Below are 57,190 nucleotides of genomic sequence, written 5' to 3' on the forward strand. Positions count from 1 at the left end.
ATCACGAACAGAACGCCTCGACCTCGACCGTGCGTCTGGCCGGTTCCTCGGGCGCCAACCCGTTCGCCTGCATCGCCGCCGGCATCGCCTGCCTCTGGGGTCCGGCCCATGGCGGCGCGAACCAGGCCTGCCTGGAAATGCTGCGCGAGATCGGCACCGTGGATCGCATCCCGGAATATATCGCCAAGGCCAAGGACAAGGACGATCCGTTCCGCCTGATGGGCTTCGGCCACCGCGTCTACAAGAACTTCGACCCGCGGGCGAAGGTCATGAAGGAATCGGCGGACGAGGTTCTGGAACTTCTGGGCATCCACAACAACCCGACCCTTCAGGTTGCCAAGGAACTCGAAAAGATCGCGCTTGAGGACGAGTACTTCGTTTCGAAGAAGCTTTACCCGAACGTCGACTTCTATTCGGGCATCATTCTTGAGGCGATGGGCTTCCCGACCTCGATGTTCACCCCGATCTTCGCGCTGTCGCGGACCGTGGGCTGGATTTCGCAGTGGAAAGAGATGATCGCCGATCCGCAAAACAAGATCGGCCGTCCGCGCCAGCTTTATGTCGGCTCGGAACGCCGCGACTATCAGGACATCGCCAAGCGCTAATCGCTAAGCTTGCGGTCCCGAAACTGGAACGGCCCCGGATGCGTCCGGGGCCGTTTCGCGTTCGGACGATTGGGGGACTTGATCGGCGGCACGGGCAATGCCACACCGCTGGCATGAGTGATGCATCCAAGATCGCGCTGGTCACCGGCGCCTCCCGTGGCCTGGGCGCCGCCCTTGCAGAATTGCTTGCCGCGGACGGCTGGCACATCCTTGCCGTCGCCCGCACGACCGGGGCGCTGGAAGAGCTGGACGACCGCATCCGCAAGGCGGGTGGAACGGCGACGCTGGCCCCGATGGACATCAACCAGCCCGAACCGATGGTGAAGATGGCCGAGGCGATTGCAAGCCGCTGGGGCGGGCTGGATCTTTGGGCGCATACCGCCATCCATGCCGCGCCGCTGTCTCCGGCAGGACATGTCGATGCCAAGGATTTCCAGAAGTCGGTCGACATGAACGTCGTGGCGACCCGTGGCCTGATCACCCTGTTCGAGCCGCTTTTGCGCGCGCGCAAGGGCACGGCCCTGTTCTTCGAGGATGAACGCGCCGGGCAGAAGTTCTTTGGCAGCTATGGCGCGACCAAGGCCGCACAGATCGCGCTTGCCCGCAGCTGGCAGGCGGAAAACCAGGCGATCGGTCCCCGTGTCGTGGTGGCCCGGCCCGGCCCCATGCCGACCGCGACCCGCGCGCGCTTCTTTCCCGGAGAGGATCGGGCGCCCCTGTCGCCCTGCCGGACCGAGGCGCAGCGCATCCTGGCCGAACTGGTCTAGCCTGCCAGCGCGAAAAGCCGATCCAGGTCCAGATGCGTCTCAAGATGCTGGGCCAGCCGATCCAGCACGCCTTCGACCCCTGCCCCATAGCGCAGGGTCGAGGCCGCGCCGAACCGTGACAGCCACGCGGTGCGAAACGCGTCGCCGGCAAACAGCCCGTGCAGATATGTCCCCGTGACCCGTCCGTCTGGGCTGGCCGCCCCATCGGGCGCTGGCAGATGGGCAAAGGGACGCACGCAGTCCGGACCGGTGGTCCGGCCCATATGGATCTCATACCCATCGACCGGCTGCCCCAAAGCATTGCCGTGGACCGCGACGACGCGTTTGTCGGGAGACATGCGGGTTTCAACGTCAAGGAAGCCCAGCCCCGAATCCGTGCCGGGCGCGCCATCATGGCCATCAGGATCGTGAATGATGCGCCCCAACATCTGGAAGCCGCCACAGATGCCCAGAACGTGACCCCCGCGGCGCAGATGCGCGGAGAGGTCTATATCCCAGCCCTGCGCGCGCAGAAACGCCAGATCGCCCCGCGTCGACTTGGTGCCGGGCAGGATCACCACATCCGCATCCCCCGGCAGGGCCTGACCCGGCGGAACCATGCTGACCCGCACGCCCGGCTCGGCCGCCAGCGGGTCGAGATCGTCGAAATTCGCGATCCGCGACAGCATCGGGCAGGCGATGTGCAGCGCGCCGCCTGCCGAGGCCCGGCGCAGGTCGACCGCGTCTTCGGCCGGAAGCAGCGCCGCCTCGGGGAACCAGGGCACCATCCCCAGGTCCGGCCAGCCGGTGCGGCAGGAGATGAAGTCGCGACCCGCATCGAAAAGCGAGGGGTCGCCGCGGAAACGATTGACCACAAAACCGCGGATCATCGCCGAATCTTCGGGGTCAAGCACAGCCTGCGTGCCGACGATCTGTGCGATAACTCCACCCCGGTCGATATCGCCCACGAGCACGACCGGAACATTCGCTGCGCGCGCGAATCCCATGTTGGCGATGTCGCGGGCACGCAGGTTCACCTCGGCCGGGCTGCCCGCCCCCTCGACCAGGACCAGATGGTGACGCGCGGAAATTTCGCGGAAACTCTCCAGGACCGCGCCCATCAGGTGCTGCTTCAACGCGACGTAATCGGCGGCCTCGGCGCGGGCCATGGCGCGGCCCTGCACCACCACCTGCGCCGCGCGATCGGTTTCCGGTTTCAGCAGGACGGGGTTCATGTGAACCGCAGGAGGCAGCCCCGCAGCCAGCGCCTGCAGGGCCTGGGCGCGCCCGATCTCGCCCCCGTCAGGCGTAACGGCGGCGTTGTTCGACATGTTCTGCGGCTTGAAGGGGGCGACATCCATGCCCCGGGCCCGTGCCGCCCGGCAAAGCCCCGCGACCAGAAGCGATTTTCCCACATTCGAACCAGTTCCCTGGATCATCAACGCCGGCATCAAAGCCCCCGCTTGCCAATCTTTCCCTTGGTGACTAGATAGGCCCGTCGCTGAAAGAAAGGCCCCGTGGTGGAAAACGTCGTCCTTACCGTGCATCTGATCCTTGCCGTCTTATTGATCGGGGTCGTGCTGTTGCAACGGTCCGAAGGGGGCGGCCTTGGCATGGGCAGCGGTGGTGGCGGCGGCGTCATGACCGGCCGTCAGGCTGCGAACGCACTTTCGCGTGCGACCTGGATCCTGGCCGGGGCTTTCCTCGTCACCTCGCTGACGCTGACCGTGGTCGCTGCGCGCAACGCATCGAGCGGTTCGATCGTCGACCAGCTTGATCTGGGCGGCAATGACACCAGCAACAACGCGCCCGCAACCAACCTGCCGGGCATCGGCGACTATACCCCGCCCCCGCCGGCCGCGGGTCAGCCCGTGCTGCCGCCGGTTCCGGGTGCCGCAACCACGACCGCGCCTGCCGAAACCGGCACGGCCGCGCCCGCAACCGCGCCGGCCACGACGACCGAGCCGGTGACGCCGCCTGCGGCTCCTACCCCGGCACCGACCACTGCGCCCGCCACCGAGGCACCTGCGCAAAGCGCTCCGGCGCAAACGAACTGATACCATAAATTGGGGTGCCTCGCGCACCCCGCTACGACAGCTTGCGGTCCGTTGCGGCGTCGGGACTTTTCGATTATATATTGAGTCCCGTGATGCCGGCCAGATTCGGGCCGCTTTTTCTATTTTCGAACTCACGGGGGCCTCGATGGCGCGTTACATCTTCATCACCGGTGGTGTGGTTTCTTCGCTTGGCAAAGGGCTGGCATCGGCGGCGTTGGGCGCGCTTCTTCAGGCGCGGGGCTTCACGGTCCGCCTGCGCAAACTGGACCCCTATCTGAACGTCGATCCGGGCACGATGTCGCCGTTTGAACATGGCGAGGTGTTTGTGACCGATGACGGGGCCGAAACCGACCTCGACCTGGGCCATTACGAACGCTTCACGGGGGTGTCTGCACGCAAGACCGACTCGGTCAGTTCGGGGCGCATCTATTCCAACGTGCTGGAGAAAGAGCGTCGGGGCGCCTATCTGGGCAAGACCATCCAGGTCATTCCCCACGTCACCAACGAGATCAAAGACTTTCTGTCGGTCGGCGAGGATGAGGTCGACTTCATGCTGTGCGAGATCGGCGGCACGGTCGGCGATATCGAGGGCCTGCCCTTTTTCGAGGCGATCCGCCAGTTCGCCCAGGAACGTCCGCGCGGCCAATGCGTCTTCATGCACCTGACCCTGCTGCCCTATCTGGCGGCCTCGGGCGAGCTGAAGACCAAGCCGACCCAGCACTCGGTCAAGGAACTCCGCTCGATCGGGCTTCAGCCGGACGTGCTGGTCTGCCGCAGCGAACAGCCGATTCCGGAAAAGGAACGCGCCAAGATCGCGCTGTTCTGTAACGTCCGCCCCGACGCCGTCATTCCCGCCTATGACCTGAAGTCGATCTATGAGGCGCCGCTGGCCTATCACCGCGCGGGTCTTGACCAGGCCGTTCTGGACGCGTTCCAGATCAGCCCGGCGCCGCGCCCCGACCTGACCCGCTGGGAAGATGTGATGGACCGCCTGACCAATGCCGAAGGCGTGGTCAAGGTCGCCATCGTCGGCAAGTATGTCCAGCTTGAGGACGCCTATAAGTCGATCTCCGAGGCACTGACGCATGGCGGTATGGCCAATCGCGTCCGGGTCAAGACCGACTGGGTCGACAGCGAGAAGCTGGAGGGCGAAGGCGCACATCTGCTGGACGGCTATAACGGCATCATCGTGCCGGGCGGCTTTGGCGAGCGCGGGACCGAAGGTATGGTCGCCGCCGCGAAATACGCCCGCGAGAAAAAGGTTCCCTATCTGGGGATCTGCCTTGGGATGCAGATGGCCGTGATCGAGGCCGCCCGCAACCTTGCCGACATGCCCGATGCCGGGTCCGAGGAGTTCGACCACGAGGCGGGCGAAACCCGCTTTACCCCGGTCGTCTATCACCTCAAGGAATGGGTGCAGGGCAACTACACCGTCCAGCGCAAGCTGAGCGACGACAAGGGCGGCACCATGCGCCTTGGCGCCTATACCGCCGTGCTGGAACCGGGCTCCAAGATCTCGGAGGCCTATGACGGCGCGCTGGAGATCGAGGATCGCCACCGCCACCGCTATGAGGTCGATGCCAAGTACCGCAAGCAGCTTGAGGAAGCCGGTCTCAGCTTCTCGGGAATGTCGCCCGACGGCCGCCTGCCCGAAGCCGTGGAATACGGGGATCACCCGTGGTTCATCGGCGTCCAGTCGCATCCCGAACTGAAGTCGAAGCCCTTCGAACCCGCGCCGCTGTTCGCCGGTTTCGTCCGCGCCGCGATGGAGAACGAACGGCTGGTGTGACACGGCGTTCTGCGCCATCATCTCGGGCCATACATGAATGGTCCCGAGATGCGTCTTGCCCTGATCCTTGCGCTTGCCGCCGCCCCGGCTTTAGCCGATGCGCCGCTATTCTTCATAGAACAGTCCTCCCTGCCCTTTGACCTTGGGCCGGGCGCACCGCGCAATGCACCCTCGTTGCAATCGAATTCGCCCCATGCCGCAGGAAACACCGCGGCAAGCGCGGCCAATTCCTCGACGAGCTATGGGAACTCTCCCGACAATCCCGCCAACGAGAAACGTGTGATCTTCACCTCGGACGGGTCCGTTGTCGGGTATTATGCGCCGAACGGCAGCGGGACACTGAACCTGTTCGATCTTGGCGGAAAGCGCGTCGCCTATCGACCCAGGGGCAGCAAGAGCCTGTTCTCCAGCGACGGGCGCTGGTGCGGAACCGTGGCCGATGCACAGGGCGGAGACTTCGCCTTCGGCATCATCCGCAGTTGCGGGGGACTGTTCTGAACACCTCTGACCGGATTGATACGAAACCGTCATATCCGGACGCTAGACCCCGCGAGATGAATTCAGGAGAAGACCATGCAGGACCACGTCCAAAAGGAATGGCTGGACGCCGAACTTCAGGACACGCTTGATGAAGATATCGAAATCGAGCTGGAGGACGCCGTCCTGTCCCGTGAAATCTCGCGCATCTATCGCGAGACGCATCCCGACCAGATCGATCGCACGGTCTATTTCCACGAGCTTCTGCGTATGCAGGCCGAGCTGATCAAGCTTCAGGATTGGGTCACCTATCACAAGGAAAAGGTCGTCGTCATTTTCGAGGGCCGCGACAGCGCCGGCAAGGGAGGCGCCATCAAGCGCATCACCCAGCGCCTGAACCCACGTGTCTGCCGTGTCGTGGCATTGCCCGCGCCTTCGGATCGCGAGAAGACGCAGTGGTATTTCCAGCGCTACGTGCCGCACCTGCCCGCGGGGGGCGAAATCGTGCTGTTCGATCGCAGCTGGTACAACCGCGCCGGTGTCGAGCGCGTCATGGGCTTTGCCACCGAAAGTCAGGTCGAGGAGTTCTTCAACGATGTCCCGGAATTCGAACGGATGCTGGTCCGCTCGGGCATTCGGGTCATCAAGTACTGGTTCTCGATCACGGACGAGGAACAGCAGATGCGCTTCCTGATGCGGATCCACGACCCGCTGAAGCAGTGGAAACTGTCGCCCATGGACTTGCAGTCCCGCGTCCGCTGGGAAGACTACACCAAGGCGAAAGAGGACATGCTTGAGCGCACCAACATCCCCGAGGCGCCCTGGTATATCGTCCCCGGAAACGACAAGAAGCGCGCCCGGCTGAATTGCATCAACCACCTGTTGAGCAAGATCCCCTATGACGACGTCCCGCACGAGGAGGTCAGTTTGCCGGACCGGGTCTTCAACCCCGATTACGAACGCGACGTGCTGCCGCCGGATCTTTACGTCCCCCAGCGTTACTGATCCGACCGGGACCGGAAAAGGCGCGTGTTTTATGGTCTTTAGGTCTTTCCGATCCTGCCTTACACTCGCCTCATGTTTCGCAATCTGCTCAGCCGCCTTTTCTCGGACACGCCCGATCCCGGCGCCCTGTCATCACAGGATGCCGAGGTCGCCGTAGCGGCCCTTCTGGTCCGCATCGCACGGGCCGATGACCGCTATACGGACGCGGAACGTGTCCGAATCGAGAATGTACTCGCGCGGCGACGCGGACTTGGCCACAACGAGGCGGCCGAGGGGCGCGCCGCCGCGGAGATGATCGAGGCCGAGGCCCCCGACACCGTCCGCTTTACCCGTATCATCAAGGATCGCGTGGACATCGCGGACCGCCAGAACGTCATCGCCGCGCTTTGGGAAATCGCCTATGCCGACGGCACCCGTGGCGCGGAGGAAGAAAGCATGATTCGGCTGGTTGCGGGTCTGCTGGGCGTCAATGACCGCGACTCGGCGCTGGTGCGTCGGCGCGTCATCGAAGGGCTGGGAATCTCGGGCGACTAGCGCGCTACGCTGCGTCACGAACGGCGCTTCAGGATTTCGTTGCAATCTGGAAACAAATGAAGCCTGATTGCCTGATGAAGACTGTTGAGCCTGCCGTGCCGTTATCCATGTCACCTTCATCCGAAGCGGATGTTCCGGTCATTCAGATCCGGAACCTACACAAATCCTATGGCCAGCTTGAGGTGCTTCGCGGGGTCGACCTGACCGCCAGCCGGGGCCATGTCGTCAGCCTGATCGGATCGTCCGGCTCGGGCAAATCGACCCTGCTGCGCTGCTGCAACATGCTTGAGGAGAGCCAGGCCGGCGACATCCTGTTCGAGGGTGAACATGTCCGCTGGCGTGGCGAAGGCCCCTCGCGCGTTCCGGCCGACCGCGCCCAGGTGACGCGGCTTCGTACCAACCTGTCGATGGTGTTCCAGCAGTTCAACCTGTGGTCACACATGACCGTCCTGCAAAATGTCATGGAGGCCCCGGTCCACGTCCTGAAGCGTGATCCCGCCCAGGTCGAGGTGCGCGCCCGCGAACTTCTGGACAAGGTCGGCATCGGCGACAAGGCCGGAGCGTGGCCCTCGCAGCTTTCGGGTGGCCAGCAGCAGCGCGCTGCGATTGCCCGTGCGCTTTGCATGGAGCCCAAGGCGCTGCTTCTGGACGAACCGACCAGCGCGCTTGACCCCGAGCTTCAGCAAGAGGTCGTCCGCGTCATCAAGGATCTGGCCGCCGAACATCGCACCATGTTGCTTGTCACTCATGACATGCGGCTGGCGGCCGATGTCGGCGACCACGTCATCTTCCTTCATCAAGGCAAGATCGAGGAAGAGGGCACGCCCGCCGAAATCTTCGGCGCCCCGCGTTCCGAGCGTCTGCGCCGTTTTCTCAGCGCGACGCGCCACAGCTGAAAGACCAACAGGAGAGTTAAAATAATGAAAAAACTGATGTTTGCCACCGCCCTTCTGGCTCTGACCGCTGGAATGGGCATGGCGCAGACCGTCCGCATGGCGACCGAGGGGGCCTATCCTCCCTACAACTTCGTCAACGACCAGGGGAAGCTGGACGGGTTCGAGATCGAACTGGGCAACGAGTTGTGCAAGCGCGCACAACTGGACTGCACCTGGGTTAAGAACGACTGGGATTCGATCATCCCGAACCTCGTCAGCTCGAACTATGACGCGATCATGGCGGGCATGAACATCAACGAAGAGCGCAAGAAGGCGATCGACTTCACCGATCCCTATACGCCCGCAATGCCTTCGGCCTATGCCGCCCAATCGGCCGACGCCGATATCGAGGGCGGCATCGTCGCGGCGCAGACGAACACCATCCAGGCCAGCCACGTTGCCGAAACCGGGGCCACGCTGCTGGAATTCGCCACGCCCGAGGAAACCATCGCCGCCGTCCGCAATGGCGAGGCCGATGCGGTCTTTGCCGACAAGGACTATCTCAGCCCCGCGGTCGAGCAATCGAATGGCGAGCTGGTCTGGGTGGAAGGCCATGATACGGTGAAACTGGGCGAGGGCATCGGCATGGGCGTCCGCAAGTCGGATACCGAGCTGAAGGCCAAGTTCAACGCCGCGATCCAGTCGATGAAAAGTGACGGTACGCTGAACCCGCTGCTGAAGAAATGGTTCGGTGAAAAGGCATTGCAGTTCTAAGCTGATATGACTGCGGACCGGCCTGCGCGACATTCGCCGCGCAGGTCAGGTCAAGCTGGAGTGCCAAATGTTCGCCACCTGCGCCGATCCCAAGACGCTCGAAGGGCTGGCATGGCTGATGTGCTACCTGACCTCGGGCAAGCACATGCTTTTCTACCTGTCCTTCGGCACGGTCATCCTGCTGCTGGCCGTCACCGCACCGATCGCGCTGCTGTTCGGTTTCGGCGGCGCGCTGGCGTCGCGTTCGGGCATCGCGCCGCTGCGCTGGTTCGGACGCATCTATACCTCGATGGTGCGGGGCGTGCCGGACATCATCTTTTTCCTGTTCGTGCCCATCGCGCTGGACCAGGCCTTCGAATACCTGCGGGCCAAGCTTTATTGCGACCCCGGCGTGCCGATCCGCCAGGGCAACGACTTCGTCGTTTGCCCCGCAGCCAAACTGCCGCTGTCCACTGCCGATCAATGGGTGCATCAGGCATATGGCATCGTGCTGGCAGTCATTGCCTTTTCCATCGTCTTCGGCGCCTTCGCCGCGAACGTCCTTTACGGGGCGATGAACGCTGTGCCGAAGGCTCAGCTTGAAACCGCCGAGGCCTATGGGATGAGCCCGCGTCAGGTCAGCCGCCGCATCCTGATCCCGCAGATGTGGACCTATGCCCTGCCCGGCCTTGCGAATCTGTGGATGATCCTGATCAAGGCGACACCGCTTCTGTTCGTCCTGGGGGTCGAGGACATCGTTTACTGGGCGCGTGAACTCGGCGGAGCCAAGACCGCCGCCTATGCCTTTCCTCATCCCGACTGGCGGATCTATTACTTCCTTGGCATCCTGGTCTTCTATCTGCTGATGACCTGGGGGTCCGAACGGGTTTTCGACCGCATCAGGGCCCGGCTGTCTGCAGGACAATCCACGGTCGCGGGCGATGCCATGCGAAAGGCCGCCACATGAGCCAATGCCTGCAGACCCTGTCCGACTATGGACTGCGCGCAATCGGAATCGGTGAACGGCTGTTGCCGCGATCCGACTTTACCCTGTGCGAGCAATTCGTTCTGATCGGTTCGGGGTTGATCTGGAACATCTATTTCGGCGTGCTGGCGCTGTTCATCGGCTTTTTCATCGCGAATGCGGTGGCACTGGCCAAGGGCAGCCCAAACCCGTTGCTTCGCAAACCGGCAGAGTGGTTCATCTTCCTGTTCCGGGGCAGCCCGCTGTTCATCCAGTTCTTTGTCGCCTACGAGGCGCTGGTGCAACTGCCGCGCGCCGGGATCGACCTGTTCGGACTGACCATCCACACAAGCTGGATGACGCGCGCTTGGGCCGGGGCACTGCTGGTCCTAGTCCTGAACACCGCCGCCTATTCCGCCGAAATATTTCACGGCGCGCTGCGCAATCTGCCAAGGGGAGAGCTTGAAGCCGCCGACGCCTATGGCATGGCAGGCTGGACACGGTATCGCCGGGTGGCCTGGCCCACGGCGATGCGTCTGGCCTGGCCCGCCTATACGAATGAGGCGATCTTCCTGTTCCATGCAACGACGCTGGTATTCTTCTCCAGCTTTCCGGCCTTTCAGCAGCAGGGCGACAGCCTGTATTATGCCAGCTATTTCGCCGACAAGACCTTCAACCCCTTCGTCGCCTATCCGATCGTCGCGGGTTACTTCATCCTTCTGACCCTGTGCCTGATTACGGGTTTCGGGGTCATCAACCGGCGGCTGAACCGCCATTTGCCGGGCAAGGCGCGCAAGCTTCGCTATCGGCCCAATCTGATCAGGTGACACATGGACTGGCTGCGCGAGCATCCCGAAGTCAAAACCATCCGCGTGGCCGCGGCCGACCTTAACGGCATGGCCCGAGGCAAGCGCATTCCCGCAAGATTCGCGGACAAGCTTTTGACAGAAGGCACTAAATTCCCCTACTCCGTTCTGAACATGGACATCTGGGGCGAAGATATCGAAGACAGCCCCCTGGTCTTCAAGGCGGGCGATCCGGATGGACTGCTGCTGCCGACCGAGCGCGGCTTCATGCCGATGCCCTGGCTTGAAGCGCCGACCGGATTGCTGCCTTTGTGGATGTTCCATCCCGACGGGCGGCCCTATGACGGCGATCCCCGGCAGGCGCTGGCCCGCGTCGTCGAACGCTACGCGGCCGCCGGCCTGACCCCGGTCGTCGCGACCGAGCTTGAATTCTTCCTGATCGACGATTCTGGCGGACAGCTGCGCGTGCCCCCCAGCCCGCGGTCGGGCAAGCGCCGCACCGGGGCCGAAACGCTCAGCTTGCGGGCGCTGGACGCCTTCGACCGCTTCTTTACCGCGCTTTACGACGCCTGCGAGGCGATGGACATTCCTGCCGACACCGCGATTTCTGAGGCCGCGCCGGGGCAGTTCGAAATCAACCTGATGCACCAGGCCGATCCGCTGAAGGCCGCGGACGATGCCTGGCTGTTCAAGCAGTTGGTCAAGGGCCTGGCCCGCCGCTATGGCTTTGCGGGATCCTTCATGGCCAAGCCCTATGATGAATGGAACGGTTCGGGGATGCATATGCATTTCTCGGTCCTGGACCAGAACGGCGACAACATCTTTGACAATGGCAGCGAGGAAGGCTCCGACCGGTTGCGCCACGCCGTCGCCGGCTGCCTTGCGGCGATGCCCGGATCGACGCTGCTTTTTGCCCCGCACGAGAACAGCTATGATCGGCTGGTGCCGAATGCCCATGCACCGACCGGGATCGGCTGGGCATACGAGAACCGGACCTCGGCGATCCGCATCCCCTCCTCGGGGCCAAAGGCGCGCCGGATCGAGCATCGTGTCGCCGGCGGTGACGTGAACCCGTACCTGACGGTCGCCGCGATCCTGGGGGCGGCGCTTAATGGGCTTGAGGATCGGGCCGAACCCCCGACCGCAATCCGGGGCAATGCCTATGAACAAGGGCTGGATCAGCTTCCCGCAACCTGGGGCGAAGCGATCGACACCTTCGCGGAGTGCCCGCAGATCAAGCGCATCTTCCCAGCCCACCTGATCGAGAACTTCGTCATGACGAAACGCCAGGAACTCCGCTATATGGCCGAGCTTTCCGATGACGAGACGGTCGAGCTGTATCTTGACACGGTGTGAGCGTCCGACCGCTATATTCGGCCGGGTTTGCGTCCTTTTTGGCAACCATAGATCTGCCATTGGAAAGCTGAATTCCGGTTTAAATTAATAAAATAAATATCTTGTCGAAATCGACCAGAGTGCGGGCGGCGTGGCGGCGCCGCTCGTTTCCATTGGCGCAGGCCCATTGACCTCTGCATCCTCCTGCTCGATCCCCCAGGCTAACTGGGGATGCCATGCCATGTTCGTGCGCCTTGGCCGTTTTTCGACATTCATTTCACTTGGTCGAGACAGCCAGACAAGCGCAATGTAAAACCGTCTTTGCCCCCCGTGCAGCCTTGATGCCGCGCGGTCATCGAAACATCCACGACTGCTGAACCAACATGTCCGACATTGCCGACAATGAATCTTTGGCTGCCGCAGCCCCCGCGCACTATGACTTTGCCCGCAGCAATATCGCCAGACTGACCATCGCGCAGGCACTTGCCGGGGCCAATTCGGTAGTGATCTTTGCGACGGGGGCGGTCACCGGCGATATGCTGGCCCCCAGTCCGGCGCTGGCAACGCTGCCGATTTCGTTGTTCGTGGTCGGCATGGCAGCCTGCACCCTGCCCGCCGGGGCCATCGCGCAACGCAGCGGACGTCGGGCCGCGTTCATGATCGGCGCGGGCTGCGGTGTGCTTGCGGGGCTGCTGGCGGCAATCGCGGTAGTCATAAGTTCGTTCTGGCTGTTCTGCCTGTCCACGTTCTTCGGTGGCGCCTATGCGTCGGTCGTCCTAAGTTTTCGCTTCGCCGCCGCCGATTGCGTCCGCGCCGAGGCGCGACCGCGCGCCCTGTCATTTGTGATGGCGGGCGGTGTCTTTGCGGGCGTGCTGGGTCCGCAGATGGTCACGCATACGATGCATTTGTGGCAGCCCTATCTGTTCTCGGCGACCTTCGTCGGGCAAGCTCTGGTCGCGGCGCTATCGGCCCTTGTCCTTGCAGGCGTCCGTCTTCCGCGTCCCGCCGTACAGGCAAGGACAAGGGGCCGCCCCCTGCGCCAGATCGTCAGCCAGCGGCAGTTCATCACCGCGGTCATTTGTGGCGTCGTATCCTATCTGCTGATGAACTTTCTGATGACCGCCGCGCCACTGGCGATGAAATTCTGCGGCCTATCGCAAGAATCTGCCAACCTTGGCCTGCAATGGCACGTCATCGCGATGTATGCGCCAAGCTTTTTCACCGGCGCACTGATTTCGCGCTTTGGCGCGGCGCGGGTGGTCATGGTGGGCCTGATGCTGACCGGCGCGTCGGCCATCGTCGGGCTTTTGGGGGTCGATGTCGCGCATTTCTGGCTGACGCTGATCCTGCTGGGGATCGGCTGGAACTTCGGCTTCGTCGGCGCCTCGGCCATGGTGCTGGAATGCCACCGCCCCGAGGAAAAGGCGCGCGTGCAATCCTTCAACGACTTCGTGGTGTTCGGCACGATGGCGGTGGGGTCGTTCCTGTCGGGCGGGCTGCTGAACAGCTTTGGCTGGGACGTCGTGCTGTGGGCGTCATTCGCGCCGCTGGCATTGGCGCTCATCGCATTGCGCTGTGATCAATAAACCAAAGTCAGCGTGCGCTCCGAGCCGAAGCAGTTTTCCCTGCACCACCATCACGACCAAGGAGTAACGAGATACTTCTCACCTGTCTTCATGGCCCTGTAGTCGGTCACGGCCTGCTTCGTCAGCATCTCGTCAAGATTGACGCGCTTTTTGTAATGGCTTGCGAAGGTGGTGGTCAGGCTTTCGCGCACGCGCTCCCGCATCCGACTGACTGTTTCCGTTCCGGCCATTTGAAGGAATGGGAACAACAGCCAACCCGCAAGGGTCCAGCCAAAGCCGTAGCTTGGTGTCAAGATCGTCGGGGTCACGTCCAGTCGCCCGTAGATGAACATGCGCTTCGGCTGGGTCGAGCCATAGCGTGAATATTCCGTCATTCTGCTGACCGCGACCTGCTCCATGGCCTTGAAGGCGTTGTCGACACCTTGGCCGCCGCCGATCGGGTCGAAGCCATAGAATGCACCGGTGTCCTCAATCGCGGCACTCAATTGGCGCATGAAGTCGTCATTCGAAGAATTGACGACATGGGTGGAGCCCAGGCTTTTAAGCAAATCAACCTGGCTGTCCTTTCGGACGATATTGACCAGACCGATGCCATCTTCCTTGCAAATGCGGGTCAGCATCTGGCCCAGGTTGGATGCCCCGACCGTGTGCAGGATCGCGTCTTGCCTGTCCATCTTGGCATTCTCGGCGAACCCCAGAGCGGTCATGGGATTGATGAAAGCGCTCGCACCATCCTCGGTCGAATGATCGCCCAACGGCAGGCACATCGCGGCGTCGGCAATGCAATATTCGCTGTAGGCATTGCCCGGGACACAGGAGACGCGCTGGCCCAGAAGCGATTTGGCCATGTCACTGTCGCCGACTGCGACAACCGTACCGGCACCTTCGTTCCCGGCAGGCAGCTTGAGACCATGGCGCGCTTTCGAACCCGTATTAAACGGCTCGGGCACCTTGGCAACGAATTTGCCGGGCGAGTAGCTGGCCGTCTCCAGATCGGCCCCACCAACGAGGATGGCGAGGTCCGACGGGTTGATAGGCGCGGCCTCCATTTTCACGAGAACCTGGTTGCCGGTCGGATCGGGGACGGTCACTTCTTCGACCGCCACGGTGAGCGTCCCCTCCGGTTCCAATGTCGTGAACAGTTGCTTGCCCGTGATCGTCATTGCGGAATCTCCAAGCCTCGGTTTCGCGATGAATACTACTGTCGGCGCGCCAGAAGGAAACGTCCATACGTCTATGATTTACTCATGCGAGATGCGCTTCCAGTTGGCAGTACCTCGGCGATTCTGCGTTCGATGTCTTCCGCTGACCCCGAAACTCTCGAATCCACATGGAAGCCGTGGGCTTCGCCAAGCGTAACGGAAGCGGCCCTGGAGGCGACTTACGGCCCTTGCCCGGGTTCGATGAATGCTTGGCGATCCGTGTCGTTCGCAAGCTCAGTTCGACACCCCCTCGCCACGACGACCCTGACGAGTTGGGCGGTCAGCCTTGTTGCCGGTGGTGGCGAAATGGCTGCGATGAGCAAGGAACTTGTTGACGGGATTGAAAGTTAATAGCGACGTTAGGCTTCACGGCCCAACCCGATGCCCTGCGCGCAGGGCTAGGTGATCGGCTTGCCTGCAATCCAATTCGTTCTTGGCCTTCCCACGTGACAGGAGACGAAATCATGATGAAACTGGTAGGGGCTGCGGCCCTCATGCTCGCAAGCTTTGGTGGCTTGGCCGGTTGTTCGGACAATCAGGGCGTGAATGCGGCATCCGGAGCCCTGGTGGGCGCGGCCGTCGGCAATCAGATCGGTTCGGGCAGTGGCAGAACGGCAGCGACGCTGGCAGGTGCTGCGGTCGGCGCACAGGTCGGAGCCAACCAGCCCACGACCAAGATGTGCACCTATCGCAATACGCAGACCGGGCAGACCTACACAGCGGCCTGCTGAAGCCTCGGCGCAGGCGCGTATCTGCGGCGCGCCTGTGCCGGCCAATTCGAAGCCTGAGCGGTGATCGAATCCGGATCAGTGAGCACGGACAGATTCGAATCCGCGCTCGGCTGGGGTGGCCCATATCTGCGAGTTGCGCCTCGACGCACCGGCTCACGAAGCGGGCAGTTTAGGTCAACAAAGCACGGCAGCCGTCGCCCAGCCGAGCGCGACTTCAAAACCGTCGCCAAGCCTGCGTCCGCTTTGCGCCCTCACCGTGAATGCGGCTAGCGGATCGCCGGGGATCAGATGCGCGTAAAGCCTAGCGTCGGATCGTAGCTTTCGTAGCTGTACAAGTTACACCTGTAACAGCAGGAATGAACAAGATTTGCGCCAGACCAGCCACTAGGGTCTGGCTCGTAACGAGGGCACCCGTCCGGTTTCCGACTGTCTTCGTTCCGCCAAAGGCTGAATCGCTGGCCTCACCAAGAACGGATGATTGCCGGAGGAGCCTTGAACATTTCCACAATAAAATCTGGCCGCGTCGGCGCGTTCTTCGGTATGCCTCGCGCGCCCTGTATTTCAATCGCTCCAGTTCGATCAGAAACCTTTTCGGCGACCAGGATCAACAGGACGCTGCGCGAGGGCGAGATCGTCAACGTGACACTGCCTGCCGCGGACGCCTATTTCGTGATGGTATACCTTGAAGCGGCCGTGCATGCCGACGTGCAGGAAGATGGGAGTTCCCCGATTCCCAAGAGTTATGCCACCAGCTCCGTTTGCCTGGTGGACCTTTGCCAGGGCGTGGCCATCAGCCTTCGCAGTTCGCTCCATTCCCTTGCTTTGGTCATCCCGAAACCCTTGCTGTCGGAGGTGGAGGCGATCCGCACTGCGGAAGGCGGACGCGTTCCCGATCCCCCGCGTCTTGTTTGTCGCCGGGGCGAAGCGGACCCGGTGATCGCAAGCATTGCGGCCGTTCTTCTTCCGTTATTCGAACGGGACGATCCTGCGTCATCGGCGCTGCTCCGCCATCTTGCGACCGCGATATGCGCGCATCTTCTGCACAATTTCTCTGCAAAGCCAGATCCTTGGGAAAGGAACCTCACCTCTCAAGAGAACAAGACGGGTGGGTCGAATGATGATTGCTGAACACGCGAACATGACGGTCCCGGACCCACTGCATTTGGGCCTGATAACGGCCAATCGCCGTTCCCATGACGAGCGGCCTTCCCCCTATGAGGAAACATGGGGCAATGAGGAGGCTTTCGAGGTTCAGACCCAGTTGCGGGATCTGCACAGTCATAAGCTTTGGCGCGACAGTCGGCTTGTCTTCGAGGGGGGACATTCCGCGCGGACGCTGACCATAAACGACCTGAGACCCAAATGGAGGGTGTGCTACCTGTCCGCGTTCGACAGGGTTTCGTTCCATATCCCCTTCCTGTCCGTGCAGGATTTCGCAAGAGAGGCGGGGCGGCCCGAGTTCAATAGCCTGCACTGTTCCGGTGCCACGCAGGACACCATCCTGAACGGTCTCGCGCAGGCGCTTCTGCCGGCTTTGGCGAACCCGCAGCGGGCGTGCCAACTTTTCCTTGAACAGATCGGCCTCGCCATTCTTGTCCACCTGACCCAGACCTATGGCGGCTTGCATTTTCCCGCCGATCAGAAAGGCACGCTCGCTGCATGGCAGGAGGAAAGGGCGACAGAGTTTCTTGCAGCCCATGTCGCGGGCGACTTCTCGCTGGATATTCTTGCCGGTACCTGCCAGCTTTCGAGAAGCTATTTCAGCAAGGCATTCAAGCAGAGTTTCGGCAAGACGCCCTATCGCTGGTTGCTGGAATACAGGGTCGGGCGGGCAAAGGAGCTGCTGCGCTCGGACATGCCAATCTCGCAGGTGGCGCTTGAATGCGGGTTTTCCGACCAAAGCCATCTGACCCGCGTCTTCTCGATGATCTTGGGCGAAACGCCCGGCCAATGGCGGCGGGCGCTTCGCAGTCCGGTCACATCGATGGCGTGTCCAAACCTTTAGGCAATTTGCAGCACCGGGCTATGCCCGGACCGCTTTGCGCCATTGACCCGGTGACGCCCCTACGCTGGATGCAAAGACCCGAGTGAAGTGGCTTTGGTCGGAAAAGCCGCAATCGAGGGCGATTTCCCCAAGGGTCAGGGCGGTCGCCCGCAGCAGGTGCTTGGCCTTGTCGATTCTGCGTTTCAGGATCCACTTGTAGGGGGGCATCCCGGTCGAAAGCTTGAAGGCACGCGAAAAATACGATGGCGACAGGCCGCAGGCATGGGCGACATCGGCAACCTGAACATCGCCGTCCAGCTTTGCGTCCATAATCTCGGTCGCGCGCTTCAACTGCCAGGGCGACAAACCGCCGGGATGCGGGGGGCGCGGCTGGCTAGCCTCGCCATAGGTCACGGCCAAATGGGTGCAGAGCGCAAGCCCGACATGATCCATGAACAGGCGACTGGCCTGTTCTGGGCGAGTGAAAGACGGAAGAAGTGCGCCGACCAGTCCACGCACGGCCTGATCGTCCACATCCCCGCCCGGCCGGATGTTCAGCGTCTCGATGCGCCGGGTGCCCAGATCTTCCTCGAGCGCCGTCAGCGCCGCCCGGGGAATATAGAAGTTCACGCAATCGAAGGCCGACTTCATATTGGCCTGCCACGACCGGTTATAGTCGTAGAACGTGAAATTTCCCGCATGGAAGGCCGGCGCGCTGACGTTCTTGCCGTCAACCCAGAGATCGCCTTGATAGTCGCTCAACTGGTAAGCCATCATGAATGCGTCTTCCGGCAGATGCTGGTCGACGAATCCGTGGTTCGGGGTGTCCCGCGTAAGTCGCGTGACCGTAATGATGCTCTTGTTCAGGACGGATGCCCTGACCGTCTGCCCACCCTGGACGCGCAGGTATTCCATCTGCTCGTTGCTGGCACCGGGTCGTCTTGCCATTGCCTATCTTCTCTGCCGTGTTCCCCAGCCCTTTTGGACCGGTATCGTTTTGGGATCGTTTTATCCAAAATCAGAGGCTTGGCGACAAGATAAGGCATGAATGCCCCCCTATGGTCCGCCGCGTGAACCGACATCGCAAACCAAGGCACCGCCAATGACTGCTCCAAGCCCAAGCCGCCGGACCGTCCTGCTTTCTGGAGCGGCACTGCTGGCCTCGACGGCACTTCCGCTCCCGGCATTGGCCACGTCCTCATCCACCCCTTTTCAAGGAGAAATGACCATGAATTTCGTCACCACTTCAGATGGCGTCGACATCTTCTACAAGGATTGGGGCCCACGGGACGCCCAGCCGATCATGTTCCATCACGGCTGGCCCCTGTCCTCGGACGACTGGGACGCACAGATGCTGTTCTTCGTGGCCCAGGGATTTCGCGTGGTCGCCCACGACCGGCGCGGCCACGGGCGTTCGACCCAGGTGTCGGACGGGCATGACATGGACCATTACGCCGCCGATGCCTTTGCGGTCGTCGAGGCGCTGGATCTGAAGAACGTCGTTCATATCGGCCACTCGACCGGCGGCGGCGAGGTGGCCCGCTATGTGGCCAAGCACGGACAGCCCGCGGGCCGCGTCGCCAAGGCGATCCTTGTCGCTGCCGTGCCGCCGTTGATGCTGAAGACCGACGCAAACCCCGAAGGCCTGCCGATGGAGATCTTCGACGGCTTCCGCAGCGCCCTTGCCGCGAACCGCGCGCAATTCTTCCGCGACGTGCCTGCCGGTCCCTTCTACGGCTTCAACCGCGAAGGCGCGACGGTGCATGAAGGGGTCATCCAGAACTGGTGGCGCCAGGGGATGATGGGCGGCGCGAAGGCGCATTACGACGGCATCAAGGCCTTTTCGGAAACCGACCAGACCGAGGACTTGCGGACGATCACCGTGCCTACGCTGGTCCTGCATGGCGAGGATGATCAGATCGTGCCGATCCATGATGCGGCCCACAAGGCCATCAAGCTGCTGACGAACGGCGAGCTGAAGACCTATCCCGCCTTCTCGCACGGGATGCTGACGGTCAACGCCGACACGCTCAACGCCGACATGCTGGCGTTCATCCAGGGCTGATCGCCGACCGCGCATGGCGGAAGGGCCCCGGACTGCCGCAGGGAGAACAGCGATGTTCCAATTGCTACCGTTCCCTTCCGCCATGCTGCGCGGCATCGCCTGTTCAAAGCTAACACGACCAACACAAACGGACCGACAGATGAACAGCAAACTGGAACTGCTGACTCCAACGAACAGCCAATTGATCCTGATCGATCACCAGCCGCAGATGGCTTTCGGCGTGCAGTCGATCGACCGCCAGGTCTTGAAGAACAACACGGTTGCACTGGCGAAATCAGCGAAGATCTTCGACATTCCGACCACGATCACCACGGTCGAGACCGAAAGCTTTTCGGGCCATACCTATCCCGAACTGCTGGACGTCTTCCCCGATGCCCCGTTGCTTGAGCGGACCTCGATGAACTCGTGGGACGACAAGAAGGTGCGCGATGCGCTGGCCGCGAACGGGCGCAAGAAGATCGTCGTCTCGGGCCTTTGGACCGAGGTCTGCAACCTGTCCTTCGCACTGTCGGCATTGGCGGATACGGATTACGAAATCTACATGGTTTCCGATGCCTCGGGCGGCACCAGCAAGGAAGCGCATGACATGGCGATGATGCGCATGATGCAGGTCGGCGTGATCCCCGTGACCTGGCAGCAGGTGCTGCTGGAATGGCAGCGCGACTGGGCCCGCCGCGATACCTATGACGCGGTCATCGACGTGGTGCGCGAACATTCCGGCGCCTACGGCATGGGCGTCGACTACGCCTATACCATGGTCCACAAGGCCGCTTCGCGCAGCAGCCACACCGGCCAGACGCTCGCCCCGGTCAAGGCCTGAAGGAAACCGCGCCGCGTCTTCGGACGCGGCCGAACCACCCCGGGGATTCCCATGAAGATTTACCTTGTCTCGCTTGCCTGCGGCCTTCTTGTCGGCGTGATCTACAGCCTTCTGCATGTCCGCTCGCCTGCACCGCCGGTTGTCGCCCTTGTCGGCCTTCTGGGCATCCTCATCGGCGAACAGGCAGTGCCGGTCTGGCGTTGGCTGACTGCTGATCGCCCGGCCGAACACAGTCTAAACCATGTCTTCGGCGAGCTGCCGAGTGCCCACCAGCGAAGGAAATCCTGATGCAGCCAGACCTGATCCTGCACAATGCACGCATCACGACGCTGGACCGTACCGCTCCGCTGGTGCAGGCCGTGGCGATCACGGATGGCACCTTTGCCGAGGCCGGGCGCGACGGCGATATCCTGCCGCTGGCCGACCCCGCGACACGCATCATCGACATGGGCGGACGCTTGGTCCTGCCGGGGTTGATCGACAATCACACCCATGTCGTGCGGGGTGGGCTGAACTACAACATGGAACTGCGCTGGGACGGCGTCAGGTCGCTGTCGGACGCGATGTCAATGCTGCGACGACAGGTCGAGATCACGCCGCCGCCGCAATGGGTCCGCGTCATCGGTGGCTTTACCGAACATCAGTTCGACGAAAAGCGCCTGCCGACGCTGGACGAGATCAACGCCGTGGCACCTGACACGCCGGTCTTCATCCTGCACCTTTACGACCGGGCCCTGCTGAACGCCGCAGCATTGCGCGCCGTCGGCTATGACCGCCACACCCCGAACCCGCCGGGCGGAGAGATCCAGCGTGACGCGCGCGGCAATCCCACGGGGCTGCTTCTGGCCAAGCCCAATGCGGGCATTCTTTACGCCACGCTGGCGCGGGGACCGAAGCTGCCCTTTGACTACCAGCTGAACTCGACCCGTCACTTCATGCGGGAATTGAACCGTCTTGGCATCACGGGCGTGATCGACGCGGGCGGGGGGATGCAGAACTATCCCGAAGATTATGAGATCATCCAGAAGCTGGCCGCAGACGACCAGCTGACCGTGCGCCTTGCCTACAACCTGTTCACCCAAAAACCCAAGGAGGAGAAGGCGGACTTCCTCAACTGGACGAAGTCGGTGACCTATCGTCAGGGTGACGATTACTTCCGCCACAATGGCGCAGGCGAAATGCTGGTCTTTTCGGCCGCCGACTTCGAGGACTTTCGCGAGCCGCGCCCGGACCTGTCCCCCGGCATGGAGGATGACCTGGAGGATGTCGTCCGCATCCTTGCCGAAAACCATTGGCCCTGGCGCATGCACGCGACCTATGACGAGACGATCAGCCGCGCGCTGGATGTGTTCGAGAAGGTGAACCGCGACATCCCGCTGACCGGCATCAACTGGTTCTTCGACCATGCCGAGACAATCTCTGATCGGTCGCTGGACCGCGTGGCGGCCTTGGGCGGCGGAGTCGCGGTGCAACACCGCATGGCATATCAGGGCGAATATTTCGTCGAACGCTACGGCGCGCGCGCGGCCGAGGCGACGCCTCCCGTCGCACGGATGCTGGAAAAGGGCGTGCGAACCTCGGCCGGGACCGATGCGACGCGGGTCGCCTCATATAATCCGTGGGTGGGCCTGTCCTGGCTGATCAGCGGCAGGACGGTGGGCGGGTTGCGGATCACCCCCGAACGCAATCGGCTGGACCGCGACACCGCACTGCGGATGTGGACGGAAAAGGTTGCCTGGTTCTCGAACGACGAAGGCCGCCGGGGTCGCATTTCTCCGGGTTATCTTGCCGATCTGATCGTGCCGGATCGCGATTTCTTCTCATGCCCCGAGGACGACATTCCCGACATTACCAGCGAGCTGACCATGGTCGGCGGCAAGGTGGTTTATGGCAAGGGCGACTTCGCCGATCTTGACCGCACGCAAATCCCGCCGGCAATGCCCGACTGGTCGCCCGTGCGCCGGTTTGGTGGCTACGCGGCCTGGGGCGCCGGCGAGCCTGCGGTTGCAAAGACGGCGGCCGTCCGCTGCGGCTGCGCCTCGGCCTGCGGCGTTCACGGCCACGATCACGCCGGGGCCTGGGGCGCAAGCCTGCCCGTATCGGATCTCAAGGGCTTCTGGGGGGCGCTTGGTTGCGCGTGCTGGGCGGTATGAGGATCGTCTCGAGCCATGCCACGACCATAATCCGGACAAGCCTGTGGAGGGCTGAACCATGACCGATACACCCCAAACCACGCCCGAGACCGGTGGCGCATGGAGCCCCTTCCGACAAAGCGCTTTCACCGTGCTGTGGATTGCCACCGTCGTCTCGAACATCGGGACCTGGATGAATGACGTCGGCGCGGGATGGCTGATGACCAGCCTGGCGCCGTCGCCTCAGATCGTTGCGATGGTGCAGGCGGCGACCACGCTGCCGGTATTCCTGTTCGCGATCATCGCCGGAGCGGTGGCCGACATCGTTGATCGTCGCAAGCTGCTGCTGGTCGTGAACATCGCGCTGGCAATCGTGGCCTTAGCGGTGACCGCCGTCGTGCAAGCCGAAGCCATGACGCCGGTCCTTCTGTTGATCTTTACCTTTCTTCTGGGAAGCGGTGCGGCGTTCATCGCACCCGCCTGGCAGGCCATCGTGCCAAAACTGGTCCCGCGGCAGGATCTGACGGCCGCGGTTGCGCTGAACTCGATGGGCATCAACATCAGCCGCGCCATCGGGCCCGCGGTGGCGGGCATGTTGATCGCGGCCTTCGGGCTGGTCTGGCCATTCGCGCTGAACGCGGTCTCGACGCTGGTGGTCATCGCCGCGCTGATCTGGTGGAAACCGCAGGTCGAACCCGCCCGCAAGCTGCCGGCCGAGCATGTCTTTGGCGCAGCGATCGCAGGCCTGCGCTATGCGATCTTTACCCGGCCATTGCGGCTGGTCCTTGTTCGTGCAGCCGGGTTCTTTCTTTTTGCCAGCGCATTCTGGGCGATGCTGCCACTGGTGGCGCGGAACGTCCTGAGTGGCGGCGCAGGGCTTTACGGAGCGCTTCTGGCCTCGGTCGGGATCGGCGCGGTCGGCGGTGCGTTGGTCCTGCCCAAGCTGCGCACACGGCTTGGGCCAGACCGGACGGTGGTCCTTGGTTCGGCAGGCACGGCGATCGTGCTGGTCGTTCTGGCGCTGGTGCCGGGGCAAGCGCCAGCGCTGCTGGCCGGACTGATTGCCGGGGCATCCTGGATCGCGGTCCTCTCCAGCCTGAATGTCGCCGCACAATCGGCCCTGCCTGATTGGGTGCGCGCGCGGGGATTGGCCATCTATCTGACGGTATTTTCGGGCGCAATGTCGCTGGGCAGTCTTGGTTGGGGCACGATCGCGGCCCAGACGTCTGTTCCGACGGCGCTGCTGGTCGCCGCGCTGGGGCTTGTCTTCACGGTCCCGGCAACGCTTTGGGCACGGTTGGGCGGACATGCAGAGGATCACAGCCCGGCGCACCACTGGCCCGAGCCGAAGGCTGCCCCCGAGGATCAACCAGCCACCATCTGGATCGCCTATGATGTCCCAGTCGAGCAGCACGCTGCCTTCATTGCCCTGATGCAGGAACAGCGTCGCAGCCGTCGCGCCCATGGTGCGCATGGTTGGGTGCTGCGCCAGGACGCCTCCCGTCCGACCAGGCTGATCGAAAGCTGGCACGAGGCATCCTGGTTGGCGCATCTTCGCCACCACGACCGGGTCACCCATGCCGAGAAGGCGCTACAGGACCGCATTCGTGCCATGCTGAACGACGCTCCCGAGATCCATCACACCACTGCTCCAAGGAACATATGAGCCATGAGCTGGAACCCCACCCAAAACCCGGAATGTCCCCTGGACTCACTCGACAGCATCGAGACGCTGATCATTCCGCGCGCCCGCGACCTGGGCGGTTTCGAAGTGCGTCGCGCGCTGCCTGCCCCGAAACGTCAGATGGTCGGCCCGTTCATCTTCTTCGACCAGATGGGCCCGGCCGAGTTCCTGACCGGCGGCGGCATCGACGTGCGCCCGCATCCCCATATCGGGCTTGCCACCGTCACCTATCTTTACAAGGGCGAGTTCCATCACCGGGACAGCACGGGGGCCGACCAGATGGTCTATCCGGGCGAGGTGAACTGGATGATCGCGGGTAACGGCGTTACCCATTCCGAGCGAACCTCCGACGAGATGCGCACAAGGCCCGGCTCGCTTTTCGGCATCCAGACATGGGTGGCCCTGCCCGAACATGCCGAAGACAGCGACGCCAGCTTCGAACATCACGGACGCGAGGCGCTGCCCTTTATCGACGAGGGCGGCAAGCAGGTTCGCCTGATCCTTGGCTCGGCCTATGGCGCGACTGCCCCGGTCAAGACCTTCACCGAAACCTTCTATGCCGATGCGGTGCTGGCGGCTGGCGCAAAACTGCCTTTGCCCGACAACCACGAGGATCGCGGCGTTTATGTTTCCGAAGGCTCGGTCACCATTGCGGGCGACACGTTCGAAGCGGGCCGGATGATGGTGTTCCGCCCGGGCGACCACATCACCCTGACTGCCGGGGAGCGTGGTGCCCGTCTGATGGTTCTGGGCGGCGAGACGCTGAACGGGCCGCGCTATATCTCGTGGAACTTCGTTGCCTCATCGCAGGAGCGCATCGACGCCGCCAAGGAGGCATGGCGGCAAGGCGACTGGGCGCATGGCCGCTTTCAACTGCCGCCCGGTGACGATGCCGAGTTCATTCCGCTTCCGTGACTTGGAAGGTGCGCGTGCTCGGCCAGCTTGATGGCCAGAGCCGCGCAATGAGGCGACAATGCGGACAGCCGGTCCCTACGGATGCGGTTGTCTTGCGATGCGATCCAGCTTTCCGGGCAGGCTTGCATTCCGGCAGATGCGGTGACGCCGAACCGCAGCTTTTCAGGCCCATTTCCTTCGCCGCCCCTGGCTTACCCTAGTTCTCGCGGAAGGCGCGGGACAGGCTGTCTTCGATCGGCTTGACCAGATATTCGAAGAAGGTGCGGGCAGCCGTTTCAATCATGACTTCGGCTGGCATCCCGGGGGTAGGGTGAAAGCCCGGAACCCGCTCAAGTTCGCTGGCCGGCAAGGCGACACGGGCAAGGTAGATTTCATGCCGTACGCCATCGGTTTCCGTCGCCAGCGCATCGGCCGAGACATAGACCAAGGTGCCTTGCAGCACAGGGGTCGTGCGCTGGTTCAGCGCAGTCAGCCGCACTGCCGCATGCTGGCCCACCTCGACATCGTCGATATCGCCGCGCGAAATCTGGGACTCGATCACCAAGGGCGCATCCAGCGGCAGGATTTCCAGAATCGGTTTGCCCGCCTCGATCACGCCGCCGGGGGTGTGGTAATACAGCCGGACGATGGTGCCCGAAACCGGGGAAAGGATCTCTGATCGCTCAAGGATATCCTGCGCCTTCATCGACTGCTCGCGCACGCTGTCCAGATCGGCCTCGATCGATTGGCTTTCGTCCATCGCGGTCTGCGTGTGCTGGTTGCGGGTCTGAGAGATCTCGCGCTCGGCCTTGCGGATGGTTTCCTCGGTCTCGGCGATCTCGGCGTTCAGGCGACCGATCTGACCTTCGGCATCCGCAATGGCGCGGGCCAGCGTATTCACGTCGCTGCGCCGTACAAGACCGCGCTTGAACAGGTGCTCGCGGGTATCAAGATCCTCGCGCAGCAGGTTGGCCTGAATTTGCACCGCCGCCAGTTCCTTTTGGAAACCTTGAATGCGCGAACGACCGGCGGCGATATTGCTTTCCAGAAGCCCGACTTCCCCGTCCAGCTTGGTGCGAGCGGTTCGAAAGGCACCCATCTGCTCGGTCATGATCGCGGCAAAGCTGGGATCGTCGCCCCGCTGGTTCAGCCAGTCCGAAAACAGGGGCTGGTCGGCATGGTCATACTCGGCGCGCAACCTTGCACCGATCGCCTCAAGCCGGGCACGGCGCAGGTCCAGTTCACGCTGGTTGGCCTGCGCGGCGGTGCCGTCCAGTCGCAGCAGCGCCTGTCCTTCGGTGACGCTGTCGCCCTCGCCCACAAGGATTTCGTGGATGATGCCGCCCTCAAGGTGCTGGACGATCTTGTTCTTGCCGGTGGCGACGAAGGTGCCGGGCGACATGATCGCCGCCGCAAGGGGCGCGCGCAGCGCCCATGTGCCGAAGCCGCCAAAGGCAAGGGCCAGAAGCACCAGCCCGACGGTCAGATGCCAGCGGACCGAGCGCGGCACCTGCGCATAGATCTGGTTGTCGGTGTGCAGCATCATGGCGTCGTTCCCGCTGGACCGGATGACGGGGGCGCCGGTGGCGCCGACGGCGCGGCGTTGGGCAGCACGCTTTCGGACTGCCGCTGGCGGGCGAGTTTTTCAAGCATCTGGTCGCGTGCGCCGAACATCGCGATCTGCCCGTCGGCCAGCAGCATGATATTGTCGACGTCGCGCAGCACCGCCTGTTTCTGAGTAATGACGATCATCGTGATCCGGTCGCGCTTGGCCAGCGCCATCGCCCGCGACAGCGCCCGGTCGCCCGCCGTGTCGAGGTTCGAGTTCGGCTCATCCAGCACCACCAGCCGGGGATTGCCGAAAAACGCACGCGCCAGCCCGATGCGCTGCTTCTGCCCGCCCGACAAGGGCGAGCCATCGGCGGCCACCATTGTCTCATAGCCTTCGGGCAGCTTCGCGATCATGTCATGGACATCGGCCAGGACCGCCGCCTGATAGATATCCTCGTCGCTGGCATCAAAGCGCATGCGGGCGATATTCGCCTTGATCGTGCCGGGGAACAGCTGCACGTCCTGTGGCAGATAGCCGATGGACTGACCCAGTTGCCGTTGATCCCAGTTGCGCAGGTCCATCAGGTCCAGCCGCACGCTGCCCGAAGTGGGCAGGATCGAGCCGACCAGCATCTTGCCCAGGGTCGTCTTTCCCGCACTGGACTTGCCGACAATGGCCAGCGAAATCCCGGGATTCAGCGAAAAGGTAACCGAGTTCAGCACCACCCGCTTGGTCCCGACCGGGACGTAGAGCAGGCGCTCGACATCCAGCCGCCCTTCGGGCCGGGGCAGTTGCAGCCTTTGCTGGTTCAGCGGCGAGGATTTCAGCAGGCTCTGGATGCGTCCATAGGCCGAACGCGACAGCGAGACGCTGTTCCAGCCCTCGATCGCGCCTTCGATCGGGGCCAGCGCCCGGCCCGCGATGATCGAGGCGGCGATGACCATGCCGCCGGTGATCTGCCCGTGCAGCGCAAGGTTCGCACCCCAGCCCAGCAACCCCACCTGTGTCAGCAGCCGCACCCCACGCGACAGACCGGCAAAGAAGATGTTGCGGTCCTGCGCCTTGACCTGCGCTGCCATCGAGCCCGCCGCGTCCCGTCCCCAGATCGTCACCGCCTCGGGGATCATGGCCAGCGCATTGATGATCTGCGAATTGCGCGCCATCGATTCCAGATGCAGGTTGGCGCGGCTCAGGTGGCGGTTCGCCTCGGCAAAGGGCTTGGCGGTGAAGTGCTGGTTGATCAGCGCGATCGACAGCAGCAGGATCGCCGTTGCGAGCACGATGAAGCCCAGTTGCGGATGGACCAGAAAGATCGCCAGGATAAAGACCGGCGTGAAGGGCAGGTCCAGCATGGACAGCAGCGTTCCCGAAACAAGGAAGTTGCGCAGCGTCTGCAGGTCGCCCAGGGTCTGGTATTCCTGCCCGTTGCTTTGCAGCGATGCGCGCGCCGCCGCTGACAGGATCGGTGCACCCAGCCGCGCCGAAAGATCCACCGAACTGCGCAGCAGCATCCCCCGCCGGATGCCGTCAAAGGTCACCTGCAGCAACACCGCGCCGATGATCAGCACCGTCAGCATGATGAGCGTGTCGATCGAACGGCTGGTCAGGACCCGGTCCGAGATCTGGAACAGATAGATCGGGATCGCCAGCACAAGGATATTGGTGACGCCGCTGAACAGCAGCACCCCAAGGATATTGGCCCAGATCTGGCGCAGGCTGGCCTGCAATGCATGCGAGATGTCGGGCTCGGCCACCCGCTTGTGAAATCCTGAGGACTTCCCGCCTGGCCCGGCGGGCAGATCGGGCAATCGCCCGGCCTGCTGATCGATGATCGGACCCTTGCCCAAGGGGGCGGCGCTGCTGGGCGGGCGCGGCGTCTGCTGCTGCCAGCCCTGCCCCATGCCCTGGGCGGTGTCCTGCTGCTGTCCCTGCCCTGTCTGGGCGTTGCGCCCGAAGGGGCCTCGCGTTCTGTCCTGTGTCATGCCAGCACGGTTTCCATGATGTCGGCCGGAACCGCGCCGTCATGATGCAGAGGACCGACATCGCGGTCGCCATCATTCTGGTCCAGCATGCCATCGGCCAGAAACAGCACCGCCTCGCTGGCCAATGGCGCGGGTCCGGCCCCCATATGCAGGGGCCGTTCGCTGACCAGTTCGGCCTGGTGCAGCAAGGCGTCGGAATAATAACCTCCGCCGGAATGGATGGTCGCATCGACCCCGTATTCGGTGATCTGCGCCACGTTGACCAGCGTGTTCGAGCCGGTGACCACGCGGACATCGCCGCCAAGCTGGGCATCCGACAGATAGGTCTCGATCTGGTCGGAATCGCCCAGCACATTGGTCTGGCGGATCATGTTGACCGAAACCAGATCACCCTTGATGTGCAGCACGCGCAGCACGTCAAGGCCCGCAAAGGCCGGATCGTTCAGGACCGAGGCCGGCAGGATCACCCGCCCATCAGCGGCCAGCCGCATCATCGTGTCATAGGCATCGTTCGATCCCGCGAAATTCTCGCGGCCGATCTGGTTGATGGTTGCATCGTTGACCAGAAGGTTGTCGCCAGAGCTGATCCTGCCGCCCCCCGCGCCCATGTTGATGCTGTCATTGTCCAGCATCACGTTGGTCTGCAGGATCGCGTTCAGGTTCAGGATATACCCGTCGATGATGATCAGGTCGAATTGCGAGCCAAGCTCGGCCAGCGAGACATGGTTCACCGCGCCGTTGTCCCCGATCAGCAACAGCGTCTTGTCTCCGTGCAGCGTGAACGAGGTGATGTCGTCGTCGCTGATGAAATTGTACTGGTCGATCCAGTTGACGCTGACCAGACTGCCCTCCAGCGTCGCGGTCAGCCAGAACTGCGGCGCATCGCCGTCGCCAGTCGGATGGGACAGAGGATTGGCGGTCAGGCTGTAGGATGCGAAATTCAGCGCGTTGGTCGGGCTCTGGTCCAAATCCAGCACGCCATTGGGCGACAGGATGCGGTCCAGATCGCTCCAGACATTGACCTGGCTGATGATGGTGTAGCTGTAGACCCCCTGCGCCGCCGCCAGCACCGGGGCGGTGATCCAGGCCGAGACGATATTGGCCTCGTTGACCAGCATGTTGTTGCCAAGCACGATCTCATGCTGGGCGGTATTGTCGCGCCAATCCTCATCCTGCCGTTCCTGCGTATAGGCGGGCAGCAGGGCGTCCAGATCCGGGCGCGCGTCAACAGCCACTCCGTCCTGATACTTGCCCAGCACTTCTTGTCCCGTACGGGTCCAGCTTACCGATCCTTCGGGCATGTTGTCAGGGGCCTCGGCATCGCGAAACAGCTGCGCCATCTCCAGAAACGCGTCCTCGCCCGAGGGGGGGGCCACCGGCAGCGACACGCCCAATTGCCCCGCCTGGTCGTAAAGCATCTGCAAGGGTGCGTTTGCGCCATCCTCGCCAAAGGGAATCTCACCCCGCAGCACCAGATCGCCGTCGTAAAGGACCGATTGCTGAAAGTTGTACAGAGCCACGGAATCAGGCGCCGGCATTGTCCATTCGGGAACGGGATGCTCGGGCGGGGTGTGCGGCTCGGGCGGGGTTCCGGGCGGATGCGAGGTCGCGACAGTCCCGATGACCGGGGGATTGAAGTCGCGGATTTGCTCGGGCGGCAGGGCAAAGGGGATCGGAGCCCGCTCCAGATCCATGGGCTGCCGGCTTAGAACCGGGGTCAGCTCGTAAGGGGACGGGCTGGGGGGAGTATAGGTCAGGCCGGGCAGAAAGTCCGGAACCTCGAAAGGATAGGCTGTCACCAGATCCTTGGGAACGATGTGGCCCGGATCGAATTCGACACGGGCCGGGTCCAGTTCCTCGTAATTGATCCTAAGCCGGATGACTTCGTCGGTAATGTGAAAAATGCCGATGAAATGCCAGATTGCTTCGTCAGCCGCAGATATCAAAAGCATGTCGTGATCCTTCCCAGACGAGTCCCTCGGCGGCCGGTCCGAAGGGGTTCTCGCTACATGCGTCCTGCGCGAATGGGCTTCGCGCAGGATATTGTTTCAGATCTTGGCCGCTCAGGCGTCGTCGCCGACCACGCTGGAGTTCAGATCGCCTCCGACGACGGTCATATCGACCGAGTTGCCAAGGATATTGGCGCCCATGACGATGCTCTGGTTGAACGCCGTGGTGTCCAGGACGCCATCTGCCGAGGCGGTCGAGGTCCCGGTGACATAGCCGTCGTCACCGTTGTTCGAGCCCCACATCCCGGCATTGGCCGAACCGCCTGCACCGGTCGTGATGTCGCTGATGTCGCCGCCATTGCCGCTGCTGGCATTGGCACCGTAACCGCCCATGGACCAGCCGCCGGTGGCTTCGGCATAGCCGCCGTCTCCACCCGTTGCATCGGCCGCGCCACCCATTCCGTCTCCGGCCACTGCGCCGCCGAACCCGGCACCATAGCCGCCCGCTTCGCCACCGGCACCGCCGGTCGACGTCGCATTGCCCGTGCCGCTGCCCGAGGCAGCACCCGAGGCCGCGTCGCCGCCGACACTTGCCGCTGCGGCCAGCGCCGCGCCAAGGCCATTGCCATCGCCGCCGTCGCCGCCTCCGCCGCCATTGCCGCTGTCGCCGCTGTCGCCGCCAGCGCCGCCATTGCCGCTGTCACCACCGGCCCCGCCGGTGCCGCTATTGCCGCCATAGCCGCCGTAGCCGCCATAGCCGCCTTCGCCACCAGCGCCGCTGGCACCGCCATAGCCGCTGTCGCCGCTGTCGCCGCCGTCACCCGCGTCGCCGCTGTCACCTGCGTCTCCGCTGGTTCCACCGGTGGCGCCGCCGACGCCAAGGCCAAGCAGCGCGCCAATACCAACGCCGATGCCGCCAAGGGCAGGACCGCCCGCGCCACCGTCGCCGCTGTCACCGCCGTCGCCGGCGCTGCCGGTGCTGCCGCCCGCGCCAGCATCGCCGCTGTCGCCGCCAGAGCCACCTTCGCCGCCTTCGCCGCCGTCTCCGCCGTCACCGGTCTCACCGCCGTCGCCGGCACTGCCGCTTTCGCCGCCGTCACCCGCATCGCCGGTCGCACCGCTGCTGCCACCTGCCGCACCGGCACCGCCAAGGCCTGCGCCCAGGCCCAGTGCGCCTGCGCCCGCCGCGCTGCTACCGCCGGTCGCGTCGCCGCTTTGGCCCGCGCCAAGACCGACACCAAGCGCCCCGGAATCGCCGCCCGAGGCATCACCGCCCTGACCGGCACCAAGACCGACACCAAGTGCCGAGCCGCCGACGCCGATGCCGCCAAGTGCGGCAGCGCCTCCGCCTGCGGCCCCCGTGGCCACGCCGCCAGCCGAAGTGGCACTGCCACCGGCCGCATCCGCATAGCCTTCGCCGCCGACCGCAAGCACATGGCCGCCGTCGCCGCCGGTGCCGCCGGCATCAATGCCGTCGCCCGAATCCGCGTCGCCGCCATTGGCATCGCCGTTCTGGTTGAATTCGGAAGCATTGGTGACGTCCGGGTCGGTCAGGCTGTCTTCGTCGTTGATCTCGCCGACCTGGTTGTTGACGGTGCCGACACCGTCGCCGATCGTGATGTTTTCCAGCCGCACGTCATGCGTGCCGACATTCACCTCGCCATCGCGGTTGACCAGCACATCGCCCATCGTGCCATAGGCATTGTCGATGTCGACATAGTCGTTGTCCGACGGCTCCCAGCCGTCCAGGTCCAGCGACACATCCACCGTGGTCGTCACGTTGGTTGCGACATCCGTGTAGTTGTTGGCTTCGTTCGTCGCGGTGTTGCTGCTGTCATTGCTGTTCGCAGAACTGTTGCTGGCCGAATTCGCAGCCGAATTGGCGGCACTGTTCGAGGCATCGTTGCTGGACGTGTTGTCCGCAGCGTTCGTTGCGCCGTTCTCCGCGTTGTTGTGGGCACCGTTCGCCGCACCGTTCAACGCGCCATTCGCCGCACCATTCAGCGCAATGTTGCCTGCGCCGTTATAGGATTCCGAACTGCTTTCATTGCTGTTCGAATTCTCGTTTCCATTCGTGTTTTCGTTGCTTTGGGACTGTTCCTGGCCTTGTCCCTGACCTTGCCCCTGGCCTTGCCCCTGTCCCTGCGCTTGCAGGTTCAGCTGGCCTTGACCCTGGCCCTGGCCCTGGCCTTGTCCCTGACCTTGCCCCTGGCCCTGATCCTGATCCTGGCTTTGACTGTCGAGGGGCCAGGCGAACAGGTTCGTACTACGGCTGTCAGCCATCGTGCTCACTCCCTACGGGTGGGCGGGTACGGTCAATGCATTCGCAGACACGTCGCCCCGTCCGGGTTAAAGGTGAAGAGAAAGCAAACCGAGTCCGACCGCTGAGCCCATGCTCACCGTCTTGACGGCGCAACCGTCCCCGCTTTGCTGAGTGTATCAAGTCGCCGCTCCTCCACCTCGAGCGACTCCCGATTCGGACGCGGCGAAATACCCGCACCGACATCATCGAAAATACGCCGAGAGGCCTTGTGCTTCCTAGCCGCTCGAAGGCGCTAGGCCTGCCTCTAACCGTTGGAGCCTCAGCCATGCCCGGTGGCTATAGCCTTTCGGCACGAATTGGACGCGGGACCATGCGAACGGGTTAGCCCGTTTGGCTATAGTTTCTGCGGTTGAGGGGATGGACGACGCTTTTTGGTCCGGCACCTGCCCAATTCACTGGCGGCGCTGCCACGTTATGTTACCTTCCACGAGTCTAGACACGCTACCACCGTCTGAGAAGCGGCAAAATCATTGACACGAGCGTGTCAAGGATGGCGCCGCCACCGCTACCAGAACGGAGTGTAATGATGATTCCAAGTCGTAACGATTTACCGGCACTTGTCCCCGAAGTTTCCCTTCCCGTGGTCGAGGTGGTTTTTGTCGGCAATCACTGCAATTTTTCGGGCTGCCTGATTTCTGCGACAGTGCAGGAATTGGGGGGAGTAAGCTCGGCAACCCTCAGCTCGTTTCCAAAATTTCAGGAATTCGTGCAGACCACCGGCGCCTTGCCGGAAGTCCTGCTGCTGGACGAGCCCCTGATGCGCAGCATGACCCCTGCCGAATGGACATGGGTGCTGAGCCTGCCCGGCCTAAGGTTGGGCATCGCCTACAGCACCATGGAATTCGCACTGGCATGTCATGCCGATCCGGCCCTGCGACGACATTCGGTCAATCTTCTGCCGCTGAATGTGCGGCTGGATGTATGGCTGTCCATCGTCAAGCTGATCGTCCATGGCGGCAGCTATGTCTGCCCCGAGGTCATCGCGGCGCTTCCCCACGAGGAGCGAACCGAGGCCGTCGGCGTCTCTGGCCTTACGCAACGGCAGCTTGATGTCTTGCAACAGGTCGCGGACGGTCATTCCAACAAGAGCATCGCCAAGAATCTGGGCCTGTCGATCCACACCGTCAAGCTGCACTTGCACAATGGCAGCATCCGGCTGGGCGCGCGCAACCGGACCGAAGCGGCGATGCGCTTTCGCGAGATGCGCCCGTGACCATGCCCGGGCCCCAGCCCGACGACCTTTCCGGTCTGATCCCGACCGGAGAGGCCGGGCTGGACGCGATCCTGTTGCGGGTCGGGCGCCTGAATTATGCCTGGAGCAACACCGAAAGCCTGCTGGTCCATCTGATGGCCGGGCTTTCGGGCATGGCGATGGATGCAGCGGTCGTGGTGTTTTTATCCCTTAGTTCGACCCGGGCGCGGATCGAACTGGTCGAAAGGCTGGCCAAGCAGCGCCTTGCTTCAGGTCCGGAACGGCATGACCTGCTGGACCTGATGGCGCGATTTGGACGGTTCTCGGCGGTGCGCAACCGCTACAATCACAGCCTGTGGTCCTTTCAGGAGGATGGCTCGATCGCCACCATCCTGATGCGGATCGCTGACCGTCGCGACCGCATCAGGATCGGTCAGCGCCAGCCCCTGACCGCCGAGGAAATGGCCCGGCTGGATCAGGACCTCGACGACCTGTCCGAACTGAACCGCGCGATCTGGAGGTTCCTGCACAAGCACGGCTATCCGATCGACTGATCTACGCGCGAGGATGATCGACACGCGCAAACCTTCATGGCTGGGCCGCCGACGACGGGTCCGTCAGGGCGTCGGCGGCCCGCTTTCTCAGACGTTCCCGGCGGCCATCTCCGTCGCGATGTGGTCGGCCTGCCGGATGGCAAGGGCAACGATGGTCAGCGTCGGGTTCTCGGCCGCGCCACTGGTGAACTGGCTGCCATCACTGATGAACAGGTTCGACACGTCGTGGGACTGTCCGTGCTTGTTCACCACCCCGTCCTCGGGCTTTTCGGACATGCGGTTCGTCCCAAGGTTGTGGGTCGAGGGATAGGGCGGCGTCGGCATGGTTCGCGTGGCGCCCACCTCGCGATAGATCGATTGCCCGACCTGATAGGCGTGGTTGCGCATGGCGATGTCGTTGGGGTGATCGCTGAAATTCACGTTCGCCACCTTCAGCCCAAAACGGTCCTCGACCTCTGACAGCGTCACCCGGTTGTCGGCCTGGGGCATGTCCTCGCCCACGATCCACATGCCGGCCATGTTTTCATAGCTGTCCAGCGCGGTCGTGAACTCTCGGCCCCACGAGCCGGGATCAAGGAAAGCGGCCATGAACGGCAGGCCAAGGCTCAGCGTCTCCAACTCATAGCCGCCGACAAACCCGCGCGAGGGATCGTGGCGCGCCTCATCGCGGATGATCCCGGCCATGGTGGTGCCGCGCCACATATGCACGGGTTTTTCGAAGATCCCATAGACCGAACCGGTGGTGTGGCGCATGTAGTTCCGCCCCACCTGCCCCGAGCGATTGCCCAACCCGTCCGGGAACATCGCGCTGTGAGAGTTCAGCAGCAGCCGGGGGCTTTCGAAGCTGTTTCCCGCGACGCAGACCAGCCGGGCCTTCTGCATGTGCAGGTTGCCATCCTTGTCGAAATACTCGACGCCCGTGACCTTGCCCTTGTCGTCATGCAGGATGCGGGCGGCATGGGCATTGTCGCGGACTTCAAGATTACCGGTCGCTTCACCGCGCGGAATGTCGGTATAGGCGGCCGACCATTTTGCGCCCCACTTGCAGCCCTGAAAGCAGAAGCCCGTCTGCTGGCAGGACATCCGGTCATCATATTCGACGCTGTTGATGGCCATGTTGCCGGTATGGACTTCCTTGTATCCAAGCGCCTTGGCACCTTTTTCAAACACCTTGAAATTGCTGTTTCCCGGCAATCTCGGGCGACCGCCAACGCCCGACACGCCCAGCTTCGCCTCGGCCTTGTCGTACCAAGGCTGCATTTCGGTGCCGTCGATCGGCCAATCCAGTAGGTTGGCCCCCTCGACCGTGCCATAGTTGCTTTTCGCCTTCCACTCATGCTCCTGGAAGCGCAGCGAGGCCCCCGCCCAGTGGATCGAGGTTCCCCCCACTGCCTTCACGATCCAGGCCGGCAAACCGGCGAAATCCTTTGCCACGCGCCAGTCGCCCGATGTGGTGCGCGGGTCGGTCCAGGCAAGCTGGCCGAAACTTTCCCATTCGTCATTGATGTAATCTTCGGGAAGATAGCGCCCCCCTGCCTCCAGCGCGACGACCTTGACGCCCTTTTGCGCCAGTTCGTTGGCGAGTACCCCACCGCCCGAGCCGGTGCCCACGATGACCACCACGCTGTCGTCGTTCAGATCGAATTTGGCTGCTTGTGCCATGATGCATTTCCCCCCTTCACAGCCAGTCGATGTCGTCGAAGCCACGATTGATGTAGCCGCCTTGCGAGAAGGACTCGCCTTCATAGCCGAAGATCGGCCAGATCTCCTTCTGGTTGTATAGCCCGGTTACCAACCCACCGCGGACGGTCTGGAAGAACTTCGATTCCTCGACAGCGCGCAGGATCGCGACGCGCTCTGCCTCCCATCCGGCGGAAAGATAGTCCTCGAAGCCGGCATCCTTGGCGGCCTTGTCGATGGCGGCGATCCCTTCGGCCACAACCGCCTTCTGTTCGGCACTGTCATAGCCCTTGACCGCGATCGCATAGAACCGGTCGCCCACCCTGTCATGGGGATAGATGTCGCGCGCCATCTGCAGCAGCGTCGCCATCTCGTGTTCGCTGACATGGGTGACTTCGACCGCCCAGGCGGCGTCCGGAGCGGCGACAAAGCCGGTCCCGATGACGGCCAAGGTGCCAGCTGCAACGGCGCGCGACAACAGCGCCCGCCGGGTCAGCCCCTGCTTGCTGAGTTCTGACATGTTTCCTTTCCTCCTCCCACGCTTTCCGTCGGGGTCGGCCGCTCCTCCGGCAGGCCGCGACGGCTTATTTGTAGCGGCCTCCCCGCTGCAGAACCTCGATCTGGTAGCCATCCGGATCGGCAATGAAGAAGAACCGCGCAATCACCGTTCCGCCCGGCGCGAAATCGACCAGCTTGCGCGGATTAAGGCCCCCGGCCTCAAGCCGGGCGTGACATGCGTCCACGTCCTCGACCGAGAAAGCGACATGGCCATAGCCATCGCCCAGATCATAGGGTGTGTCGCGCCCCTTGTTGACGGTCAGCTCCAGCTCGGTCTCGCTTTCACCGTTCGACAGATAAACCAGCGTAAATGTGTCGAAATCCAGCCGGTCGGCGACTTCAAGGCCAAAACAGCGGGCATAGAAATCAACCGATCGCGTCTCATCCAGCACCCGGATCATCGAATGGATATATTTTGCCATGCTCGCCGCCTTTTGCTTCCTGTCTGGACCAAGGCTAAAGGCCGCAATCCGCTGTCAGGTAGTAACGGCTTACTACAGGCGCGATTAACGCTATTCGGCGGCAGTCGCGGCCAGATGGTGCTCGTCACCCAGATGGATCGTGCAGGCACAGCGCAGAAGCGAGGTAAAGTTCCTGACTTCGCCATGCAACTCAAGCACTTCGGCATGAAGCTTGGAAATGAACCCCGGTGTCGAAAGACCCTGCTGCGCGGCGATACGGTCAAGGATTCGCCAGAAGGCGCGCTCAAGCCGGATCGAGGTGGACTGCCCGTTCAGCCGCAGCCGCCGCGTCACCGTTTCGTATCGTTCGGGATCCTGCCCCGCAAAGACCTGGCACATAGCTTGATCTCTTTACATCCGGTTGCCCAACATTGTGGCATCCCGGTCCTGCGGTCAACGAGTTCCGATGGTCCCGGACCGCCATTCCTTCCGAGCCGGAAATGAGAAGCGCCGCCTGGGCCGTATCGGTGCACTATTGCTTGCCGCCCGACGCCGGATCGTCCGGCGCGCGGTCCAATCTCCATGAGGCCAACGGAATGTGCCGCCCCACACCGCGCAGGCTTTCGGTCAGCGTGAAGCTGTCGATCTGCCAGTGGATCGGCTGAGGCAGGGTGATGTCATCGCCAAAGCCCTTGCCATAAGCCAGCGTGACATGGGGAACCAGCCGCCATCGCGGCCAGCGCAGGTCCTCGGGCAGCGCCGAGAGCAGGGCCGCGGCAAGCGCCTCTCCCTCAACGCTGCGTCCGCCGGCCACGGTCAGGACCAACGGGTTGTTGCGCGCCCGCCCGTGACGCCATGTCGCAAGACGATCAAACTGGACGTCGAAGACAGGACAGGTGACAGCCGCCCCGACATTCAGAAGCTGATCGACCAGCCCTTCGGGAACGACGCTGACATCCGCGACCAGCAGAATGGTCATGTGCAGCTTGTCGCGGCGCAGCTTTTCACCCGTGCCCAGGGTCTGCCACGCATCCGCCATCTGTTCGGCAACGTCCTCGGGCGGGCGGGCCGCGAAGAAGAAGAAATGGGATGAGGGGGTCTTGCCGGAATGCGCCATGATGGAAGCATCGCTTGGATCGGCCGGCTGGTCGATCCCCTGACATGCGGCTGCGCGTCCCGCAGGCCCCCGCTTCGTTGGCTGCGATCTAGGCCCGCAGCAGCGACGGGACCGACAGGCCCAGCAGCACCGCCGCCAGCGGAAGCGAGAAAAGGAACCCCAGCGCGGCATAGCCAGCGGCTCCGACAATCCCGCCCAGAACGAATGTGCCGACCAGGGTCAGCAGGATTCGCAGCTTGGCGCGGTCCGCGGAAACGCCGGAGCCGGGAAAAACTGCGCCGCACAGCGCGCGGCCGCATTCGATGCCGATATCCGTGACCATGCCCGTCGCATGGGTCGTACGGACGCGGGCGTAGGAAATCTTGGTGATGGTCGCGTTCTGCATGCCCATGATGAAGCACAGGCAGGCCAGCGCGAACAGATGCCCGACCGGACCCGAAAGGATGCCGCCTGTCGAAAAGCAGGCCAGCAGAAATCCCTGCAACGCCAGTGGGATGGCATAAAGCTCTCGGAACTTGCGGCTGCGCGCCCAGTTGATCAGCAGGCTGCTGAGCGCCGCCCCGGCCACGAAGGAGCTGATCGCCAGCAGCGCCGATCCCAGCACCACCACCCTTCCCCCGATCAGACTGTCGGCCACCTGCGACAGGTAGCCGGTCATATGCGAGGTATACTGCCCCAGCGCGAAGAACCCGCCGGCATTCGCCGCGCCGGCGATGAAGGCCAGGATGCGGGCCAGTGCGAAGTCCGAACCAGCCGAGCGCCTATGCCCGACAAGCACCCTTGCCGAGATGATCGGGCGACGAATGTGCCTGTGGGGCGCGATCATCGGGCTGGCACCTGTCGGGGCGGGACTCGTTACTTCTTCGGCAAATTCTCCAGTTCCGGGAACGGCTGCCAGTGGACGTCCTCGCGGTTGCAGATGGCGTGGTCCAGCGTACCGCCATCGATCTTGCCGTCGCGGATCGGGATGCCGATGCTGTGCCGGCCGATATAGCGTCCCTCGACGTTTTTGCTGTCCGCACGCACGCAGACCCCCTGCAGCCCGTCAGGCAGCGTCGCCACGTTCGAGATCTCGGCCCCCCGGATCGAGGAAGGATCATAGATCAGCGCCTCTGCCCCCGCGACGATCTGGGCTTTCAGGGCCGCGCTGGCTGGGGTCGATCTAGCGATCAACTCGGCATAATTGTCGGATGCGGCGCAAGCGGCCAGAAGCAGGGAACCAGCGATCAGGACAAGTCTTTTCTGCATCATCATTTTCCTTGGAAGCCTGCGCTCACGGTAGGTAGCAAATCCCGTGAAGGGAAGGCCCTGCCGCGGACCGAAACCCGGCCTGTGACCTTGGGGAACCACCCCGCCGGGGTCCGCGAGGGCGCGGAAGCGCAGGCAACCCACGGATGTTGCGGAATGGCAGGGGCCGTGGCACCATCCCCTCGGACATGGCGGAGGTGGTAATGGCGCTGACGTTTCGCGGACTATGTGTTCTTGCAACGGCGCTTCTGCCTTGCTCTGCCTTGGCGCAGACCGCACCCGCTGTCATCGTCGCCCCAGCCGAAATGACCGAGGTGCATGAAAATGCCAGCTTTTCGGGGCGGGTCGAGGCGACGCAGAAAATCGACGTGCGCGCCCGCGTCTCGGGCTTTCTCGAGAAAATCGACTTTCGCGAGGGTGCGCGCGTCGCCGAGGGTGCGCAGCTTTACACAATTCAGGATGACGATTACCGCGCCGCCCTGACCGAGATCGAGGGCCAGATCGCGGCGGCCGAGGCGCAGCGCAAGCTGGCCGAGCTTGAACGCGACCGCAAGGCCGAACTGGTGCGCCGCAAGACTGCGGCCCAGAACGAACTGGACGTCGCCGAGGCCAAGCTTGGCGAGGCCGAGGGTGAGCTTCAGCGACTGCAAGGCTCGCTTGAGCGGCAGAAGCTGCAACTGTCCTATACCCAGATCTCGGCCCCCTTCCAGGGAATCGTGGGGCTGACCACGGTGGATGTGGGCGCGCTGGTCGGCCCCGACAGTGGCGCGCTGACGACGCTGACGCGGCTTGACCCGATCGAGGTGACCTTTCCGGTCGCGACGGCGCTGGTCCTGACCTACCAGGAGCGACTGGCGCGCGGAGAGATGAGCAAAGAGGCGACGGCACGGCTGAACCTGCCCAATGGCACCGTCTATCCGCTTGCCGGGGACGTCGACTATATCAGTGCGAATGTCGCGCAGGGCACGGATACGGTGCTGCTGCGCGCGCACTTCGACAATCCCGATGGCATCCTGCTGGACGGCGCGCTGGTCGGCGTCACGCTGGAGGCGCGCGAGGGCGAAAGCACCCTGACCGTCCCGCAACAGGCCATTCAGCGCGACCAGTCGGGACCGTTCGTCATGCTGGTGAACGCCGAATCGAAGGTCGAACGGCGGCAGATCAAGACCGGCTCCGCGCATCAGGGCCGAATGGTCGTGACCGACGGGCTTGCCGAAGGCGACCTTGTCATCACCGAGGGGATCAACAAGGTCCGTCCCGGCGTAACCGTCGATGCCGCGCCCGCCGCCGTCCCCGCACCGACCCCGACTTCGGGCGGCTGACCGGCCATGCTGTCGCAAGTCTTCATCGACCGCCCCCGCCTTGCCGCCGTCATCTCGATCATCCTGACGCTGGCCGGGTTGATCGCGCTGACCGCCCTGCCCGTCGCGCAATATCCCGACATCGTGCCGCCGCAGGTCACGGTATCGGCCACCTATCCCGGCGCCGGTGCCGACGTGGTCGAGACCACGGTGGCGCAGCCGATCGAGTCCCGCGTCGTCGGCGTCGAGGATATGCTTTACATGAAGTCGACCAGCGGCGCGGACGGCTCTTACAAGCTGACCGTGACCTTTGCCGTCGGCACCGATCCCGACATCGCCACGGTGAACGTGCAGAACCGCGTGGCCTTGGCGACGCCGGGATTGCCGGCCGAGGTCAGCGCCACCGGCGTCAGCGTGCGCAAGCAATCCTCGGCGCTGCTGCAATCCATCGCCGTCACCTCGGACGATCCGGCGCATGACGGACTGTTCCTGTCGAATTATGCGACGATCAACGTCCTCGACATCCTGAAGCGGGTGCCGGGTGTCGGCGATGCCTCGCTGTTCGGGGCGCTGGATTACTCGATGCGGATCGTGCTGGACGTGGACCGCATGACCAGTCTTGGCGTCACGCCGGGCGACGTGGTCGCGGCGTTGAAGGCCCAGAACGTGCAGGCCGCGATCGGGCGCATCGGCGCGCAACCGATGACCGACGACCCGCAGTTTCAGCTGAACCTGACGACGCAGGGGCGTCTGACCGACCCCGCCGAATTCGCCAATGTGGTGCTTCGCGCCAATCCGGACGGCTCATTCCTGCGGATCAAGGACGTGGCGAAGGTCGATCTCAGCGCCAAGTCCTCGGACACGGCGGCGCGCTATAATGGCAAGCCGACTGCGATGATCGGGATCTATCAACTGCCGGGCGGCAATGCGCTGGCGGCGGGCGAAGGGATTCAGTCCGCGATGCAGCGCCTGTCCGCGAATTTTCCGCCGGGGGTGAAATACGACATCGTCTACGACACGACCGAATTCGTGAAGGCCTCGATCTCCGAGGTCGAGCATACGCTGATCGAAGCCTTCGTTCTGGTCATCATCGTCGTCTTCCTGTTCCTTGGCAGCGTGCGGGCGACGCTGATCCCGCTGATCGCGGTGCCGGTCGCATTGATCGGGACGTTCTCGGTCATGCTGGCGCTGGGATTCTCACTCAATACCGTGTCGCTGCTGGCGCTGGTTCTGGCGATCGGCATCGTCGTCGACGACGCCATTGTGGTCGTCGAGAATGTCGAGCGCGTGATGGAGGAAAATCCCGGCATGGCCCCGGCCGAGGCCGCGAAGCTCGCCATGAGCGAGATCACCGGCGCGATCATGGCGATCACGCTGGTGCTGCTGTCCGTCTTTGTTCCCGTGGCCTTCATTCCCGGCCTTTCGGGGCAGCTGTTCCAGCAATTCGCGGTCGCCGTATCTGTGTCGATGGTCATCTCGGCGATCAATGCGCTGACGCTCAGCCCGGCGTTGTGCGGCATCCTGCTGCGCCCGCATCACGGCCCGAAACGGGGACCGCTGGGCTGGATCTCGCGCCGGATCGACAATGCCCGCGACGGCTATGTGCGGGGCGCGGGCATGATCGCGCGGCGCGCGGTACTGGGCCTGCTGCTGCTTGGGCTTGGCTTCGCGGCGGTTCTGGGCCTGTTCCGGGTCGTACCCTCGGGCTTCCTGCCGACCGAGGACCAGGGCGCCTTCTTCGTCGAGGTGCGCCTGCCCGAAGGCTCGTCCGTCAACCGCACCAACGCTGCAATGACCGAGGTCGAGACCATGCTGGGCGGGATTGACGGCGTGCGCGGCGTCATGAGCGTGACGGGCTACAGCTTCCTTGACGGGCTGGCGCGATCGAACAGCGGCTTTGCCATCGTCGCTATGAAGCCCTTTGACGAACGCCCCGACGCGGGCAGCAGCGTGTTCACCGCGATCTCGACCGCGCTGGAAAAGGGCCAGGGCATTCGCGCCGCACAGGTCTTTGCCTTTAACCTGCCGCCGATCATCGGGCTGGGCACGGGGTCGGGCTTTGAATACCAGCTTCTCGACCTGCAGGGACGCGCGCCCGCCGATCTGTCAGCCGTCGCCGGCGGGCTGATGGTCGCGGCCAACCAGGACGCGCGGCTGGGACCGACCTTTACCACCTTCTCGGCCGGGTCGCCGCAGCTTTATCTTGAGCTGGACCGCGAAAGGCTGCAGACACTCAGCGTGTCGGTCAGCGACCTGTTCACCACCATGCAGGGGACGCTGGGCCAGATCTATGTGAATGACTTCAATCTGTTCGGACGAACCTGGCAGGTGAACGTGCAGGCGGCCGAGGCAGACCGCGCCTCGGTCGGCGACATCAATCGACTGCATGTCCGCAGCGCGACCGGCGAGATGGTCCCCGTCAGCGCCGTCGCCAGGGTCAGCTATACGATCGGGCCGCAATCCATCGTGCGCTACAACAACTATCGTTCGGCCACGCTGAATGGCTCGCCCGCGGTGGGCGTCGCGTCGGGCACGGCGTTGCAGGCGATGGAGGAAATCAGCGCCACTGCCCTGCCCGAGGGCTACAGCTATGAATGGACCGGCACCGCCCTGCAGGAGAAAGAGGCGGCGGGCCAGACCACCACCATTCTCGCGCTGGCGCTGCTTTTCGCCTATCTGTTCCTTGTCGCGCTTTACGAAAGCTGGACGATTCCCGTTCCGGTGTTGCTGTCGGTCGTCGTCGGCGTTGCCGGGGCGCTTGGGGCGCTGAAGCTTGCGGGGCTGGACTTTGGCATCTATGCCCAGATCGGGCTGATCGTGCTGATCGCGCTGTCGGCCAAGAACGCGATCCTGATCGTCGAATTTGCCAAGGCCCGGCGCGAAGCGGGGATGCCTGTCCACGAGGCCGCAATGGCCGGTGCGCGCGACCGCTTCCGCGCTATCCTGATGACCAGTTTCGCCTTCATCGCGGGCCTTCTGCCGCTGGTCGGCGCGACGGGTGCCGCGATGCTGAGCCGCCGCGCGGTCGGGACAGGCGTCGCTGGCGGGATGCTGGCCGCTGCTCTGATCGGGATCTTCCTGATCCCGTCGCTTTACGTCATGTTCCAGTCGCTGCGGGAAAAGGTCAAAGGCAAGCCCGCCCCTTCCTCGGAAGCCGAACCGCCGCCATCGTCGCCTTCGGGCGGGCAGGCCTGAGCCTGCCCCCTTGCGCGGCAGTCGGTGCCGAGCAACCCCGCGACATCGGGAAAACACGCATCCGGCGCTGGGACAGCGTGCAAAACCTCTTGATTTTGCGGATGCTTGGCGCAGTCTGGCATGGCATCGGATCATCGGCGAAAGGCTGACCATGGCTTGCACGCATCGCGATCAGATCAGGCTGGAGATCCCCCCTGACCATGCGAAGTCGGGCGCGGTCTGCCCCGAATGCGTGGCGATGGGATCGCGCTGGGTCCATCTGCGCATCTGCCTGACCTGCGGTCATATCGGTTGCTGCGACAGTTCGCCCAACCGCCACGCGCGGGCGCATTGGAACAGCACCGACCACCCCGTCATCGGCTCGATGGAGATCGGGGAAGGCTGGTCTTATTGCTTCGAGGATGACGAGTTCCTCTGACCCGAAGGAGACGACGGCGATGGAAGCGATCGGCCACGATCTCAGGCAGATGCAGCGCACCCCGCTGCATGCCAGCCATGTCGAGGCACTGCGCCGGATCGGGCGCGAGGTCCGCTTTGCCGCGGGCGAACTGATCGCCGAGATCGGCAGCCCGATGGACACCTTCTTCTATGTCGAGGAAGGCGAGGTCGAGGTGCTCCACCCCTATTCCCGTCAGCGCATCATGGCTGCGACCATCGGTCCCACGCAATTTACCGGTGAGATCGCCTTTCTCAGCAAGGGTGTCTATGCCCTGCCTATCCGCGCCGTGCAGGACACGCGCGCCATCGCCGTCGGCCGCGATGCGATGCTGCGCCTGATGTCGCAGGTGCCGGAACTGTCAGACATCGTCATCACCGTCTATGCAGCCCGCCGCCGCCTGCATCTTGAACAAAGGGCCACGGGCCTGACGCTGATCGGCGCGGATCAGGACGGCACCATCCGGCAGATCGAGGAATTCGCAGGCCGGAACCGTATTCCCGTGCGCTCGTTCGATCTGGTCTGTCCCGGCGCGCGCGCCGTCGCCGAGGAATGCGGGATCCAGCCGGGCCAACCTGCCGTGATCTTCGGACAGGGCACTGTCATCGACGCGCCAACGCCCCTGAAGGTCGCGCAGCGACTTGGGCTGGACCTGCATGCCGAACCGGGCGAAATCTTCGATGTCATCATCGTCGGCGGTGGGCCCGCAGGCGTCGCCGCCGGCGTCTATGCCGGGGCCGAGGGACTGCGGGCGCTGGTGATCGAGGATCTGGCGGTGGGCGGACAGGCCGGGACCTCCAGCCGGATCGAGAACTACATGGGCTTTCCGACCGGCATTTCGGGCGCGGACCTGGTGTGGCGCGGCGAGGTGCAGGCGCTGAAATTCGGCACCAGTTTCGCCATGCCGCGCCGGGTAATCCGGCTGGAGCGGCGACAGGACGGGCTGTTCTGCGTGACCCTGGACTGCCGCAACCAGATCTGCGCCCGTGCGCTGGTCGTCGCGACCGGGGTCCAGTATCGCCAGCTGGCGATTCCCGGTGTCGACCGCTTCCTGGGCCGGGGTGTCTATCATGCCGCGACAGAACTTGAGGCGCGCCAGTGCCGGGACGCGCAGGCAATCGTGGTCGGCGGCGGAAATTCGGCGGGCCAGGCCGCGATGTTCCTGTCGCGCAGCGCCCGCCATGTCCACCTGCTGGTGCGGGGCGGATCGCTGGCGGCGTCGATGTCGGAATACCTGTCGAGCAGGCTGGCCGCCGATCCCCGGATCACCATCCATTTCGACACCTCGATTTCCGCGCTTGAGGGGGATGAGGCCCTGCAGCGGGTCGGGACCGTGACCTCTGTCGGGGCCGGTGCTCAGATCGACGCCTGCGCCGTCTTCATCATGGCGGGTGCCGCGCCGAACTGCGCCTGGTTGTCGGGGCTGATCGAACTGGACGAGGCAGGCTTCATTCTGACCGGTGCCGCCGCCGGCCGCAGCGCTTCGTTCGAGACGTCGCAGCCCGGAATTTTCGCGGTGGGCGACATTCGCGCAGGTTCGGTCAAGCGCGTGGCCTCGGCCGTGGGCGAGGGTTCGGTGGTGATATCCGAGGTCTGGCGCTATCTTGCGGAAACACCCCGGCCCATGTCGAATGCCGATGTGATGGCAGCGGATTCGGTCGCAACCCTGCCCGCCGGCTGACTCCTGACCCGCCCGCAGACGGCGTGGCCATTTTCCCACGCCATTTGGAAAGCGGCCCCAATTCAGCAATTTGGCGAAGATATGCAAACCGGTGCGGTTGACGGCATCCGTGGGGTGCATCAATCTTTGGTCAATTAATCGACATTCTGACGACACGGCCTTTTCCTGGGGCGTGAACATTCAAGCGCCTGACGAATTTTGGAGGTTCCGAATGCAGTTGGTTCACGTCCCGTTGTTGGTTGCCGCACTTGCGGTCTGGGTGCAGGGCGCCCCTGCCCCGGCCCAGGCACAAGAGGCCGCGGCACCCGTCAAGGTTCAGGTGGTCCCTGCCGAAAGACGCAGCATCCGTCCCGAATTCTCGCATCCCGCCATTATCGAGGCGCAGGCGACGGCCTCGGTCCGACCGCTTGTCGGAGGACAGATCGTCGAACGGAACGTGACCCCCGGCGACATCGTGAAAAAGGGCGACCTGCTGTTCCGCATCGACGACCGCGAATACAAATTCGCGCTGGCCGAGGCCAAGGCCGCGCTGCAACTGACCGAAGCCGAACAAAGCGAAATGAAGATCGAGTTCGAGCGCTCGCGCACCCTTGTCTCTCGCGGGACCAGCGCGCAGCAGGAGCTTGATCTTGCCCAGGCGAAATACGCGGCCGCGCAGGCCAAGGTCGCATCCGCGCAGGTCGCGATCGACCGGGCGCAGAAAAACCTCGACGATACGCAGATCCACGCGCCATTCGACGGCCGCATCAGCGCCGCAGCGCGTGCGGTCGGCGATTTCGTCCAGCCCGCCGACCCCACCCAGCCCGATCCTATGGCCGAAATCGTGCGGCTGGACCCGATCTATGCCGTCGGCTTCATCAGCCAGCAGGTCTATAACGACTTCCAGCGCCGCCGCGAGCGAATGGAGGATCAGGGACAGGACATCCCGGACCTGCAGATCGACCTGATCCTTCCAGGGGGCGACAAATATCCCGAAACCGGCAAGTTCGTCAGTTGGGATTTCCAGGCGGCAGCCTCACGCGGGTCGATCGCGGCGCGGGCCGAATTCGCCAACCCCAATGGTGAGCTCCTGCCGGGCGAGAACGTCATCCTGCATGGCCAGACGGTCGAGGCGCTGGATCGCGTCGTCGTTCCCCAGCGCGCCGTGGGTCAGGATCAGGAGGGGCAGTATGTCATGGTCGTCGGTCCAGACAACGTGGTCCAGCGCCGCCTGCTGGAACTGGGTATCCGCGACGGCGCGGACTGGACCGTCAACAAGGGCCTTGAGCAAGGCGAAAGCGTGATCGTCGAGGGACTGCAGAAAGTCCGGCCGGGCGCGACCGTAACGCCCGAGCCGTTCAAGGGATGATCCGCATCGGCAGAGAGTGAGTTGGACATGGGACCGCAATTCTTCATCCGCCGACCGAAATTCGCATTCGTCATCTCGATCGTCATCACCCTGATGGGGCTGCTGGCCTTGTATGTGATGCCGGTCGATCAATACCCCGACATTTCCGCCCCAAAGGTGGTGGTGCGGGCGAACTATCCGGGGGCCAGCGCCGATACCGTACGCGACGCCGTGGCCTCGCCGATCGAGGATCAGGTGAACGGGGCCGAGGGCATGGTCTACATGTCTTCGAAAGCGGCATCGGACGGCAGCTATACCCTGACCGTGACGTTCGAGATCGGCGTCGATGCCGAACTGGCGCAGGTGGACGTGCAGAACCGCGTGGCGCTGGCCGAACCCAGCCTGCCCGACGAGGTGCGCCGACGCGGCATCAGCGTGCGCAAGCGCAATCCCGACATGCTGATGGTCGTGAACCTGCTTGCGCCGGGGGGCGAATATGACCGCGTCTTCCTGTCGAACTATGCCAGCCTGAACATCGAGGGTGAATTGGGACGCCTGCCCGGCGTTGGCGAAGCCAGCATCATCGGCGCGCTCGACTATGGCATGAGGGCATGGCTGGACCCGGTGAAGATGGCCAATCAGGGCATCAGTGTGAACGAGGTCATCGCCGCCATCCGCGAACAGAACGTGCAGGCCGCGGTCGGCCAGCTTGGCGCCGCGCCCAGCCCCGAGGCGACCCAGTTCCAGTATGTCCTGACCACGCAAGGCCGCCTGAGCTCTCCCGAAGAATTTGGCGACATCGTCTTGCGGGCGGACGAATCCGGCTCGGTCCTGCGACTGCGCGACATCGCGCGGATCGAACTGGGGGCCGAAGTCTACAAGGGCTATGGCGAATTCAACAACGGTCCCGGTGTGCTTCTGGCGATCTACAAGTTGGGTGACGCGAATTCGCTGGCCGTGGCGGATGCCGTGCGCGCCAAGATGGACGAACTGGCCAAATCCTTCCCCGAGGGGGTCCAATACGCGATTGGCCACGACACCACCCTGTTCATCAAGGCCTCGCTGGAGGAGACGGTGATCACGCTGTTCTTCACCATCGCGCTGGTGATCGCGGTGACCTATCTCTTCCTGGGCAGCTTCCGCGCGACGCTGATCCCGGCCATCGCGGTCCCCGTCTCGATCATCGGCACGATGGCGGTGCTTTACGCGCTGGGCATGACGATCAACACAGTCACCCTGTTCGCACTGATCCTGGCCATCGGCGTGGTCGTCGACGACGCAATCATCGTCGTCGAGAATGTCGAGCGCCTGATGCATCACGACGGTCTGGACGCCAAAGAGGCGACGAGCAAAGCCATGTCAGAGGTGGCCGGCCCGATCTTTGCCACCTCGCTTGTCCTGGCCGCCGTCTTCGGCCCTGCGACCCTGCTGCCGGGCATTACCGGGCGCATGTTCGCCGAGTTCGGGACCACGCTTGTCGTTTCGGTCCTGATCTCGATGATCAACGCGATGACGCTTAGCCCCGCGCTGGCCGCCAGTATCATGAAGGTCGGCGGACGGCCCAACTTCGTGATTCGTGGCTTCAATGCCGGGTTCGAGCGTGTGACGAATGGCTACACGGCCATTGTCGGCTGGCTGGCGCGCCATGTCCTGATCAGCCTGGTTCTGATCGCGGGCCTGTTCGTGGGGCTGTGGTTCCTGTTCATCTCGACCCCCACCAGCTTCATCCCGGATGAGGACAAGGGCTTCTTCATCGTCGATGTGCAATTGCCGCAGGCCGCATCGCTGAACCGGACCGAACTGGTGATGGACCAGATCATCGAGACGCTGAAGAAAGAACCGGCGATCGAGAACGTCATTTCAGTCAACGGCTACAGCCTGCTGAATACCGCGCTGCAATCGAATGCCGGGATGATCATCGCCAAGCTGCGCCCCTGGGACGACCGCAAGGATCCGGCGCAGTCGCAGGCGGCGTTGCAGGCCAAGTATCAGAAGCTGTTCAGCGAATTGCCGCAGGCACAGACGCTTGTCTTCGGCGCCCCGGCCATTCCCGGTCTTGGCACCGTCGCGGGCTTTTCCTTCGTGCTGGAGGATACGCAGGGCCGGGGTGCGGACGAGATGGAAAGCGCATTGTCGCAACTGCTGCCCGCGGCGAATGACCGGCCAGAGATCACGCGCGCCTTCACCACCTTCAATGCCGGCGCGCCCCAGATCAAGCTGGAGATCGACCGGCTGCGCGCCAAGACGCTGGGCGTTCCGATCGACGACATCTTCCTGACCCTGCAAACCCAGTTGGGCGGAACCTATGTCAACGATTTCAATCTGTTCGGCGAAACCTATAAGGTCATGGTGCAGGCTGACTCGCACTATCGTCAAGGTGAGCGTGACCTGGACAACCTTTACGTCAAGAACGCGAAGGGAGAGCTGGTGCCGCTGGGCGCGCTGGTCAAGCCGGTCCCGTCTCGCGGGGCGGATGTGCTTTACCGCTACAACACCTACAACTCGGCGACGATCACCGGGATCCCGAATGCCGCGGGCGGCTTCAGTTCGGCCGATGCGATGAACGCGATGGAGGCGGTTGCCCAGACCGCCACCCCGCCCGGCTATCGCTTCGAATGGACCGATTCCAGCTATGAGGAACGGAAATCTGGCAATGCCGTGCCGATCGCGCTGGGACTGTCGCTGATCTTTACATTCCTGTTCCTTGCCGCGCTCTACGAGTCATTCTTGACGCCGTTTGCGATCATCCTGTCGGTACCGGTCGCGCTGGTGGGTGCGCTGGTCGCAACGCGGATCGGGGGCATTCCGCTTAGCCTTTACGGGCAGATCGGGCTGCTGCTGCTGATCGGTCTTGCCGCAAAGACCGCCATCCTGATTGTCGAATTCGCCAAGAAGCTGCGCGAAGAGGACGGGATGGACCTGCACGAAGCCACCATCACGGCCGCCCGCCTGCGGTTCCGGCCGGTGATGATGACGGGTGTCGCCTTTGTCGCGGGGGTGTTTCCGCTGGTCATCGCCACCGGGGCTGGCGCGGCCAGCCGGGTGTCGCTGGGACTTGCGGTCTTTGGCGGAACCATCATGTCCGCCATCGCGGGAACCTTGCTGGTCCCCATTTTCTTCAAGCTGATCCAGCGTGTCCGGGAATCCATTCACGGACCAGCGAAGAAGCCAGAGGCTCCACCACAGAACCACCATTGACATAAAAGGCCCGCGCCCGTCGCGGGCCTTTTCTCAGCCGGGAGATGGCGGGTCCGGACGGTCGCGGTCGTAACGCTGCGCCAAGGGGAATCGCGGCAGCCACGCTTCGCGCCGTATCGTCCAGCTTTCATAGCTGGGCATCAGCTGGTCGGGGGCATCAAGCGTTCCCAGATGAAGCTCGATCTCAGCCCCCGAGACCGCAAAGACCGACGACCCGCAGCGGGGGCAAAAGCAACGCCCCTGATAGCAGGCATGACTGCCGGTGATCGTCACCGCATCGCGTGGAAAAATTGCGGCGGCATAGAACAGCGCGCCGTGATGCTTGCGACAATCAAGGCAGTGGCAAATCGCAACCCGGTTCGGAATCCCAACCGCCGTGATCCGAAGATCCCCGCACAGGCATCCTCCATCATATCGCATCATGCCGCACCCTTCGTTCAGCGGACGATGTGGAACGCTGGACGCCGGATCATGTTCCCGTGCCGCGAAAATGGCGTGATCCTTGGGGACCGCACCCTGGCTTTGGTCTTCTCAATGCAGGAACTCGCCCGCCCGATAGCTGCTGGCCGTGGGGGCCGCATCGGCGTTGGTGTTCAGCAGTTGCACCGTGAATATTTGTATCTGCGAGGAATCGGGACAGATCAGTTAAGACCGGCCTTGCGCAACCCCTCGACATAAAGTTCGAGGTCCTCGGCATGGCGAAGTGGCGGGACCTTGCGCCAATGCTCGATGGTGAAGTTCGGATGAACTCTCATCACCTCGGAAGCGTGGTGGCGGGCCTCGGGCATCTGATCCAGCATGGCATGGCTTGCGGCCAGCAGGCGATGTGCCTCGGACCGGTCGCGCATCTTGTTCAGCGTCCTGATCGTCTCGGGATACTGGCCGTTGTGGAAATATGCATCGCCCAGAAACCACAGGTAGGAATCGGGGTGATATGGGTTCAGCCGGATCGCCTTTTCCAGCATCTGGACCGCGCGCGCGCCCTGCCGGACATAGGCCAGGCAATCCCCCATATAGGCCAGAAGATCGGCATCGTTGGGGTTCAAGCCGATCCCGTGTTCATATGCGGCCAACGCCTCGTCATGCTGCTTGAGGTAAAGATGCGACAGCCCCATTTCGGAATAACCACGGGAATCCATGCTGTCGCATTCGACCGCACGCTTGGCCAGGACCAGAGCCTGGTTCAGCGCGCCGGCGGGGTCGTTCGTCCAGTTATATCGCCATTCGACGTTGAATGTCCGCGAAATGGCGGCGTAGCTGCGGCCATAGGCCGGATCCAGTTCGCGCGCCTGCTCGAACAGGCGGCGCGCATGCAGATTGGAATCCTGAAGAAAACGGAAACCCATGTCCTGCCCACGCAGCACCAGCCCATAGGCGTAAAGCGCGGGATGCTTGTGTTCCGCCATCCGCTGCCGCTCGGCCGCGTCGATCTGGATCGCGACCCGGGCGGCAGTCATCGCGGCGACATCGTCCTGAAAGTCGAAGATATCGTTCATCACCCCGTCATAGCGTTCCGACCAGATGATGTTCTCGGACCTTGCCTCGATCAGGTCGACGGTGATGCGGATGCGTTGGTCGGACCGGCGCAGACTGCCGGACAGCAGGTAGCGCACCCCAAGTCGCTGCGCGATCTCGCGCAATGACCCTGAGTTCGCCGCCGCCAGAATGGCCGAATGGCGTGCGATCACCATCAGGTTGCGGAAGCGGCTAAGGCTGGTGATCACATCCGCAACGATACCCTGGCACAGATACAGGTCGGCAGGATCGGCCGAGATATTCTCCATCGGCAGGATCGCCAGCGAGGCGTCGGGCAACGCTTCAGCGCCAATGGAACGCAGCGGCAGGATTTCCTGCGCCGGGCCTGGGGCGGCATGAATCAGGTCCACCGAAAACACCTCGACCGGGGTCGAGATGTTCTTCAGATGCTTGATACCCAGCGATGTCAGGCGAAGTTCACCATTCTTGCGCAGCATCTGATAGACAGCATCGGTGACACAGATGCCACCGGGCTCGGCAAAGCTTTGGATACGCGCGGCCAGATTGACGCTGTGGCCATAGACGCCATCCTGTCCCGCAAAGGTATCCCCAACCGATATGCCGACGCGATACCAGATCGGCTGGCCGCCATCGGCCCAGGCAACTTCGCGCGCAAGTTCGCGCTGCATCTCAAGTGCGAAGTGCAGCGCCTTTTGAACGCTTTCGAAAACGGCGACCAAACCGTCCCCCGCGGTATTCACGACCGAACCGCCGTAATCGCCCGCAAGGCTGCGGATCAGGGCCAGCGATCGGGTCAGGCGTGCAAGGGTGCCCTGTTCGTCGCGTTCGATCAGCCCGGTATAGCCGTGGATATCAGCGTAAAGCACGGTCAGAAGCCGCGGGCCGGACAAACTGGACTGCGCGTTCATTCTTCCTGCCCCTGGTCCCTTCCGCCGATGGATCGGTCCGTCGCCGCGTGTAGCGGAACTGAACAAAGTCATCCCTTGCCGCCGCGTCAAGCGGGGACCGATCGGGTGCGCTATCTTTCTACATTTTTTCGCGGCAAAAATCGCCATGAAAAATTACGGAAGTTCCGTGACATGTCTAAACTTGCCCCTATAATTCCGTGCATGAATGAATGCCCGGAATTCGGCCTCCGACCCGCCCATCCCGACGAATTCGCCTTTGCCGAGGCGATCCACATCAACGCCATGCGCCCGTTGATGGAGCAATTGGATGCCTGGGACGAACCCATGCGTCGCGCGGCGATCCGGCGATCGTTCAAGGCGGCCGATTCGCAGATCATCACCCTTGCCGGGCAGGATATCGGCTGGACACAGGTGACCGAACGCGATGCAGACTATTACATCGCGCAAATCCAGATCCTCGAGGAGTTTTGCGGGATGGGGATCGGGTCGCGGATCATTCGCGACCTGCTGGCCAAGGCCGGTGCCGAAGGACGGACCGTATCCCTTTCCGCGGTCAGGACAAATCGTGCGATCGAGCTTTACAAGCGGCTGGGATTTCGGACCATCGATCCGGATGCCACACCGATCATCGACATGGTCTGGATGCCTGAACGTCCGAGTTTGTGAGCCTTTGCGCCGATATGGCGCGTAACCGGTAAGCCTGACAGGCGGAGTTGAGCGTATGACGAATATGGGCCTGAAGCTGCCGGACGAAACCAAGCGCCACGTTCACGGCACGCATCGCCTGGTCCCCCCGTCCGAGACTGTGGCCCGCGTCACCGCGCTGATGCCGCGAATGGGAATTACCCGCGTCGCGAATGTGACCGGTCTGGACAGGATCGGGGTTCCGGTGGTCATGGTCTGCCGTCCAAATGCCCGCTCGCTTGCCGTGTCCCAGGGCAAGGGCTGCGACCTGGCGGCCGCCACCGCATCGGGTCTGATGGAGGCGGCTGAGCTTTATCACGCCGAACATATCGACCTGCCGTTGAAGCTGGGATCGCTGGCCGAACTGTCCCCCGGCCACCGCTTCGCGGAAGTCGACCGGCTGCCGCGGATTTCGGAGGCGTTTCACGCCAACCTCGTCACCTTGTGGATCGAGGGGCTGGATCTGGTTTCGGATCAGGCGCGCTGGCTGCCGTTTGAATCGGTACGCACAAACTTTACCCTGCCGCCCCCTCCGGGAAGCGGGTGTTTCGATTGCAGCAGCAACGGCCTTGCCTCGGGGAACAGCATTGTCGAAGCCACCTGCCACGCCATCTGCGAGGTGGTCGAGCGCGATGCCATCACGCTGTGGAACGCGGGCGGTGCCTTTGGGCGCGCAAAGACGGGCCTGGAGTTAGCCAGTGTCGATGACACGATCTGCCGCAGGCTGCTGGAACAACTGGAGCAGGCCGATTTCGACGTCACGGCCTGGGACATCACCAGCGATACCGGGGTGCCGGCATTCTATTGCCTCATCACGGACCGATTGGACCCGCTGCAACATCTGGGAATCGGCGCGGGCGCCCATCCCACCCGTGCCGTCGCGCTGTCCCGAGCACTGACCGAGGCGATCCAGGTGCGCACGACCTATATCTCGGGCGCGCGGGATGATCTGACACATCGCGAATATTCAACCGAGGAGCGGGCGCGGAAAGCGGCCTGGGCCGAGCGGGTCCGCGCCGAGCATCGGCCCGCGCGCAGGTTTGGTCAGATCGCGGAACATGTCTCGGAGAGTTTCGGCAGCGATCTTTCGTGGCTTCTGAAGCGCTTGTTGGCCGTTGGCATCAACGAGGTCGTGGCCGTCGATCTGAGCAAGTCCGATCTGGGCCTTGCCGTGATCCGCGTCGTGATACCGGGGCTTGAAGGGCCCGACGATCATCCGCGCTATCGCCCCGGCAAGCGGGCCAGAACCATAGGGGAGCAGGTCGCATGACGGCAGTCATCTTTGCCGGTCCATCGCTTCGCACGCTGGACCGCGCGGCTTTTCCGGATTTCACCTTTCTGCCGCCAATCACGCAGGGCGACCTTTACGCGGCGGCGCTGCGCCAGCCCGCGGCAATTGGAATCATCGACGGTTTCTTCGATGGGCAACCGGCCGTGTGGCACAAGGAAATCCTGTGGGCCATGTCGAGGGGAATCGCCGTCTTCGGCGCGGCCAGCATGGGGGCGCTGCGCGCGGCCGAGCTTGCCCCTTTCGGGATGGTCGGAGTCGGGCGCATCTTCCAGGATTACCGCGACTCTCGCCTTTGCGACGATGACGAGGTCGCGCTGGTCCACGGCCCGGCCGAGACGGGCTATGTTGGGCTGAGCGAGCCCATGGTCAATATCCGCGCCACGGTCGAACGCGCCGTGAACGAGGGGATCATTGCCGCGACCGAGGCCGAGGTCCTGCTTGCGACTGCAAAGTCACGGTTCTACCCGCAGCGGAATTGGGACGCGATCCTGGGGGATTTGCCTGATCTGCGCTCGCGGGATGAATTTACGCATTGGCTTCGGCATGGACGAACCGATCAAAAGCGACAGGATGCGCTGGCACTGCTTCAGGTAGTGAGGGATCACCTGCACGCGGGGGATCAGATCTCCGACCCACCTTTCCACTTTGAGTGGACCGAGGCATGGGCCAATGCGCCTTGGCAGTCGAGGCTTGACGATGCGGATGCCGATGCGGTCCTGAACGAGCTGCGGCTGGATTCGGATGCCTATCTGCGGACGCGGGACGCAGCGCTTCTGCAAGAACTTGCCAAACGGGCGGCCGATCGCGCCGGAGCCACGCCGGACGAGACCGCGATTGCCCGCGCCACTCGCGATTTCCGCCTGTCCCGCGGCTTTCTGCGACAAAGCGATCTTGATGCGTGGATTTCGCGCAATGACATGGACAGGACAGACTTCGACCGATTGATGAATGCGCACGTCGCGCTGGACAATGCGGGCGGAAACCATTCGGGACTTGCCGCAGCCATGCTGGATCAGTTGCGAATGCAGGGGCGCTATGCCGCCCTTCGTGACCGGGCGAAGTCAAAAAGGCAGGCGCCAACGCTGGAAATGGCGGCCGTCCTTCCGCAGCCCGTGCTGATGTCCTGGTATTTCGAAACGCGTCTTAAGCGGTCCTATCCAGACAACATCGCGGAATATGCCGCGGAACTGGGATTTCCCGGGCTGGAAGAGCTGCACCGTTTCGTTGCCGCCGAATATGAATTTCTGCAATCCTGTGACGCCAATGTCCCGGAAACCCTTGTGAACGCGAACAAAAGGTCGACAGCGTTCGACTGATGGGTTAATTCGATGAAAGCCGCGCCATGCACGGATGGATCGCAAGCCGGCCAATAAGTTCTCGCCCTTGTTGAATTCGCGAAGGTTACAGAATGCCCGAGACATTGCTCAACGCGTCGACCATCCTTTTGTTTGGCCGATTGGTCGAAGACCTACAGGTCAATCCCTCAGCTTCCGACCCCGGCCATAGCGGCACGCCCGGTCAACTTGAACAGCAGCTGCGCGGCGAAGACCCGAACTTTGCCCGGATTTACGGCTTCGGCTATGCAGGTGTGTATCACCTTTTGCCCGTCCCCGCGCTTTTCCTTGTTCACGGTCCGGGCGCACCTGCGGCCGCGGCACTTGCGGGCCTCAAGGCTCCGCAATCCGATGCGAAGGCCGAGGAACGCGGCACGGCGCCCGCGCAGCCCATCGGTGCGCTTTTGCCCGAAGACATCGTGGCCTGGTCCTATGACAAGGCGGATTATACGCTCCGCCTGGACGTCCAAAGCGGGATGCTGGAGCAGCTTTTGCTCGGCGGTGGTCCCGATGCTCGCGGCATGAGCGTTCAAGGGATGAGCGTGCAGGGCATGAGCGTGCAGGGCATGAGTGTCCGCGGCATGAGCCTGCGTGGTGGCGACAAGGATTGAAGGACGATGCCGGACACCCTCCGGCGCGTCTTGCCCTCAGGCCGGGATCATCGAAGCGAACCCGGCCTCTTTCCGCGCCATGAACGTCATTTCCCCCGCATACTCGGAGAGTTCGCTGCCAAGCTCA

At 63.2% G+C, this 57,190-nt stretch carries 51 protein-coding genes (2 of these 51 only partly in view); 34 read left to right on the forward strand and 17 right to left on the reverse strand.

Going from position 1 to position 57,190, the window contains the following annotated elements; translation table 11 throughout:
* Both gltA and ACO2Q4_RS20570 read left to right on the forward strand, forming a co-directional pair.
* Nucleotides 1-605: the final stretch of a citrate synthase gene (gltA, locus tag ACO2Q4_RS20565; protein WP_311760429.1), read on the forward strand. It extends 688 nt beyond the left edge of the window; only the last 605 of its 1,293 coding nucleotides appear in the window; its start codon lies beyond the left edge, outside the window; it ends in the stop codon at nt 603-605.
* Between the two features lie 113 nt (nt 606-718).
* Nucleotides 719-1,372 carry an SDR family NAD(P)-dependent oxidoreductase gene (locus tag ACO2Q4_RS20570; protein ID WP_423321607.1) on the forward strand — a complete coding sequence of 218 codons (654 nt, stop codon included), beginning with the start codon at nt 719-721 and terminating at the stop codon, nt 1,370-1,372.
* Here the strand turns inward: ACO2Q4_RS20570 and ACO2Q4_RS20575 are convergent.
* Nucleotides 1,369-2,802 (reverse strand): cobyric acid synthase, encoded by a 1,434-nt coding sequence (locus ACO2Q4_RS20575; RefSeq protein ID WP_311760427.1) that lies wholly within the window; start codon nt 2,800-2,802, stop codon nt 1,369-1,371. The two genes, ACO2Q4_RS20570 and ACO2Q4_RS20575, sit on opposite strands and share 4 nt — an antisense overlap.
* 69 nt (nt 2,803-2,871) lie before the next feature.
* Between ACO2Q4_RS20575 and secG the strand changes: the two genes are divergently transcribed.
* The 11 genes from secG to ACO2Q4_RS20630 all read left to right on the forward strand — a co-directional run bounded on the left by secG (nt 2,872) and on the right by ACO2Q4_RS20630 (nt 13,532).
* Nucleotides 2,872-3,408, forward strand: coding sequence for a preprotein translocase subunit SecG (gene secG / locus ACO2Q4_RS20580; RefSeq protein ID WP_423321609.1), 537 nt, complete (start codon nt 2,872-2,874; stop codon nt 3,406-3,408).
* Between the two features lie 145 nt (nt 3,409-3,553).
* Complete coding sequence (locus ACO2Q4_RS20585; RefSeq protein ID WP_311760425.1) at nt 3,554-5,197, forward strand: CTP synthase; 1,644 nt, start codon at nt 3,554-3,556, stop codon at nt 5,195-5,197.
* Nucleotides 5,198-5,245: 48 nt separating this feature from the next.
* On the forward strand, nt 5,246-5,695 hold the full coding sequence (locus tag ACO2Q4_RS20590) for a hypothetical protein (RefSeq protein WP_395133424.1): 450 nt from the start codon (nt 5,246-5,248) through the stop codon (nt 5,693-5,695).
* 75 nt (nt 5,696-5,770) lie between these two features.
* A complete protein-coding gene (gene ppk2, locus ACO2Q4_RS20595; protein ID WP_311760423.1) occupies nt 5,771-6,679 on the forward strand; it encodes a polyphosphate kinase 2 in 909 nt (302 codons plus the stop codon).
* Nucleotides 6,680-6,751: 72 nt separating this feature from the next.
* Entirely contained in the window at nt 6,752-7,213 is a 462-nt protein-coding gene (locus tag ACO2Q4_RS20600) for a TerB family tellurite resistance protein (RefSeq protein WP_311760422.1), read from the forward strand.
* 107 nt (nt 7,214-7,320) lie between these two features.
* Entirely contained in the window at nt 7,321-8,109 is a 789-nt protein-coding gene (locus tag ACO2Q4_RS20605) for an ABC transporter ATP-binding protein (protein WP_423321612.1), read from the forward strand.
* Nucleotides 8,110-8,133: 24 nt separating this feature from the next.
* On the forward strand, nt 8,134-8,862 hold the full coding sequence (locus ACO2Q4_RS20610; RefSeq protein ID WP_311760420.1) for a transporter substrate-binding domain-containing protein: 729 nt from the start codon (nt 8,134-8,136) through the stop codon (nt 8,860-8,862).
* Between the two features lie 67 nt (nt 8,863-8,929).
* Entirely contained in the window at nt 8,930-9,808 is an 879-nt protein-coding gene (locus tag ACO2Q4_RS20615) for an ABC transporter permease (RefSeq protein WP_311760419.1), read from the forward strand.
* A complete protein-coding gene (locus ACO2Q4_RS20620; RefSeq protein WP_311760418.1) occupies nt 9,805-10,632 on the forward strand; it encodes an ABC transporter permease in 828 nt (275 codons plus the stop codon). Before ACO2Q4_RS20615 ends, ACO2Q4_RS20620 begins: the two co-directional genes overlap by 4 nt.
* A 3-nt stretch (nt 10,633-10,635) precedes the next feature.
* Complete coding sequence (locus ACO2Q4_RS20625; RefSeq protein ID WP_311760417.1) at nt 10,636-11,967, forward strand: glutamine synthetase family protein; 1,332 nt, start codon at nt 10,636-10,638, stop codon at nt 11,965-11,967.
* Between the two features lie 362 nt (nt 11,968-12,329).
* A complete protein-coding gene (locus tag ACO2Q4_RS20630) occupies nt 12,330-13,532 on the forward strand; it encodes an MFS transporter (protein WP_423321616.1) in 1,203 nt (400 codons plus the stop codon).
* Between the two features lie 50 nt (nt 13,533-13,582).
* On the opposite strand, the gene ACO2Q4_RS20635 is transcribed toward ACO2Q4_RS20630, so the two are convergent.
* The gene (locus ACO2Q4_RS20635) at nt 13,583-14,695 is read right to left on the reverse strand and encodes a zinc-binding dehydrogenase (RefSeq protein ID WP_423321618.1); all 1,113 of its coding nucleotides are present in this window, start codon (nt 14,693-14,695) and stop codon (nt 13,583-13,585) included.
* 503 nt (nt 14,696-15,198) lie between these two features.
* On the opposite strand from ACO2Q4_RS20635, the gene ACO2Q4_RS20640 reads away from it, so the two are divergent.
* The 3 genes from ACO2Q4_RS20640 (at nt 15,199) to ACO2Q4_RS20650 (ending at nt 17,470) form a co-directional block, all read left to right on the forward strand.
* A complete protein-coding gene (locus ACO2Q4_RS20640; RefSeq protein WP_423321620.1) occupies nt 15,199-15,465 on the forward strand; it encodes a glycine zipper 2TM domain-containing protein in 267 nt (88 codons plus the stop codon).
* A 492-nt stretch (nt 15,466-15,957) separates the two neighbouring features.
* Nucleotides 15,958-16,593: a hypothetical protein gene (locus ACO2Q4_RS20645; RefSeq protein WP_423321622.1), complete on the forward strand. Its 636-nt coding sequence runs from the start codon at nt 15,958-15,960 to the stop codon at nt 16,591-16,593.
* A complete protein-coding gene (locus ACO2Q4_RS20650; protein ID WP_395133370.1) occupies nt 16,580-17,470 on the forward strand; it encodes a helix-turn-helix domain-containing protein in 891 nt (296 codons plus the stop codon). The genes ACO2Q4_RS20645 and ACO2Q4_RS20650 overlap by 14 nt, the downstream gene beginning before the upstream one ends.
* Nucleotides 17,471-17,488: 18 nt before the next feature.
* Here the strand turns inward: ACO2Q4_RS20650 and ACO2Q4_RS20655 are convergent, their stop codons facing one another.
* Nucleotides 17,489-18,397: a helix-turn-helix domain-containing protein gene (locus tag ACO2Q4_RS20655; RefSeq protein WP_423321624.1), complete on the reverse strand. Its 909-nt coding sequence runs from the start codon at nt 18,395-18,397 to the stop codon at nt 17,489-17,491.
* A gap of 280 nt (nt 18,398-18,677) precedes the next feature.
* Between ACO2Q4_RS20655 and ACO2Q4_RS20660 the strand changes: the two genes are divergently transcribed.
* From ACO2Q4_RS20660 to ACO2Q4_RS20685, 6 genes are all read left to right on the forward strand, one after another.
* On the forward strand, nt 18,678-19,514 hold the full coding sequence (locus ACO2Q4_RS20660) for an alpha/beta fold hydrolase (RefSeq protein ID WP_423321626.1): 837 nt from the start codon (nt 18,678-18,680) through the stop codon (nt 19,512-19,514).
* Nucleotides 19,515-19,653: 139 nt separating this feature from the next.
* Nucleotides 19,654-20,334: a hydrolase gene (locus tag ACO2Q4_RS20665; RefSeq protein ID WP_423321628.1), complete on the forward strand. Its 681-nt coding sequence runs from the start codon at nt 19,654-19,656 to the stop codon at nt 20,332-20,334.
* Between the two features lie 51 nt (nt 20,335-20,385).
* Complete coding sequence (locus tag ACO2Q4_RS20670; protein ID WP_311760408.1) at nt 20,386-20,622, forward strand: XapX domain-containing protein; 237 nt, start codon at nt 20,386-20,388, stop codon at nt 20,620-20,622.
* Nucleotides 20,622-22,487 (forward strand): amidohydrolase, encoded by a 1,866-nt coding sequence (locus ACO2Q4_RS20675; protein ID WP_423321630.1) that lies wholly within the window; start codon nt 20,622-20,624, stop codon nt 22,485-22,487. Before ACO2Q4_RS20670 ends, ACO2Q4_RS20675 begins: the two co-directional genes overlap by 1 nt.
* A gap of 58 nt (nt 22,488-22,545) precedes the next feature.
* Nucleotides 22,546-24,132 (forward strand): MFS transporter, encoded by a 1,587-nt coding sequence (locus tag ACO2Q4_RS20680; protein WP_423321632.1) that lies wholly within the window; start codon nt 22,546-22,548, stop codon nt 24,130-24,132.
* A gap of 3 nt (nt 24,133-24,135) precedes the next feature.
* Nucleotides 24,136-25,065, forward strand: coding sequence for a pirin family protein (locus ACO2Q4_RS20685; RefSeq protein WP_423321634.1), 930 nt, complete (start codon nt 24,136-24,138; stop codon nt 25,063-25,065).
* 196 nt (nt 25,066-25,261) lie between these two features.
* Here the strand turns inward: ACO2Q4_RS20685 and ACO2Q4_RS20690 are convergent, their stop codons facing one another.
* The 4 genes from ACO2Q4_RS20690 to ACO2Q4_RS20705 all read right to left on the reverse strand — a co-directional run bounded on the left by ACO2Q4_RS20690 (nt 25,262) and on the right by ACO2Q4_RS20705 (nt 32,810).
* Nucleotides 25,262-26,590, reverse strand: coding sequence for an HlyD family type I secretion periplasmic adaptor subunit (locus tag ACO2Q4_RS20690; protein WP_395133358.1), 1,329 nt, complete (start codon nt 26,588-26,590; stop codon nt 25,262-25,264).
* Nucleotides 26,587-28,578 (reverse strand): type I secretion system permease/ATPase, encoded by a 1,992-nt coding sequence (locus tag ACO2Q4_RS20695; RefSeq protein ID WP_423321636.1) that lies wholly within the window; start codon nt 28,576-28,578, stop codon nt 26,587-26,589. Before ACO2Q4_RS20695 ends, ACO2Q4_RS20690 begins: the two co-directional genes overlap by 4 nt.
* The gene (locus tag ACO2Q4_RS20700; protein WP_423321638.1) at nt 28,575-30,530 is read right to left on the reverse strand and encodes a hypothetical protein; all 1,956 of its coding nucleotides are present in this window, start codon (nt 30,528-30,530) and stop codon (nt 28,575-28,577) included. The genes ACO2Q4_RS20695 and ACO2Q4_RS20700 overlap by 4 nt, the downstream gene beginning before the upstream one ends.
* A 111-nt stretch (nt 30,531-30,641) precedes the next feature.
* On the reverse strand, nt 30,642-32,810 hold the full coding sequence (locus ACO2Q4_RS20705; protein WP_311760401.1) for a hypothetical protein: 2,169 nt from the start codon (nt 32,808-32,810) through the stop codon (nt 30,642-30,644).
* Nucleotides 32,811-33,556: 746 nt separating this feature from the next.
* On the opposite strand from ACO2Q4_RS20705, the gene ACO2Q4_RS20710 reads away from it, so the two are divergent.
* Both ACO2Q4_RS20710 and ACO2Q4_RS20715 read left to right on the forward strand, forming a co-directional pair.
* Nucleotides 33,557-34,063: a response regulator transcription factor gene (locus ACO2Q4_RS20710; protein ID WP_423321640.1), complete on the forward strand. Its 507-nt coding sequence runs from the start codon at nt 33,557-33,559 to the stop codon at nt 34,061-34,063.
* A gap of 2 nt (nt 34,064-34,065) precedes the next feature.
* Nucleotides 34,066-34,596, forward strand: coding sequence for a hypothetical protein (locus tag ACO2Q4_RS20715; protein WP_311760516.1), 531 nt, complete (start codon nt 34,066-34,068; stop codon nt 34,594-34,596).
* An 87-nt stretch (nt 34,597-34,683) separates the two neighbouring features.
* Here the strand turns inward: ACO2Q4_RS20715 and ACO2Q4_RS20720 are convergent, their stop codons facing one another.
* The 7 genes from ACO2Q4_RS20720 to ACO2Q4_RS20750 all read right to left on the reverse strand — a co-directional run bounded on the left by ACO2Q4_RS20720 (nt 34,684) and on the right by ACO2Q4_RS20750 (nt 39,600).
* Nucleotides 34,684-36,258: a GMC family oxidoreductase gene (locus ACO2Q4_RS20720; protein WP_311760399.1), complete on the reverse strand. Its 1,575-nt coding sequence runs from the start codon at nt 36,256-36,258 to the stop codon at nt 34,684-34,686.
* 16 nt (nt 36,259-36,274) lie between these two features.
* Nucleotides 36,275-36,796, reverse strand: a complete 522-nt coding sequence (locus ACO2Q4_RS20725) for a Twin-arginine translocation pathway signal (protein ID WP_423321642.1) — start codon at nt 36,794-36,796, stop codon at nt 36,275-36,277.
* 64 nt (nt 36,797-36,860) lie between these two features.
* Nucleotides 36,861-37,256: a VOC family protein gene (locus tag ACO2Q4_RS20730; protein ID WP_423321644.1), complete on the reverse strand. Its 396-nt coding sequence runs from the start codon at nt 37,254-37,256 to the stop codon at nt 36,861-36,863.
* Nucleotides 37,257-37,346: 90 nt separating this feature from the next.
* The gene (locus ACO2Q4_RS20735; protein ID WP_311760396.1) at nt 37,347-37,634 is read right to left on the reverse strand and encodes a ribbon-helix-helix domain-containing protein; all 288 of its coding nucleotides are present in this window, start codon (nt 37,632-37,634) and stop codon (nt 37,347-37,349) included.
* Nucleotides 37,635-37,767: 133 nt separating this feature from the next.
* On the reverse strand, nt 37,768-38,352 hold the full coding sequence (locus ACO2Q4_RS20740) for a 2'-5' RNA ligase family protein (protein WP_423321646.1): 585 nt from the start codon (nt 38,350-38,352) through the stop codon (nt 37,768-37,770).
* An 88-nt stretch (nt 38,353-38,440) separates the two neighbouring features.
* Nucleotides 38,441-39,178, reverse strand: coding sequence for a YoaK family protein (locus ACO2Q4_RS20745; protein ID WP_423321648.1), 738 nt, complete (start codon nt 39,176-39,178; stop codon nt 38,441-38,443).
* Nucleotides 39,179-39,207: 29 nt separating this feature from the next.
* A complete protein-coding gene (locus ACO2Q4_RS20750) occupies nt 39,208-39,600 on the reverse strand; it encodes a hypothetical protein (protein WP_423321650.1) in 393 nt (130 codons plus the stop codon).
* Nucleotides 39,601-39,803: 203 nt separating this feature from the next.
* Between ACO2Q4_RS20750 and ACO2Q4_RS20755 the strand changes: the two genes are divergently transcribed.
* The 6 genes from ACO2Q4_RS20755 (at nt 39,804) to ACO2Q4_RS20780 (ending at nt 50,738) form a co-directional block, all read left to right on the forward strand.
* Complete coding sequence (locus ACO2Q4_RS20755; RefSeq protein WP_395133342.1) at nt 39,804-40,922, forward strand: efflux RND transporter periplasmic adaptor subunit; 1,119 nt, start codon at nt 39,804-39,806, stop codon at nt 40,920-40,922.
* Between the two features lie 6 nt (nt 40,923-40,928).
* A complete protein-coding gene (locus tag ACO2Q4_RS20760) occupies nt 40,929-44,096 on the forward strand; it encodes an efflux RND transporter permease subunit (protein ID WP_423321652.1) in 3,168 nt (1,055 codons plus the stop codon).
* A 151-nt stretch (nt 44,097-44,247) separates the two neighbouring features.
* On the forward strand, nt 44,248-44,514 hold the full coding sequence (locus tag ACO2Q4_RS20765; protein WP_423321653.1) for a UBP-type zinc finger domain-containing protein: 267 nt from the start codon (nt 44,248-44,250) through the stop codon (nt 44,512-44,514).
* 19 nt (nt 44,515-44,533) lie between these two features.
* Nucleotides 44,534-46,213, forward strand: coding sequence for an FAD-dependent oxidoreductase (locus ACO2Q4_RS20770; protein ID WP_423321655.1), 1,680 nt, complete (start codon nt 44,534-44,536; stop codon nt 46,211-46,213).
* Between the two features lie 211 nt (nt 46,214-46,424).
* Nucleotides 46,425-47,561: an efflux RND transporter periplasmic adaptor subunit gene (locus tag ACO2Q4_RS20775; RefSeq protein WP_311760388.1), complete on the forward strand. Its 1,137-nt coding sequence runs from the start codon at nt 46,425-46,427 to the stop codon at nt 47,559-47,561.
* A 27-nt stretch (nt 47,562-47,588) separates the two neighbouring features.
* The gene (locus ACO2Q4_RS20780) at nt 47,589-50,738 is read left to right on the forward strand and encodes an efflux RND transporter permease subunit (protein ID WP_423321658.1); all 3,150 of its coding nucleotides are present in this window, start codon (nt 47,589-47,591) and stop codon (nt 50,736-50,738) included.
* Between the two features lie 33 nt (nt 50,739-50,771).
* Here the strand turns inward: ACO2Q4_RS20780 and ACO2Q4_RS20785 are convergent, their stop codons facing one another.
* Entirely contained in the window at nt 50,772-51,161 is a 390-nt protein-coding gene (locus ACO2Q4_RS20785; protein WP_311760386.1) for a GFA family protein, read from the reverse strand.
* A gap of 218 nt (nt 51,162-51,379) precedes the next feature.
* Nucleotides 51,380-53,143 (reverse strand): adenylate/guanylate cyclase domain-containing protein, encoded by a 1,764-nt coding sequence (locus ACO2Q4_RS20790; protein WP_311760385.1) that lies wholly within the window; start codon nt 53,141-53,143, stop codon nt 51,380-51,382.
* Between the two features lie 27 nt (nt 53,144-53,170).
* On the opposite strand from ACO2Q4_RS20790, the gene ACO2Q4_RS20795 reads away from it, so the two are divergent.
* From ACO2Q4_RS20795 to ACO2Q4_RS20810, 4 genes are all read left to right on the forward strand, one after another.
* Nucleotides 53,171-53,809 (forward strand): GNAT family N-acetyltransferase, encoded by a 639-nt coding sequence (locus ACO2Q4_RS20795; RefSeq protein WP_423321661.1) that lies wholly within the window; start codon nt 53,171-53,173, stop codon nt 53,807-53,809.
* A 55-nt stretch (nt 53,810-53,864) separates the two neighbouring features.
* Nucleotides 53,865-55,097, forward strand: a complete 1,233-nt coding sequence (locus ACO2Q4_RS20800) for a YcaO-like family protein (protein WP_423321663.1) — start codon at nt 53,865-53,867, stop codon at nt 55,095-55,097.
* Complete coding sequence (locus tag ACO2Q4_RS20805; protein WP_423321665.1) at nt 55,094-56,434, forward strand: TfuA-like protein; 1,341 nt, start codon at nt 55,094-55,096, stop codon at nt 56,432-56,434. The genes ACO2Q4_RS20800 and ACO2Q4_RS20805 overlap by 4 nt, the downstream gene beginning before the upstream one ends.
* Before the next feature lie 92 nt (nt 56,435-56,526).
* The gene (locus ACO2Q4_RS20810) at nt 56,527-57,063 is read left to right on the forward strand and encodes a hypothetical protein (protein ID WP_311760381.1); all 537 of its coding nucleotides are present in this window, start codon (nt 56,527-56,529) and stop codon (nt 57,061-57,063) included.
* A gap of 36 nt (nt 57,064-57,099) precedes the next feature.
* Here ACO2Q4_RS20810 and ACO2Q4_RS20815 read toward each other — a convergent pair whose 3' ends face one another.
* Nucleotides 57,100-57,190, reverse strand: the end of a protein-coding gene (locus tag ACO2Q4_RS20815; RefSeq protein WP_423321667.1) for a hypothetical protein. The gene runs 968 nt beyond the window's last position; only the last 91 of its 1,059 coding nucleotides appear in the window; its start codon lies beyond the right edge, outside the window; the stop codon is at nt 57,100-57,102.

The organism is Paracoccus sp. KR1-242, from assembly GCF_049446195.1.
GTDB classification, from domain to species: Bacteria; Pseudomonadota; Alphaproteobacteria; order Rhodobacterales; family Rhodobacteraceae; genus Paracoccus; species Paracoccus broussonetiae.

Coding starts and splice junctions, on each gene's coding strand:
- ACO2Q4_RS20570 (WP_423321607.1), top strand. CDS start 719: ATGAGTGATGCATCCAAGATCGCGCTGGTCACCGGCGCCTCCCGTGGC.
- ACO2Q4_RS20575 (WP_311760427.1), bottom strand. CDS start 2,802: ATGCCGGCGTTGATGATCCAGGGAACTGGTTCGAATGTGGGAAAATCG.
- ACO2Q4_RS20585 (WP_311760425.1), top strand. CDS start 3,554: ATGGCGCGTTACATCTTCATCACCGGTGGTGTGGTTTCTTCGCTTGGC.
- ACO2Q4_RS20590 (WP_395133424.1), top strand. CDS start 5,246: ATGCGTCTTGCCCTGATCCTTGCGCTTGCCGCCGCCCCGGCTTTAGCC.
- ppk2 (WP_311760423.1), top strand. CDS start 5,771: ATGCAGGACCACGTCCAAAAGGAATGGCTGGACGCCGAACTTCAGGAC.
- ACO2Q4_RS20600 (WP_311760422.1), top strand. CDS start 6,752: ATGTTTCGCAATCTGCTCAGCCGCCTTTTCTCGGACACGCCCGATCCC.
- ACO2Q4_RS20605 (WP_423321612.1), top strand. CDS start 7,321: ATGTCACCTTCATCCGAAGCGGATGTTCCGGTCATTCAGATCCGGAAC.
- ACO2Q4_RS20610 (WP_311760420.1), top strand. CDS start 8,134: ATGAAAAAACTGATGTTTGCCACCGCCCTTCTGGCTCTGACCGCTGGA.
- ACO2Q4_RS20615 (WP_311760419.1), top strand. CDS start 8,930: ATGTTCGCCACCTGCGCCGATCCCAAGACGCTCGAAGGGCTGGCATGG.
- ACO2Q4_RS20620 (WP_311760418.1), top strand. CDS start 9,805: ATGAGCCAATGCCTGCAGACCCTGTCCGACTATGGACTGCGCGCAATC.
- ACO2Q4_RS20625 (WP_311760417.1), top strand. CDS start 10,636: ATGGACTGGCTGCGCGAGCATCCCGAAGTCAAAACCATCCGCGTGGCC.
- ACO2Q4_RS20630 (WP_423321616.1), top strand. CDS start 12,330: ATGTCCGACATTGCCGACAATGAATCTTTGGCTGCCGCAGCCCCCGCG.
- ACO2Q4_RS20635 (WP_423321618.1), bottom strand. CDS start 14,695: ATGACGATCACGGGCAAGCAACTGTTCACGACATTGGAACCGGAGGGG.
- ACO2Q4_RS20640 (WP_423321620.1), top strand. CDS start 15,199: ATGATGAAACTGGTAGGGGCTGCGGCCCTCATGCTCGCAAGCTTTGGT.
- ACO2Q4_RS20650 (WP_395133370.1), top strand. CDS start 16,580: ATGATGATTGCTGAACACGCGAACATGACGGTCCCGGACCCACTGCAT.
- ACO2Q4_RS20655 (WP_423321624.1), bottom strand. CDS start 18,397: ATGGCAAGACGACCCGGTGCCAGCAACGAGCAGATGGAATACCTGCGC.
- ACO2Q4_RS20660 (WP_423321626.1), top strand. CDS start 18,678: ATGAATTTCGTCACCACTTCAGATGGCGTCGACATCTTCTACAAGGAT.
- ACO2Q4_RS20665 (WP_423321628.1), top strand. CDS start 19,654: ATGAACAGCAAACTGGAACTGCTGACTCCAACGAACAGCCAATTGATC.
- ACO2Q4_RS20670 (WP_311760408.1), top strand. CDS start 20,386: ATGAAGATTTACCTTGTCTCGCTTGCCTGCGGCCTTCTTGTCGGCGTG.
- ACO2Q4_RS20675 (WP_423321630.1), top strand. CDS start 20,622: ATGCAGCCAGACCTGATCCTGCACAATGCACGCATCACGACGCTGGAC.
- ACO2Q4_RS20680 (WP_423321632.1), top strand. CDS start 22,546: ATGACCGATACACCCCAAACCACGCCCGAGACCGGTGGCGCATGGAGC.
- ACO2Q4_RS20685 (WP_423321634.1), top strand. CDS start 24,136: ATGAGCTGGAACCCCACCCAAAACCCGGAATGTCCCCTGGACTCACTC.
- ACO2Q4_RS20690 (WP_395133358.1), bottom strand. CDS start 26,590: ATGATGCTGCACACCGACAACCAGATCTATGCGCAGGTGCCGCGCTCG.
- ACO2Q4_RS20695 (WP_423321636.1), bottom strand. CDS start 28,578: ATGACACAGGACAGAACGCGAGGCCCCTTCGGGCGCAACGCCCAGACA.
- ACO2Q4_RS20700 (WP_423321638.1), bottom strand. CDS start 30,530: ATGCTTTTGATATCTGCGGCTGACGAAGCAATCTGGCATTTCATCGGC.
- ACO2Q4_RS20705 (WP_311760401.1), bottom strand. CDS start 32,810: ATGGCTGACAGCCGTAGTACGAACCTGTTCGCCTGGCCCCTCGACAGT.
- ACO2Q4_RS20715 (WP_311760516.1), top strand. CDS start 34,066: ATGCCCGGGCCCCAGCCCGACGACCTTTCCGGTCTGATCCCGACCGGA.
- ACO2Q4_RS20720 (WP_311760399.1), bottom strand. CDS start 36,258: ATGGCACAAGCAGCCAAATTCGATCTGAACGACGACAGCGTGGTGGTC.
- ACO2Q4_RS20725 (WP_423321642.1), bottom strand. CDS start 36,796: ATGTCAGAACTCAGCAAGCAGGGGCTGACCCGGCGGGCGCTGTTGTCG.
- ACO2Q4_RS20730 (WP_423321644.1), bottom strand. CDS start 37,256: ATGGCAAAATATATCCATTCGATGATCCGGGTGCTGGATGAGACGCGA.
- ACO2Q4_RS20735 (WP_311760396.1), bottom strand. CDS start 37,634: ATGTGCCAGGTCTTTGCGGGGCAGGATCCCGAACGATACGAAACGGTG.
- ACO2Q4_RS20740 (WP_423321646.1), bottom strand. CDS start 38,352: ATGGCGCATTCCGGCAAGACCCCCTCATCCCATTTCTTCTTCTTCGCG.
- ACO2Q4_RS20745 (WP_423321648.1), bottom strand. CDS start 39,178: ATGATCGCGCCCCACAGGCACATTCGTCGCCCGATCATCTCGGCAAGG.
- ACO2Q4_RS20750 (WP_423321650.1), bottom strand. CDS start 39,600: ATGCAGAAAAGACTTGTCCTGATCGCTGGTTCCCTGCTTCTGGCCGCT.
- ACO2Q4_RS20755 (WP_395133342.1), top strand. CDS start 39,804: ATGGCGCTGACGTTTCGCGGACTATGTGTTCTTGCAACGGCGCTTCTG.
- ACO2Q4_RS20760 (WP_423321652.1), top strand. CDS start 40,929: ATGCTGTCGCAAGTCTTCATCGACCGCCCCCGCCTTGCCGCCGTCATC.
- ACO2Q4_RS20765 (WP_423321653.1), top strand. CDS start 44,248: ATGGCTTGCACGCATCGCGATCAGATCAGGCTGGAGATCCCCCCTGAC.
- ACO2Q4_RS20770 (WP_423321655.1), top strand. CDS start 44,534: ATGGAAGCGATCGGCCACGATCTCAGGCAGATGCAGCGCACCCCGCTG.
- ACO2Q4_RS20775 (WP_311760388.1), top strand. CDS start 46,425: ATGCAGTTGGTTCACGTCCCGTTGTTGGTTGCCGCACTTGCGGTCTGG.
- ACO2Q4_RS20780 (WP_423321658.1), top strand. CDS start 47,589: ATGGGACCGCAATTCTTCATCCGCCGACCGAAATTCGCATTCGTCATC.
- ACO2Q4_RS20785 (WP_311760386.1), bottom strand. CDS start 51,161: ATGATGCGATATGATGGAGGATGCCTGTGCGGGGATCTTCGGATCACG.
- ACO2Q4_RS20790 (WP_311760385.1), bottom strand. CDS start 53,143: ATGAACGCGCAGTCCAGTTTGTCCGGCCCGCGGCTTCTGACCGTGCTT.
- ACO2Q4_RS20795 (WP_423321661.1), top strand. CDS start 53,171: ATGGATCGGTCCGTCGCCGCGTGTAGCGGAACTGAACAAAGTCATCCC.
- ACO2Q4_RS20800 (WP_423321663.1), top strand. CDS start 53,865: ATGACGAATATGGGCCTGAAGCTGCCGGACGAAACCAAGCGCCACGTT.
- ACO2Q4_RS20805 (WP_423321665.1), top strand. CDS start 55,094: ATGACGGCAGTCATCTTTGCCGGTCCATCGCTTCGCACGCTGGACCGC.
- ACO2Q4_RS20810 (WP_311760381.1), top strand. CDS start 56,527: ATGCCCGAGACATTGCTCAACGCGTCGACCATCCTTTTGTTTGGCCGA.